Genomic DNA, 42,547 nt, shown 5'->3' with positions numbered 1-42,547 from the left:
GATGGGGGGATGGGGAGATGGGGGGAAATAAATATCAACTATCAACTATCAACTATCAACCATCAACTAAGTTTTTTAATCAAGTTATTGACTTGTTTAGAAGTTTTTACTTGAATAATTGTAGCAGCGGAAATTGATTCAACTAATCCATCAATTTGATTGCTGACATCAAGAATTTCGTTTAAATTTTGCTTGGTATCTTGAATTAAACGGGTTTCTTCAACTACCTGAGCAATTCCTAGTTCCATTGCTTTGACGACTTCGCTGGTTTCTCGCTGGATATTTGTAACAACTTCTTCAATCTCTGCGGTTGCGTCACCGCTACGACTGGCTAAAACGGCGATTTCTTCGGCTATGATAGCAAACCCTTGTCCTTGCTCTCCTGCTCGTGTAGCTTCAATTCCAGCGTTGATAGCGAGTAAGTTGGTTTGCATTGCTATCTGATTAATTGATGAAATTACATGAGAAATTTTTTGTGAAGATTCTCCGAGTAATTTGACTTTTTTCGCAGTATCGCCTATTGTTTCACGGAGATAATGAATATTTTCTACGGTTAAATCTATTGCTGTAACACCAGCATTGGCGGTATGAAAAGCTTTACCAGTAATTGATGCGGCTTTTCTAGCACCTTTTGCTACAGCTTTAATTGAATATCTCATCTCTTTTACCGCTTCTAAAGTTCGGTTAATTTCCGCATCTTGCTTTTTAATATCTCTTCTTAACAAGAGTTGCTGTTGCAATTGCGATTCGGATAAATGTTCGCTTGTAAAAATACCATTGACTCGTTGTAAAAACTCTCCCAGAATTACAGCAGTTTCTTCAAATAATTGTATAGATGATTGCTGCCAAATATGAGATTGAGAACATTGACAAGCGATTAAATAACCAAATAATTTGTCATTTTCAAAAATCGGTACAAGTAAAATTGATTTAATGTCTAATGTTTCTAGTTCTTTGATGACAGAATTTTCAAACCCTGCGTGATAAATATCATCAATAGCAATTACACCATCTAGCTGATTTGTAAAAAGATGATTGCTTAATACAGGAAAATCAAATTTTTTACCCAAGGCAGAAGTGAAACCTACAGCTTGCGATTCAGCGATAAAACTTCCTCTTGGGGATGATTCTAATTTATAAATCAGTGTCTTTTCTACTTTTAAGAATTTACGGATATTTTCAACTGCTACATTACAAATATCTTGATAATTGATCAACCCAGATAAATTAACTGCAAGCTGTTGAATTATTTGGCTTTTTTCTAAATAACTTATCTGTTCTAAAGTCGAACCAATCTGAATTGCTAATTGTTTTAATAAATTTATTTCAAATGCTTGCCAAAGATGAGGTTTCCAACAATGATGCGCTATCAAAAAGCCGAATAGTTGATTATTTATAAAAATAGGTGTTAATAAAATTGCTTTAATTTTCAAGCGTTTCATTAACTCTAAATAGTCGGGACTTAATCCGGCTTCATCAATATTGTTAATAGCTAAAACTTCAGCTTTCCTATAAAAATTTCTAAGTTCCTTGGTAAGAGAAATATCTTCTATCGTGTCTCCAAAAGTTATTGGTAAACCTGGAGCAATTTCTTCCGCAATAACTTTTCCTTCACCATGAGAATTACAATGATAAATAACTACTCGATGCGCTCCTAAAATTTGTCTGACTTCTGCAACAATTTTCTTGAATAAATTTTCCTGGTCAATAGATTGACTAATTGAAATAATTGCATTTGCAAGTAATTTAGATTGTTCACTTTCAACTCTTTGTTGAAAAAGTAATTCTTGTAACTGTTCTACAATTAGATTAATGTTGCTACTTAAAACGGCAAATTCATCTTTACCTTTGATGGGAATGCGGCTATTCAGATTACCGTTAGCCATCTTTTTCACTGCTATATTTGCAGCATAAATCGGCAAAATCAAACGACGAGCAAGAGTTGCAGCGCAAATCCCCGCAAGTAATGCAGCGGCTACAGTCCCAATTGTTAACATTAATAATAACTGTTTTTGAGTTTCTTCTAACTCTTTAACCAAATTTACATCTTTATCATTACTAACTTCTGCGGTAATGATTTGATGCCCTAAATGATACGAGAATACTGTAATTCCTGCTGTCGGTAAACTGCAAATAGCAAGAGATAGCATTACAGCTTTACCGCTTAAACTAATTTTTCTCAATTGTGTCAATTGTTTGACAAAGAAATTTTGTGATTTTTTGGGTTGATTATCGATGTATTTTGGGAAGTTTATTCTTTGGTTGGGATTCGGTTTCATCAGCTATTCTCAAGTATTTCAAACTGAGCTTAATTGTCTCTTAAGTTGTAATTTTTGATAAAGTAATTGAAATTAACACTTAGTACAATATTTGACTTGTGAACTTTTTCTATTTACTTATCGTCAAGGAAAGTAGATTTTAGAATAACTTTAAAATAGCCTGTATATTCAAAACTAAATTGAACTCGTTTTCGCGCCAAATACATCCTTCTAAATAAGGAATTATATCAGGTGAAACTTGCTCAGAAGCAGATTGAATATTATCAGAATTAAATCTTATGGTACCTTTGACTTCTGGAACCATTAAACCGATAGTTTCCGTTTGGTGACGAATTACAATAATATTGTACTGTCGTAGCTGAGAAGTTTGTGACTCTAAACCTAATATGTTTGGTAAATCCACAACCCAAATAACTCGATTGTGCCAATTTATCAATCCCAAAATCAACTTCGATATATTGGGGATAGGAGTTATCAACTCATAGGGTAATACAAATACTTCTTGAGTAAATTTTACCAACAAAACTGCAATAGTACTTGCATTTAACTTTAATTGAAGATACCCATCTCCCAAATTTACTTGTGGTTCGGTTATAGATAACTTGATATCAGATGCATTCATATTTAATAAAATCTAATTTCTAATGTCGTCAATTTATGCAAATCTTGCTTTGGTAATTTATAACTGATGTTATACCAAATGTTGAAAAATTATCTTCAACAATTCTCCTTGAGTAAAAGGTTTAGTCAAATAACCACTAGCTCTAAACATTTTGGCTTTAGCTCTATCAATCAAACCTTTTCTTCCTGTCACCATAATTACAGGTACATCTTTAAAATATGTGTGTTTACGCAATAGCGAACATAATTCATAACCATCCAAATTAGGCATTTCTATATCTAGTAAAATTAAATCTGGATTTGTATTAAGAATTTGCATCAAAGCTTTTAAAGGTTCGCTAAAACCGATGACGTTGAAAAATTGTTCATCTAAAAAACATTGAATAGCGTTTAATACTGTGGGGCTATCATCAATACAAACTATGGTGTAAACCTTGTTACGAAAATTCTGCTGATGAAGACGTTGACCATTTTTGTAGGAATGATTTGTCGTTTGATTAGTTGCTTGACTATTTATCTGAGTGCTACCTGGTTTTGGTAATGGTTGTTGAGTTGGTATCTGATTTGAAGTCCTATTTAAAATAACTTTGTGGTTTTTATTTTCGGGATTTTGTAACTTTTGCTGACAGTTTTCGATGAATAAATTTACATCGAGATTGCAAAAATTAGGCATATTTCCCATAAACGTTTCTGTTGTAAATTCATAACTTCCTTCTTTTACACTAAGAAATGAACTGAGAACTTCACTAACTAATTCTTTAATTATTACTTTAGCTTGTGTAGCAGTAATTAACTTTTGATCTACTAACCAGCAAATAGCTAAATAATCCGGATTAAGTATTGCTTGATTGTCAATACTTTTTTGAAATATTACTCGTAACTGCTGATATACTTTTTTTTGCCCAAGTGCGGGAATTTGCTTACTATACTGTTGCAATTTTGCATAAAGTAAATTAAACATTTTATCCGCACGAGAGGCATAAATTAACTTACCTTCCCTAAAATCAAATGACCAAGAATCTGATACACTAAACACTTGTAAACATCCAGTAACGGGGTTGCTAGTGATTTTTTTGAGCAGCGCAACTGGCTGTATTTTCTGAAAAAATCTGTATCTACTAATAGGAAGTATTTTCATTGAAGTGGCTGGGAATTTACTATAGAGATACCGCAAAAATTAACCTTGGTTGGTAAAAACAATACAAAAAACCTATTGTTTGTGTGTTTTGCTAATGGAGGAAGATGCAATTTATCGTAACTTACATCAACTCAAGCAAACACAAAATAAACATTTTGCAGCAGTACTATTTAGAGATTAGCGGCGACTGACTCACAAACAAGGTTGTATTGCTATTAATCCTTACCCTGGGTATTTATCATTTAAAAGAACCGTCTACTGACAGCATAACCAGCATAGAGAGCGTCAGTTAGGAGGTAGATGGTAAGCAACTAACTTACTATTCTTAGATTAATCTAATTTAACAGAAAAAGTAAAAGATGTATGAAAGTTAAGATAAGCAAGTAAAGTTAATCTTAAAACCATTTTTCGCGAATGGCAAATGTTTTTTATAAACAATTATTTTTTGATATTTTGAGTTGTTATACTTAATTAATTATTTCTGTAGAATAAATTACCGTTTCTTTGTATTAAAAAAAATAATTTAAGTGGAAATATTTATTTTTTTTTCCGGATGCTAATATATTAATCAATTTGTTAGCAATTGAACGAAAATTAATATTTTATTCTTTGGATAAAACAATCATCGGGGGGTTGAGGAAGGATAAATTGGCTATATGCTCTCTTCCCCAGCGAAGATTTTGAAGCGCTGCAAATGTCCGGTTAAATACTCGTTGTTATCAGCAACCACACTTAAAGGTGAATGCTATCTTCCAAAGATGCTTCGTTAAACTTTTACTCGTAAAGTGTCAATTATCCAGTTAAAATTCTTATTCAATATTTTGCGTTATGTTGTGTAATTTACTGGCAGTTTCTTCTGGTTTTCCATCAAGAGGAAAAACTAAAATACTTTTAATTTCTGGATTATTTATTAACTCTTTTATCCGATGAAACTGCTTATCATTAATGGCAATACCGTTATATTTTTGAGCATAATTGACTTCTTCTGCGAAACCAGATTCGTTATAAGCTTGAATAAATATTCTATCCACTTTCCATTGTTGATAATCAGCGGCAAAATATTGTTTAGCCCAATAAGGATTATGATGACAAATATCAAAACTAACCGAAGGGTTAACTTGTTTCATTGCATTTATCATATTTTTTAAAAAATTTGTTAACTGAGCGGTACGATTAACTTTACCTGGTAAATCTGCATGATAACCCAAGTAATCATCCCATTGTACTGCATCAATTTTGGGATATTTTTTGACAAATTCAACTAATATCTCTTGAAAGAAATCAGCAACTTCGGGAATCTCTACATCAAGCACATAATGCTCGATTCCTGCATAAGTTTTATCAACACCGGGAACAATCCATTTTCGAGAAATAGCTAAATCAAATATCGGACTATTTTTATCTATTTTGATTCCCTTTTCAAAATAAGCATGAACTTCCATTCCTTGTTTATGTGCTTCATCTATTAACCAATCTAACCATTTGTCTTCAAATAAATTAGGACAACTTTTAAAACCTAAAGTTTGCTGCATCACTTCGCTTTTATACATAGTACAAGCATTGCCCCACACACCATGAATAATTGTATTAAAACCGCGATCGCGATAGTAGCGGACTTTTTCACGAATCATGTTTTCGCTAGCATTATTGGTGATGTGATAACGACTTAAATAAATTCCTCTAATTGCTTTTTTCTCCCAAGCTGTTTGATTTGATGGTGGTGTGATTGGTTTATTTGTAATTTCTATTTTTGGACTAGGTGATACAGTTGGAATAAAAGTTGAAGTCGGAGAAGCAGTGGGAGTTGCGGAAATCAAAGGAATATTTAGTTGTTGATTGCTAGATAAAAGTTCAATGATACCTAAATTATCTCTTTGAGTAAATAACCAATAACCACCTCCTAAAAGCAGTAATATTACGGACACAGGAATATTTAAACATCCACATCCGTTTGGTTGTTGTTGTTTTTTGCGTGACATAGTAATGCTAATAACTACCCGATAAAGAATCAGCCTAATTTATAACACCAAATCTCCTATTGGCAAATTCTCAAAAGTGTAAAAAAAATGAGTTGAACTGATTTTAGTGAGAATCTATTCCTATTGTTTTAAAGAAAGGAAACGTCTAGACAGGGCTGAGTTGATTTTTTAATAAATAAATTCGATTTGTGGCACAGATAACATTAAAATTGTATAAATAATTGATTGATTGTTTATTTCGTAAATATTATGCCTCCTCGTTGGCCCCGTAAACCAGACCGTAAGAATGACCCAGCTTACCGTAAATTAGATGATAGAATGAATTTCGCCGTTCATGTGGCGATATTTGCTCTATTTAATTCCGGTTTGTGGTTTTTCCACAATTTTCTTTTAGCTAGTTGGGAGTGGCTACCAATTTTGACCTTGAGTTGGTTATTTATACTACTCTCACATCTAATTTATATTTCGGTGATTGCAGATTATTCTAATACTCCACCAAAATCTACCTGAAGATAGATTATCAAAGCTAGGGCGATTGTAACTCGCGGTGGTACAGTTGTGTTGAGAATTTCAGCATAATTCTCAATTAGCTTGTAAATAATACGGCACTAATTCTATAGGACTTATTTTTAGGCTATGACTAGCAACGCAGAATTCATGGAAGCCCTAGCCGCTGAAATTGGCGAAAATGTCTATATTGATATAGCTAAATGGCATCTTTATTTATCGGATGCTAAATTGCATACCATGGTAGCTGAACAAGTTTATCCTTTAATAACTTCTGATAAATCTATCGATGAAGAGGATGTAATTAATGTTTTACAATCTATTCCCATAAAGGTTGGTGGTGGAAAGCATGAAGTACCTTTAATTGATTTAGTACCTACACAGTGTCAAGTAAATCTTGTGGATATTTTAGAAAAATATCAGCAGGAAATGTAATTTTCATAGTATCAAAAAGCTACGAATAAATAATTTTTTCCAAGGAGTAAAAATGACTGTTTATCAATTTCACGATGAATACTCTTTAGCAGAAGTTACCGATAAACTCGGTAAACAAGCTTTACAGTTAGGTTTAATTCCCAGTTTTACAGTACGTTTTTTTCCCGATAACAGAGAGTACTTTATTTCTCATGACAATAAATCGGAAGCACTAACACCAGAAGAAGCGTATTTGTATTTTAAAAAATTAGTCGAACAAGCCAATAATTAGTTCTTAGTTATTACTCAATTATTACTTAGTTATTAAAAAGCCTCTCTCCTGAGAAAGAGAAATAATTAGAGGGAGGCTTTAATTTTACTACACTCAAGCGGGAAGCCTGATATACAAAATTGCATATAAACTGACGTTATTAATTTGGAAAAATTTGTAACGGGTATCCATAAATGTTTTTGCAACTCAAAAATGATGGTGAATTGATTAAAGTAACTGATGTCCAACAACTGATCAATCCTAATACTGATAGTATTGAAGCTAAACAACAACAAGGTCAAGAAGAACAACCATCAGAATCTTTTAAAAAAGAAAATCTCGTCTTTCCTTCTGGTGAATCTTTACCACGTTGTTGGATAGACGCTGATTATAAAAATGGTTGATGTTTAATTGTTAATAGACGTAGCATTGCTACGTCTCTACAACTCCGGTGGTATCTAATTGAACTAACCTCCGTGCAAATTTGATCGCTTCATAAGATGTGCTAATTTTGCCTTCCACTTGTGCCACTGCTATTTCTGTCAGTAGTTTACCGATGAGTGGTGACGAAGGCAGGTTCAATGATGATATAATATGTATCCCACTTACTAATTGAGTGGGATGTGCAACCGGATCATCAGGGTTTAAGTAGCGGGCTAGTAAGGATGCGTATGTCTGTAGCGACTTGTCTTCGGACATTTCCTCAACTACATTACCATAAGCTACTGCTAAAACAGCTGTAGTCGGGAATACGCAACCCGCTTCCCGAAATAAAAAGTATTGTTCTCTCAAAGACATCGAGGATTTGTTTAACTTGGGCAATAGTCTTAAGGCACAGGTTACGCTTTGAACCTCAGCTTTGCTGTAGGTAAGTTGTTCTAATTCTACTTCTGCGATTTCTGGTTTGGGATTAACTAAACAAGCTAATTTAGCAATACCCAACCGAGTTGTTTTAACTGTATCTTTGATATTTTGTTGTAATATTCCTTTTAAAGCTGGTAAATGTTCTGCTAATTGAGAAGCAGCTTTGTCAACTTCAATAAGTAGAGAACAGCTTTGGGATGTGGCATTTTTAAAAGAAGATTTTAATAAACCATCTTCAATAGCTTTAATTAACCAAGACGTACCTTGAGGATGCGCTAACATATATCCCAATTCTACCCGTATTCGTTCGGCAGCAACTTTGTTGAGATGCTCAGTCAAAGAGCGAATTGTTGAATGGGTTTCTGGTTCAATAGTAAAACCCAACTGTGCAGCTTGACGATATCCCCGCATCAAACGTAGAGGATCATCTTGCAAATTCGCGGCTGATATCATCCGTAAAATACCTTTTTCTAAATCTTTACCACCTTGTAGCGGGTCAATTATTTCTTGGGTATGAATATTATAAGCTATAGCATTTATGGTATAATCTCTTCTCGACAAGTCGGTTTCTAAAGAATCACCTTCTTGTTGAGCAATATCAACGGTAGCATGGGGAAAAACTACACGAGCAATTTGTCTTTGCTCATCGAGTAAAACAAAGCCAGCTTGATGATATTTTGCGATTTTGCGAGCTATATTTACTGCTTCTGAAGGTAAAATAAAATCTAAATCTATATAATCGCGAGTTCTTCCTAAAATCCCATCTCGTACCGCACCACCTACTAAATAAGCTGTTTTTGGTAATAATTCCCGATTAAAAGGTAAATTTTCCGGGGTAAATATTTCTGGGTTAAATATTGTCATAAAAATAAACCAAAAGGCTAGGCAACAATCGCGTTACTTAAGCTAAATTAGCAGTAAAGCAAAACTAATCGTTGGTTTTAATATGTGTATTTGCGTAAATTGTCATTATGTAGACCGCTGTATTACCTATAATGCAGTAGAAACACAGCACCAACAACCTCATTTAACAGAAACACCTACCTTCGATCCTAATGAACCTAGTATAAATGTCAACATTCGCACTCAAGACTCCATAATTGAAATGGAGTGGGATGTTGTCGGATGCTTGAGTTTTAAGGAAGAAAAAGGCAAGTGGTCTAAATTACGTCCGGGTGAAATGGTTCCAACATAAGAGTTAGGGGCTAGTACCATCGGGGTTAAGAATTATTTTGCCATACCCAATACCAAAAGTGAACAAATACGGTTTAGCGCTGCATACTACCACTCCCGAATTCGGTTTATCTCTCAGTGATTTTGCTGGAGATAATCGTTCCGATGTATTTAAATTAGACCGTAATATTTCTAATTTGATGCATCAATATTTGATAGACTTTATTAAACCTCAAACTTGGGCTGATATGTCTTTTGTTGCTGTAGCGAAGGGGCCGGGGGGGTTTACGGGAACTCGTATTGGCGTTGTGACTGCTCGTACTTTAGGACAACAGTTGGATATTCCGGTGTTCGCGGTTTCTACTTTGGCTGCATTTGCTTGGGAAAACCGAGTTAATGATGATATTGCGATCGCGATACAAATGCCAGGGCAGCGAGGTATGATTTTTGCTGCGATTTATCAACTTACCCAAAATGGTCGTGGACTTACTGCTGTAATGCCAGATACGATAATATCACCCGAAGCATGGCAAGAAAAGTTAGCCGATCAGAGCGGGAATTATCAACTTGTGGAAGCAAATTCTGGGTTAGCTGCAACGGTGACAAGTATGCTGCAATTGGCGTATTTTGATTGGTTGCAAGGAAAACGTCCAGATTGGACGGAAGCCTTACCGTTTTATGGACAACATCCAGTTAATGGCTAATATTACACGAATTTACTCCAATTCAACTAACTTGAATCCCCAAGGTTTCAAAATCGCGATCGCAATTTCTCGTTCTATACCTTCATAAGCTTCCCACTCGGATTCGGGGTCTTTTGGGTGTCCTTCACCGACATGACCTGCAACTTTGATGACAGGAAAACCTTCGACACGATGACGTTCCAGTCCTCTGGGAAGCGATAACTTGACTTTGCGACCGATGAATTTAGATGTACTTTCATTCGCTACAGTTTCGCGGATTAAACAAATATCACCAGCAGTTCCCCAAGTTGTTGAATAAATATAGAGGAACGATATATAAGTTTTGGGTTTGATGGGTCTTTTTACAACTTGCATTATCTGTAATTACTACTCATCGTTCTTGATTCAAGAATTTCATCCAAATAGTTATAACACTATATGTGAAAGATTTTGATTTAATTATCGTTCTAATTTTAACTTTAGCTAGGAGCAAATAGGCAATCCCATTGCTAAAAATTAGAGAATAAAAGTAATTACGAATTACGAATGATTAAAATCCCATCACCTCGGCAACCGATTTAATATTTGCTTCAATACCTTGGGTAAACTGACTAGTATTATGTTTAATCGCCGTATCTGGGTCTTTCAAACCATTACCAGTTAACACACAAACCACAGTAGCACCTGGGGGAACTTGGTCTTTTACCTTCAATAATCCTGCCACAGAAGCGGCGCTGGCTGGTTCGCAAAAAACACCTTCTTCTGATGCTAAAAGTCGATAAGCGTCTAATATTTCTTCATCGGTGACAGCATTAAATTCACCCATACTAGCTGCTGCGGCTGCTACTGCTTTATCCCAACTCGCGGGATTACCAATTCTAATTGCTGTAGCTAAAGTTTCTGGATGAGCTACTCTTTGCCCATTCACTAATGGTGCAGCACCCGCTGCTTGAAAACCCATCATTTTGGGTAAATGTCCGCATTTACCATCTTGATGATATTGACAAAAACCCATCCAATATGCTGTGATATTTCCCGCATTACCCACGGGGATACACAACCAATCTGGAGCATCACCTAAAATATCTACAACTTCAAAAGCGCCGGTTTTTTGTCCTTCCAAACGGTAAGGATTAACAGAATTAACCAAAGTTACCGGATATTCCTCGGCAATTTGTCGGACAATTTCTAAAGCCTGGTCAAAATTTCCTTTAATTGCCAGTACTTCTGCACCATAAAGCAAAGCTTGAGCTAATTTACCCAAGGCTACATAACCATCGGGGATGATCACAAAAGCTCGCATTCCACCGCGTCTAGCGTAAGCTGCGGCTGCGGCGGAAGTATTGCCAGTACTCGCGCAAATTACTGCTTTGGCTCCAGCTTCCTTGGCTTTAGAAACCGCCATTGTCATTCCCCTATCTTTGAAACTACCAGTAGGGTTTAAACCGTCGTATTTGACGAAAACACGTACTTGCTTACCGATGAGTCGTGCAATTGATGGGGCGGGGATTAAAGGTGTATTACCTTCCAAAAGGGTTACAACCGGCGTATGTTCGCTAACAGGCAGGTATTGGCGATACTGTTCGATTAGTCCCTGCCAAGGTTGGCTCGGAGATTTTACAGCAGACAGGCTCAAGGTCACGGGATTTTATACAGTTCTTAATTATAAGGGTGATGTCGTTCGTATGACACTTTATCCTTTTTACTATATCAGTGGGAAGCATTACGATAATTTTTATCAAAATTTGGGATTCTCCCCCAACTTCCCCAACTCTACTTCCTTGTAAACTATTGGTATGGTAGCCAAAATTATAAATAAAGTTTCATAAAACTCTAAAATAAAAAAGACTTGCAGTATCGCTGCACTCAGTTAAAAATAAGTACGAAGAAGCACGCGGAGTAATATAACGGTGAGTCAGGCATTTGATTACGATTTGGTGATTGTAGGGGCTGGAGTAGGCGGACATGGGGCTGCTTTACACGCTGTTAGCTGTGGTTTGAAAACTGCGATTATTGAAGCGGAGGATATGGGGGGGACTTGTGTTAACCGTGGCTGTATTCCCTCGAAGGCTCTACTTGCGGCTTCCGGAAAGGTACGGGAGTTGCGCGATGCTTACCATCTCAAAGCGTTAGGAATTCAAATTGATCACGTTCGGTTTGAAAGAGAGGATATTGCAAATCATGCCAATAATTTGGTTGCTAAGATTCAATCCGATTTAACTAATTCTCTTAAACGTTTGGGTGTTGATATTATTCTAGGTCGGGGTAAACTTGTCGGAAAGCAAAAGGTGACGGTTGATACTCCTAACGGGGAAAGAACTATTACAGCTAAAGATATTATTCTTTCTCCGGGTTCGGTTCCTTTTGTTCCACCAGGGATTGAGGTAGATGGTAAAACCGTATTTACTAGCGACCAAGCGGTAAAGTTAGAATGGTTGCCGCAATGGGTGGCAATTGTCGGTAGTGGTTACATCGGTTTGGAATTTTCTGATGTATACTCGGCTTTGGGTTGCGAAATTACGATGATTGAAGCTTTGCCGCAGTTAATGCCGGGATTTGACCGTGATATTGCTAAACTTGCGGAAAGAGTATTGGTTACTAATCGTGATATTGAAACTTATTCGGGAATATACGCTAAAAAAATCACTCCTGGTTCACCTGTAGTAATTGAATTAGCAGATTTTAAAACTAAAGAAGATGTAGATGTTTTGGAAGTTGATGCTTGTTTGGTAGCTACCGGAAGGATTCCAGCAACGCAAAATATCGGTTTAGATTTGGTTGGTGTAGAACTCGATAGACGTAAGTTTATCCCAGTAAATGACTCGATGGCAGTATTAAGTGAAGGGCAACCCGTACCCCATCTCTGGGCAATTGGTGATGCTACGGGTAAGATGATGCTGGCTCATGCTGCTTCTGCTCAAGGTATTATTGCCGTAGAAAATATTTGTGGTCGAACTAAGGAAATTGATTATTCTAGTATTCCCGCAGCGGCATTTACCCATCCAGAAATTAGCTATGTAGGTATGACTCAGGAACAAGCGAAGGAAAAAGCACAAGCCGAAGGATTTGAAGTTGGAGTTAGTAAAAGTTATTTCAAAGGTAATTCCAAGGCTTTAGCAGAAGGTGAAGCCGATGGTATTGCCAAGGTTGTGTATCGTAAGGATACGGGAGAGGTTCTTGGAGTTCATATATTCGGACTCCACGCAGCTGATATTATCCATGAAGCAAGTGCGGCGATCGCCAATCGTCACAGTGTTAACAAACTCGCTCATTTAGTCCATGCCCATCCTACACTTTCCGAAGTTTTGGATGAAGCATACAAACGAGCTGCTTTATAGTTAAAGAATTTTGGATTTTAGATTTTGCGGAAAGTTTGGCGTGTAGATTCTCGAACCCCAAAACTTTCCAAGACGGATGAAGGGATTGATTTGTAGAGGTGGGGCGTATTGCTACGTCTCTACAGAATCACCGGAGTTATTAATTTTAATTCCCAATTCCCAATTCCCAATTCCCAATTCCCAATTCCCAATTCCCAATTCCCAATTAGAATCATGCAAATCCGTCGTCGTCCACCTCATCCAGATATTGCTGTATTGTCATTACGGTATCAAATTGCCGCTGCTGATGCGGAGCCAAATAATATTTTGGAAGAAATTGTTTGGTATAAAGAAGCGGAAGTTGAGCAAATGCGCGAAAAGCAATCTTTGCAGGATTTGCAGCGTCAAATAGTTAATGCACCGCCATCTCGCGATTTTGTTGCAGCGTTACGTCAAGCTAAAACTAAACCGGCTTTGATTGCAGAAGTAAAAAAAGCTTCTCCTAGTAAAGGAATTTTACGGGAAGATTTTGACCCGGTAAAAATTGCTTTAGAGTATCAAAAAGGTGGCGCTACCTGTCTTTCGGTACTTACAGATACAAAGTTTTTTCAAGGTAGTTTTGAAAATTTATCCCAGGTTCGTGCTGCTGTAGATTTACCTTTACTGTGTAAGGAATTTATAATTTATCCTTACCAAATGTATTTAGCAAGGCTTCGCGGTGCTGATGCGGTTTTGTTAATTGCGGCTATACTCAGCGACAAAGATTTACAATACTTCGTCAAAATCGCCAATGTTTTACAATTAACTGCTTTGATTGAAGTTCATACTCTAGAAGAACTTGACCGAGTTTTAGCGATAGATGGTGTTTCTTTAATTGGTATCAACAATCGTAATTTACAAGACTTTTCTGTTGACTTAAAAATTACTTGTAAGTTATTACAGGCAAGGAATCAACAATTACAAGAAAAAAATATCCTTGTTGTTAGCGAGTCGGGATTGGATACCCCTGACGATTTAAGCTTAGTTACCAATAATGGTGCTTCTGCTGTATTGATTGGTGAATCCTTGGTGAAACAACCCGATCCAGCAATTGCGATAGCTAATCTCTTAGCAAAATTTTCATAACCAACGTGCGCTATCGAGACTTTAAAGCATTATTTGTTGGCTATGTAAAAATTCATGTAAAAATCATACATCTTGAGCAACGCCCTTGGGAATCTCAAGCCTACCAATTATTTTTAACTTCATGGAGCAAATTCCTCTTCCTTCACCTATCCATTACGAATTAATCCTGCAATTGCTCGAACGTCAAACTATGACAGCAGTTAATGACAATCCAGATTTACGGAACCAGGTAAATCAATTAATCATTACGCTCCGTAAAGCTGCCGTCCAACAAAAGCATCTGGAACAAGTTTGTCAGGTTTCTTCTATGGAAATTTCCCATCGTTGGTCTATCAATCACCATAACTCCGAACAAGTCGTAGCTTCTGAATAATGATAAGTTACCATTACTCATGCAAAGCAAAACAAAGTATTTTTCTGTTGTAACGTTACAATTAGTAGTGTTTTGCAGTTCAATACAGCCGAAAGTGAAGAGTGTTTACTTGCACCACTACAATCTACTACTTGCCCTACAACAATTTTTGCTTGTAACTTTATTGTACAGACAGTGCAAATCATTAAATAGGTGGTTATTATACTATAGGAATTCTGTTTGATTTTTAAATAAGTTGTAAAGACTAGGGAAATCTTAACAGGGAACAGTTAACTATACTGATTTTTTCAATTTTCCATAAGGATTCTTATATTAAATTTTTAACTCCTGAATCAAAGGTTAAAGGTCTGGATGTCAAACCTGTAATAACTAACTCCTAATTCATAACTCTTAACTCCTAACTCCTAACCAATTCCCCAATACCTAAAAGAGCGAGTTGAATGGTCAACTCGCTCAATTGATTTGTATATTGTTAAATTTGGAATCAGTCTTCGCAGAAAGTGGAGTCTTTGTAACAACATCTTTCAATTCTCCGCATTGCACTACTCATTAGCTAACCTATGCTGTCTCCAACCAATCATAAATTTGCTCTAGCTGTTCTAAAGTCACTAAACCATATTGCCACAAAATCATTGGTAATGGACCTGGATCTTGTTCGCTGTGTCGTAAAGCTACTGCTAGCGAAGCCGCAGAAATTGACAAATCATCTTGCAAAAAATTAATCAGCCGCGAATAAGTAGTTTGTGTCATTTTTATCTCCCCTCCTTCGGTAGAGTGCATGGTTATATATCTATCCATAGTTGATAAGTAGCTAGTAGCGAGTAATTCATTTGTGACTGTAAATTTGTTTGATAAAAAATTGGGTACATTTTGTCCGACACCAGAAAACAAGCGGGAGGTGAGCGAGATAAATATTTTAGCTTGATTTCTTATCGATAGTCTCAAGTAGCACTTTGCTTAATTTAAAAGAGTTTAATACTTTCTACTTAAGTAATGACGGCTAATTAATTTCTTGTAACAAAGATTCCATAGCCTATACTCCCCTATTAGCGACTGTTTACACGTACACCAAAAGGAAGATTTTTGCTGTCAAAATTTAAAGTTGATATCCGAACTGCTAGTAGAGCAGACTAATAACTTTAATCGGTATAGCAAATCTTAACATTACAATTTGTTTTTATACCACTATTTTTGATACTTTTTTAAGATAATTCTATTGAATGTATAACTAGCAAGCTATATAAGCAAATTTGCTTTTATTTATTTTACGTAATTACTTGGTTATAGTATCATTAATTATTACTTTATCCCCTATCTTTAAATTTAATTCTGCGGCTCGTCGGGAACGTAATTCAATCACTTGATCGATAAGAGTTTTGGGACCATAAGTAGGGCAAGGTTCTTCTGTACAGGGAGGTACAGAGGAAGCGATATATTGGACTACTCCTTTACGCAGAAAAACCATATCTAAAGGAACGGGTACATTTTTCATCCAAAAGCTAACTGCTTGGGGTGAAGCAAAATCAAACAACATTCCCCGGTTATCTGGTAAAGTTGGTCTGTACATTAATCCCATTGCTTGCTGTTGTGGTGTTTGCGCTACTTCTAATTGAATTTGTGTACCGTTGGGAGTTGTTGCAACAGCCGAAATTGGTAGTTCTTGTCCTAAATTTTTCACTGCTGTTGGAGTTGTGGATACGGTAATATCAGGGCTTTTTGCTGGTGTCTGTTGAAAACAACTTACCAGTAAAAATCCTATTACTATAGGTAATAATCTTCGCCAACTCTTTATATAATTTTTAATCATTAATTAATTTCTGATGAAATACAAAGTTTAATTTGGCATTAAAAATCAAAATATTTAAGCCGAGGGAGGGAATATCAAAAAAATTTATCTTTGAGAAAATAAAATCTATTTAATATCCGGTGTTACTTACCCAATCAATTTTGACGAATAAAAAACTTGTTTGTATTCGTTATTTTGATGTTGACTTAACTTTTAAGATTCTCTTAATACATAACCGACACCGCGTACTGTTTGAATTAGGCGTTTTTGAGTTTCGTCTTCTATTTTTAGTCGTAAGTAACGAATATACACTTCAATGACGTTAGATTCACCCATAAAGTCATAACCCCAGACGTTTTCTAAAATTTGTTCGCGAGTTAATACTTCACGGGGATGTTCCATTAGATACTTTAGCAGTTCAAATTCTTTCATTGTCAAATCAATTGCTCGTCCGTTGTTAATAGCGCGACGAGTAGCAAGATCTAAAATTAAATCTCCAAAACGTAATTGTTCTGAAGTATCAACATCTTGCTTTAAATACAGCCGAACCAAGTTCATGAAATTTTCCGAACGGTAGGGTTTGAGAAAATAATCATCCGCACCAGCTTCGAGACAAGCAACGCGATCGTCAACTGTATCTCTAGCCATTAACATCAATACCGGAGCGCACACACCGCTAATTCGGAGATTTTTGCATAACGAGATTCCTGATTCTCCCGCTAGCATTCTATCGACAACAATCAAAGCAGGTTGGCGATCGCGACTATGTTGCAAACCGGAAGTGGTATTGCTAGCCAAAATCGGTTCGTAACCAATCTCTTTTAAATCAGAAGAAAGCTGAGAAGCTAGGTTTTCGTCGCTTTCGATTACTAAAACACAAGGGTTGTGAGTAAGCGTCATATCAATAGTTAGACTCGGAATAAAATTTGATGAACGTACTCTTGAAAAACACGACTACCTTTAAGGAGCCTGTATTATTTCTGGGTTGCCCATTTTATAAGTATAGAATTCGTGACAATATTCTACGCACAGAACCTTTGAAGGTCTGTGTGGAATGTAAGACGCGAATTTATTACAATGGTTGCTCTTTTTACATTAATTCAGACTCGATCAGCTTTTTACAATGTTTTAGCACGTCCAAGTATTAATCGAAGATATAAAAAAGTACAATATTTTTAATGATTAATTAACAATTGAGCGGTTTTTTTGTGATATTTAGGAAATTCTAATTACCCGGTTGACCTTCAACCTTTGACCTTTGACCTTTGACCGTTTAAGGTATTTCGACAGATGTAGGCTTGGCAATATGAGGTAAACCCCAACCTAACTTTTCTCGTAATATTCGGAAAAATTCGGGTGATTGTAAGCGGATGAAACGAGCGCTGTAATCTGACTTTTCTATTGTTACGCAATCTTCTGGTAAAACATAACAGCCACCGTTGCCGTCAACTGTCATTACTAATTGAGTTGTATTTACCGGATAGATATTAACTGGCTCGCTGTCTGGAAACACTAAAGCCCTTGAGGCTAAGGAATGAGGACAAATGGGGACTAATTGTAACGCAGCGACACCGGGGGTTACGACAGGACCACCAGCGCTTAAGGAGTAAGCTGTGGAGCCTGTTGGAGTTGAAACAATTATTCCATCTGCGGCAATATCAACTGTCGCATGATTACCGATGCCGATTTCAAAATGACACATCGAGGTCAAGGGTTCGCGATGCAAAACCATTTCATTCAAACATAAAGCTTCCCAGAGTACTGATTGTTGACGAAATACTTTAACGGTAAGCATTGCTCGTTCTTCAATGCTGTAATTACTCGTTAAAACTTGTTCTACTACTTGGGGTAATTGATTAACGTAAGCTTCGGTTAAAAAGCCCATGTGACCAGTATTTATGGCTAACATGGGAATGCCACAAGGTGCGACTTGCCGAGATGCGGCTAAAACTGTACCGTCTCCTCCAAGTACTATGACAAATTTCATGGACGAGTCAAAACCGGGGGGTGTAAGACCTTCTATTGGTGTATGGCATACGGGGCTTTGCGGGGTTGAGTAACCCAAAATTCCACCGATACCTGTGGTGATACATATATCCCAACCTTTCTCGGTGAACTGTTCTTTTAATTCGATAGCGATGCGACCCGCTATCGGTTTTTGATCGTTATATATAATGCCTGCTTTCGGCACGCTCAAATATCCAAATTAAAGAAGACGTTTTTAATTAAATCAATAGTTACATAAAATGTGTATCTAGTACACACTTTATATTGAAAGGAAGAGTGTGGGAGTTGGCAGTTGATCTGGGACAGTTAATTTCTCCCCATGTCCCTATCCCCCCATCTCCCTACTCTCTTTTAAGAAGATTGTTTAAATGGAGTTCTCTTTTCTTTCTTTTTCTTGCCTTTATTTTGTTGGTAATCCAATTCTCTAAGCTTTTTGGTAATTCTATTGAAATATTCTTGTAAATAAGATTCTAAAGTTGTAATTTGGCTTTTATCTATATCAAAAGCTGTGTATGTCTCGTTCATTGGTGCATCTAACGGTTTACCGCTTGCTAAAACTTCTGTAAAAGCAAGTCTATCGGATACGTTCCATCCCCATTGAAAGAAACGGATTATATTACGAATGGCACGAAGTAAGTTTAACGGCATCCGTGTTATTCTGGCACTTTTTCCGGATAAACGTTCGCATAAACTAATGATTTCTTGAGCGCTCCAAGCACGAGTTCCGACTAGGGGAAAGGTTTTATTTTGGGTTTCTTCTCTTCGTAAAGCCTGAATGGCAAATTTGGCGATATCCTGAGTATCCATGTAGGCTGCGGGGGAAGATTCTCCTGTCACCCATACTGGTTGTGCTTCTAAAATCGGAATCCCGTATTGTCCGATTAAACCTTGCATAAACCCAGCTAATTGTAAAATTGTATAGTTCAAGCCGGATTCTGCTAAAAACAGTTCTGTACACCGCTTAATTTCCATCAAGGGTACTTGGGGATAATCTTGATTATTCAATATTGAGAAAAATATAAAACGCTCAATATTGGCTGCTGCGGCTGCTTGAATTAATGCTACTTGCCCATCCCAATCCACTTGTTTTATGCTCATGGAATCCGTAGGACGAGATGTTGCTGCATCAATTACTGCATTTACTCCATCAAGTGCGGCTGGGAGGGTATGGGGATAACATAAATCTCCCGGTACTAATTCGGCTCCCCATTCTTTAAGGAATGCCGCTTTTTTCGCACTTCGGACTAGACAGCGCACTTCATAACCTTCATCAATCGCATGACGAGCTATCTGTCTTCCCAAGGTACCAGTGGCACCCACTATCAATATTTTCATCAGGTTTAATTAAAAAAATGTTAACTTTTATTAAAACAATTTTATTACTATTTAGTTTTTAAAGCAAAACAGTTGACACGTCAGTTATCAGTGAAAAGTTAACAGTTATCAGTGAAGCGGGAAGCTTTCCGTAGTGACATTCTCTATGTTATCTTCCACTAGACACCCCCGGAAGAGAGCTGATAACTGGTAACTGATTTAACTAATTACTCTTCAGCTTCCGCACCTTGAATCTTGAGTAACAATGTACCTATAGCCCAACCAACGAAGATTAAGCCGAAGGATAAAAAAGCTGCGTTGAACATTTCGCCGCCCATTTGTAATTCTCCTTGTTTGCGAATGATTTAATTAAGTTAAGTTTATCAGAGTGGGCATGGAAGATGGGTAAGAAGGGTATATTACTTTGAATTTGGGTAAAGTTGTAAATTAGGTTTATTTTTAATAATTTTTATGTATCTTATGTATCAATTAAATTTAGAAAAGTCTATTTCCAGTATAAACCGTCGCCCTCGTTTAGCATTAACTTTGGGAGACCCGGCAGGAATCGGAACAGAAGTTATTTTGAAGGCTTTGGCGGATTCAGAAGTTGGTGAGGGTTGTGATTTAACTGTAGTTGGAAACCGAGATTTACTATTAAAAACTTATACTAATCTACAGCAAAATGAAAATATAAAATTGGCTAATCCTGCTCAGTTGAATGTTTTGGATGTCAATTTGGATGATGATATTAAGGATGCAATTATTCCTGGAGTTGAAAATGCGGCAAGTGGTGCAGCGAGTTTTGCTTATATGGAAGCGGCTATAAATCAAACGCTTGCGGGGAAATTTGATGGAATCGTTACCGGACCGATCGCAAAGTCTGCTTGGAAGGCTGCTGGCTATAATTATCCTGGACAAACGGAAATTTTAGCCCAAAAGAGTCAAGTCCAAAGGTTTGGAATGTTGTTTGTGGCTCGTTCACCTTATACTAATTGGACGCTCCGCACGTTACTTGCTACCACACATATACCATTATGTCAAGTCCCGCAAACGCTGACACCGGAGTTGATGAGTGAGAAACTCGATTTATTAGTGGAATGTTTGTCAAGGGATTTTGGGATAAAAAATGGCAGAATTGCGATCGCGGGATTAAATCCTCACAGTGGAGAAAGGGGACAATTAGGAAGTGAGGAAGCAGATTGGTTGATTGCTTGGTTAGATTCGGAGCGTAGAAAGCGGACAAATTTAACTTTAGAAGGACCTATTCCACCGGATACAATGTGGGTGAAGCCTGGGGTTGCTTGGTATGGTAATGCTAAAATTCAATCTCAAGTTGAAAATCCAGCCGATGGTTATTTAGCACTTTATCACGACCAAGGTTTAATTCCGGTAAAGTTGATGGCGTTTGATAGAGCGGTTAATACTACGATTGGATTACCGTTTGTAAGAACATCTCCCGATCATGGAACTGCGTTTGATATTGTAGGTCAAGGAATTGCGGATGCTACGAGTATGAAAGCAGCGATTAAGTTGGCGGGTGAATTAGTATCTGTGAGGTTGGGGAATAGATAGAATTGGGTGAACGTTCGATATTGAAATTTCAAGTATTTTCCTATTCTTATTTCTGATCAAAGATAATATGAATTTAATAATTGATTAAGAATAAATTAATCAGAAAAAATTATATTTTACTTATCCATTTCGTAGAAGTGATTTGCTTTATGTTTCGTCAGTTATTTTTATCTGCTTTGGTTCTGACGGGGCTTTATGGTTGTTTTGGAGATGAAAAAAACTCTGTTGCGATGATAACTGTTGCACAGAGCCAAAAAGATTCTAGCGTTAGTAATAATAGTCAAACAGTATTAACCTTTGCAAAGCCAAAAAAGGTGATTTATGTTGCTGTCAATGGTAATAATAAAACTGGTGATGGTAGTGTAAAAAAACCATTTATGACTTTAGATAAAGCTTTTAAAATTGCTGAACGAAACACTTTAATTAAGATGGGTGAGGGTACTTTTGAAGTTAAGGGGATGATAACAGTTCCTTCACACGTTAGTTTAGAAGGTGTTGGTCAAAAAACGATTATTACTCCAGGTCAAAATTATCCAGGTGTACTTTTTGAAGCGAAGGATTTTCAGGATGAAAAAGGTGATGGTTATCAGTTTTTTCGGAATTTTAATATTGATGGAAAAAACAAAGCTAAATTAGGATTTCGCGCTTGGGGTAGAGAGAATTCTTTGTTTGAAAATATTATCTTTACTAATTTTAATAATGCTGGAATTGATATTTCCGGTTTAAATAATGAAATTAGTAATTGCCGATTTCTCAATGCTTCTGGTAGAGAAGGTCAGAAAAATGAACATTTCTCTGGAGCAATTAAATTTATGGGGGTAAATGGCTTACTGATTCATGATAACTATATAGAAGAAAATTCTGGTGGTGGCATTAAAAGCGTTGCTAGTAATGTTCGTAATACTCAAATATATAATAATACTATTAATTTGAAAGCTGGTAAAAATCAAAAGCAAAATAAATCAGCTTCTATTGAAATTTGGGATTTACAAGAAGGCAATAAAATTTATAATAATAATTTAAATGGCTGGGTTTCACTGATTAATCAATGGAATGAAGATAAAGATATTGCGGCAAAGGGTAACTTAGTTTTTTATAAGAATAAATTGCAGGCTAATCCTGGTATTACCGATGATATGTCGGGTTTAGAATTAGGAATTAAAGGTGCGGAGTTTTATGAAAATACTTTCAGTGGATTTAAACATCGGATTTTTTGGATAGAAGGTTGGGGTGGAAAGAAAAAACCTACTAAAGATATTAGTATTCATGATAACCAGTTCAATAATTGTGGTAATGCAATGAATCTTGGTCCGAATGGAAATGGTGTTGCAAATTTGAAATTCTATGACAATGTTATTCAGAATTGTAACGGTGTAGTTATGGGAATAGGAGGTGAAAAAAAGCTAATTAATATTTCTGTCACCGATAATATTTTTGTGAATGCTCAAACAGCTATCACTTTACATGGACAAAGTAAGCAATATGTTAATCTTCGTATTGCTGGGAATAAAGCTTATGCTTCTAAAGTTGGTCTGGATAATAAAGTTGATGGATTGAATGTTTCCGGAACTAATCCAGTCAGTTTGAAAAAAGGTTTACCAGCGACTAAAGGTTTTAAGAAATAATTCAGGAATTTTCTTCCGAATTAATTAAATTTGTTTTTTGAATTAAGGTGAGTTGGATAGACTTAATCTCAAAATCATAAGTCGGGTTTTTATTAATGTTTTCTGATGCTACGGATATTTAGATCGTAAAAACCCGATTTCTGTGATTGTTGTCGTAGTGTACTTACCCTCCGGGGATATTCACGTTATTTATTGATGAGACTTATGTTTCTCAATAATTGCAAATACAAAAAAACCCCTGATAGGGGTTAATTAATTTTGGATTTATATGTAGGAAGAATCCAATGCAGGTCAGATCAAGTCTAAAATTAATTACTAGGTGTAGGTGTAGGTGCATCACCTAATGGCATTACAGCGACTATTTTGGGTGCATGGGCAAAAAAGGCTATCCTACCGCAGTTTGGACACTGTATTTTGTGGTCTACTGGTTCGCTTCCATCATGATGGGTTTGAATTAATAGGGGTTGGTCGCATTTATAGCATTGGGTAAAAATCCGGGGATTATCGGTGTTACAGTCTACCACAGTGATGGGCTGGAATTTTTTTTCTACTGGTGGTTTTGGTCTTGGTTTTGGAATATTTTCTGATTGTGTCATGGAATTATTTTTCTGCTTGCTTTAAGTTTGGCTGTGTTTTTAGCCTATCAAGTTTGAGGTTTTGTTTTTAAAACTTATATAATGGCTCAAAAATAAATTATTGCAAAATTATTTGTTTTTTTCACTTAAAATTCGCAGATGGGTAGTTGTCAAAATATATTTTCCGCTTGCTGATGAATTGTCTCTAAATCTTCGGGGGATATTTTATCAAGATTTTTTAATATAAAATTCATCCTTCCCTGATGTTTCAATTTATCCCGATGTCGATTCAAAAAGTCCCAATATAAGAAGTTGAAGGGACAAGCTTTTGCTCCGATACGTTGGGAATGCTTGTAATCACAACTTTTACAATAATCGCTCATCTTATTAATATAGTTAGCTGATGCAGCATAAGGTTTGGATGCGAGTAAACCACCATCTGCATATTGTCCCATACCGATGACGTTGGTTTGCATTACCCAATCGTAAGCGTCGATGAATGCTGTATGAAACCAATTTTCTAATTCTTGTGGTGAAATTCCTGCAATTAATCCAAAGTTATTCAATACCATCAATCTTTGAATATGATGAGCGTAACCTGTATCCATGACTTGAGTTAAGATTTGATGCAGACAGTTCATTTTGGTTTCACCAGTCCAGTAAAATTCGGGTAATGGTTTGTGATGCTCAAACCAATTCTGCTGGGAATAATCTGTATCGACATGATGATAAATTCCGTGCATATATTCTCTCCATCCCAACACCTGACGGATAAAACCTTCTACACTATTTAAAGCAAGTTGCTTTTCATGATATGCTTGTTCTGCTGCTTGGATTATTTCTAAGGGTTGGAGTAAACCAAGATTCAAGTAGGGAGAAAGCATCGCGTGCCACATTGTTTCTTCTCCTGTTACCATGGCATCTTGATATGGTCCAAATTCTGGTAAGCGAATATCTATGAAATATCTTAATACGGATAAAGCTTGAGAACGAGTTACTCCCCAACGAAATTCTTTAATTTCTCCATAAGTTGCTATATCGAGGAAATCAACTTGTTGAATTACTTCCTGGGTAATTTCATCTGGTTCAAACCATAATGGTTCAGGAGTATTTAAATTACGTGCTGGTGGTTTGCGATTATATGCATCAAGATTCCATTTTCCCCCAATGGGTTTATCTGCTTCCATTAATATATCGAAGCGTCTTCTTCCTTCCCGATAAAAATCTTCCATTAATAAACGTTTACGTTTTTTAGCCCAGTTATCAAATTCTTCGGTACTCCATAAAAATTGATTGTTGGGAAGCAAAGTTATATCACAAGCTAATGTTAAATCTTCTATGGTTTTGAGAAAAGGTTTATCATTCGGAGACATTACCAGTAATTCTGTAATTTGATTCACATTCACCCATTGTTGAAGTGGGGTTTGAAAATCTTCAGCTATTTTATATGTTACTGAGTACCCTAATTTACGTAACTCTTCCGCAAAATGCCGCATTGCTGACCAAACTAAAACCAGCTTTTGCTTATGATATTGATGTTTTTTAATATGAGAGTAGGATTCAATAAATATAATTGCTACTTTCGAGGAGTCATGACAACTTTGTAAAGCGGCTTGTGTTAAATATAGTTGGTCGCCTAATATCCAGATACCTGTTGTCATAAATTTATTGTACGAGGCATATTTAATGAATCATATAATATCCTAATAAATTGCGATAGCCCGAAAGGCGACGCTTCGCGTATCGCGCATTGTTGCTGATAGTTGCTCTTGGTTAATTAAAAATTTTAACTTCTCTTCCTTTCGGAAGCCTTTGATAGTAAACTAATATTTAATCGCAATAGTTTTTGAATCCATGTATGTAAGTACTACTCAAGCCGCTGAAATTTTAAATATTTCAACCTCTAGAATGCGCCATTTAGTCTCGCAAGGAAGAGTTAAAGGAGCTTATAAATGTGGGAAAAGTTGGATAATCCCCTTATTTAATACAATGCCTATTATTAGTACGGGCAGTAGGGGACCAAAAGCTAAATGGTGTAGAGGAATTCCTCCGATAATTACTTAAGCAAAATTATTATATAATTACTACTCAGTTATATTACTGTTCCCTATTGCCTCCGAACCCTATTCCCTGCCTAGAAGAAGTGTCTAATTAATGAAGGCACAGGTACTTAACTACAATTAATGTAAATAAAGCTGAAATTAACACAGAAGTACTAAACCTATACTTCTTGCTCATCCTTAGTTGTCAACTGCTTAATCACCAACTGCACCGCTAAAGCTAATAAACCAAGTCCAACTATCCCAAATATTCCCGTTCCTAAAGCAACTACTCCTACAACTAAGGTTCGTACTGCTGAAGAAAGACTTACTACCATCGGATTATCTGATGTTACTGGTTTATTTGCAAAAGTTGTTGCGATTGAAACCATTAATTTATAAGCTACGAATCCCAATCCTCCTGACATTACGGCTCCGATTAAACAACGTAAGGGAGTCGGTTGATTTTCTTGTTGATTCTCGGTTTGTTCGGTTAATTTTTCTTGGTTCATAATCTTATTTTATGAAAGGAAGTAGGGAGTAGGAGAAATAAATTAAATTGCAAATTGCGATTTTACCTGAATCCCATGAGTTATCAACCGGGTAACGAACAATTCTAAATCCATATTTGGAATCTCTTCTCTCATAGACAATTTTACTTGTTCGGCTTTCTCTTGAGATTCACATAATGCAAATACACTTGGACCACTACCAGACATCATGGTTCCTAAGATATCGTATTTTGCAAAGCTTTCTTTTAACTGTAATACTTGAGGATATTCCGGTAAAACTACTTTTTCTAAATCATTATGCATTTTCTGTGCGATTTCTGTTGCATCTTGACGAGTAATCGCTTGAACTATATCTCCTGAATGTACTGCATTTCCACGGGCTGCTAAATTTTCTGTATCTTTAATATAAGTATGACCAAATAATGAGCGGTAAGTATTGTAAGCCCAAGCTGTGGAAACTGATAAACTGCGATACTTTGCCAATACTATATATATACCTCCCAACCCGGATAATGGAGAAAGTATTTCACCTCGACGAGTTGCGATCGCGGTTCCTCCTCCAATGCAAAATGGGATATCAGAACCGAGTTGCGCGGCTAATTCTTCTAATTCTGACTTAGTTAATCCCAATTTCCATAATAAATCGATTCCTACTAAAACTGCTGCGGCATCTGTTGAACCTCCTGCTAAACCTGCTGCTACGGGAATGCGTTTGTGAAGCGTAATATCTACACCCCCATAAGTTGCAAAACTGTCGGGAAATTCTTGAACCATTAAATCCGCAGCCCGGTAAGCCAAATTACTTTTATCTACGGGAATCTCCTTACTATCACTCCGCAATCTAATTAACTGTACATCGTTTGCTTCCAGGTCTATCTGGTCTGCAAGCTCTATACTTTGCAGTATCATTGCTAACTCATGATAACCATCATGGCGATCGCCAATAATTTCTAAATACAAGTTAATTTTAGCTGGAGCAATTAAAGTATAGCTACGCATCGTGATTTTCTAATTCGTTAGCTAAACTCACCCATTGGATAACGCTGAGTTCTTCAGCGCGAGCTTGGGGGTTGACGCTTAACTTTTCCAATAATTGTGTCAGATTTTCGCGCTCTATTATCGATTGTAAATTATTTCGTAACATTTTTCGTTTTGCACTAAATCCCAATTTTACTAAGGTTTCCATTCTCCGGGGATTCTTCGCTACAACTTCCCTGACACAAGGAACCAATTTAATTACAGCAGAATCAACTTTTGGTGGGGGATAAAAAGCTGTGCTTGGTACTGTACAAATCATCTGACAATCTGCTAAATATTGTACCCTTACCGATAACGCTCCAAACGCTGTTCTTCCTGGTTTTGCAACAATCCTTTCGGCTACTTCTTTTTGTACTAATAACACGATTAAATCATAGGGCTGTGGATTAGGATTCCCAATCTTCCCCAATAATTTTTCAATGATAGGTCCAGTTATATTGTAAGGAATATTAGCTACTACCTTATTTTGATTTTGAAAGGAAGGAAAATCTTTAACTAAAGCGGCTAAGTCCGAAGTTAAAAAATCTTCATTCAATAATAAAAAATTTTCTCTTTCTCCTAACTTCTTAACTAATAGCTGACATAAATTGCTGTCAATTTCCACAGCAACTAAAGATTTTACCTTATCTATAAGCTGTTGAGTTAATATACCTTGACCCGGACCGATTTCCAAAACCTTGTCCGTATCTTGTAAATCAGCAGTTTTAATAATGCTACTCAAAGCCTTGTCACTACGTAACCAATGCTGAGCAAGTTCCCTTCGCGGTCTCATTCCCTACACCCCTCTTATCTAATCACTTATAATGTATCCAATTAAACTAGATTCTTACTTTTACCTTATTTTTTATACCTGTTTTTATAGTATCTAAGTATTACTATAACCCTTTTTCGCCTTTTTTATCGGGATTACAAAAATTCGCTTGATGTAACAAATAACATAAATGTACTATCGAGTCAGACAAAAGAAACCATTCGGAAGTAGCTTGATTATTCGTTTGAATAACGAGCATTTCAATGATAAATTCAGTTGAAAATTTTCATCATATTTATTTACCACGATTCCATAGCTGATTAATCGAATAGTTTGGATTGAATTTTTGAGGTAATTCCAGAACCATTGAAGGAAAGATGAATTGCGACTCGATGATTTTTTTTAGGATATGTACAAAAGCAGCTTTTTTGGTGTGTGTATTTAGACACAGATAAAATAGGAGTCCAGTTTAACTTTTGAAACAAAATCTAGGGTCTAACAACCTTATACTCTTTTTAATAATCATGTTTTACTCACTTCCTTTTCAGGTATCGTACATAGTTATTTATCTGAGTTATATCAAACAATCCACAATCTTCAGAAGTTGGGTTTTTAGAAAATTTGTCTGGGGTTACAGATACTTGTTTTAAAAAGCCAACTTCTTAATTTCAAAAAAGAATCCCACATCGTTGAGAGGTCGTTTTTACAGTGGAAGTCATAAGCAGGTAAGTTTAAGTTCTATTCACAAAAATCTACCTATAAATCCTATAAAGCTGCTAGTTTATCTTGAAATTGCGATCGCACTTCTGTGAGGTAACATTGTACCGATTAAGCTACCCGTAATAGAAATAACCACACTACCTATTAAGGTTAGTTTATATCCCCCTGTAGTATCAAATAACCATCCTGTCAGCAGAGGACCAACTAAACTAGCAGTACCCCAAGCCGTGATAATACGACCAAAAACATAGCTAGTTGCATTTACTCACCGATTGCAATGCCATCGAATAGCCGATTCCACTAGCTGTACCGAATAAAATACCGTATCCAATACCAAGCCACCAAACAGATTTTCCCACAGCTACAATCATAAATCCTACTGCTGCGATAATATAAATGCCGATGGTTGTAGTTGACGCATCAAAGCGATAATAGAAACTTGGTCCTACTACCATCGCTATCGTAAAACTAATCACTGCAACAGAAAAAACTGCGCTCAAACTAGTCAATGAAGCTCCAGTAAATTGTTGAAGCGATGGAACAAGTACACTCCAAGCATACAGTCCACCAAAACTAAGCATCAAAATAGCCCCAGCCATTACCGTTAACCATTGTCTTGTTGTCGAAGCTTTACTTTTCCCTGCAAAAGATTTTGATAGTTTTTGAGACATCTAAAACTCATCCATCCGTCTTGGATACATTACTAATTGAACGAGTAACAATTTCAATGGCTTGTTGATTATTTGATTGGTCCTGTCTGCACCAACAGTCGATACACTGCAAGCCGTGTCTCTTGTGCCAAAGCCAAGAGTGCTTCAATTACCTTTTCTGATTGCAGAATAACTCAATTGTAAAAATACACAAATATTATTTAGATAAGATTTAGTGAAATATTGGAGAAAATAAGGCTTCTATATAGTTATAATTACCTCCTTTGAGTTCTTACCTGGATTTATTCAACTTCCTTACTATTTTTAATTATTTCACCACTTCCGATTAATTCTCCCAGCCGATGCTGAATCAAAATTCCTTTTAAGGACTCATTTTCTGCCCTTAAAGCCGTATTTTCAGCTTCTAGCTCCTTAATCCTCTCCTTTAAAACCTCTTTAGTCGTTCCCGAACGGTGAATAACCACCTCCTGATAAATTTGTAAATTAGTATCCTCATCCATCCATCGCTGATAAGTTTTCGTATGTTCTTGTACCGTATGTCCCATATAATCAGCCATAGTCTTAATTGGTATACGTAAACGATGTCCGCGAATCGCAAAAGCATGACGTAAATCGTAAGGTTTGAAACCGATACCAATAGTTCTAAATTTAATATGAATTAGAGCAGTTTTATTACTCAAAGTTCCACCACTTTGGGGAAATCTAATATTTTTTAAATCAAATAATTCCACCCAATGAGGATAAATTGGAGGAATACCGCAACTTCTTTCACCCGTCTTCGTACCTCCAGTCAAACTAGGATTCAAATAAACTAAATTAAACTGATTATTGGGATGAGTAAAAGCTTGCAAATCTATTGCAAACAATTCATGAGGTCTTACACCATAAGTAGCTAACATACCATACAACCATTGCCACTGTTCCGGTAGAGTTACATCCTTACTAGCATGACTTGATAACGGTTTTCCAATAGTAGAAAAGCCATTGATAATCTCTTCATCAGTAGGGATTTGACGTAAAGTCGGTTGTGGTAAGCGAGTCGCATAAGAATCAATAATTTTAATACCATCAAAATCACAAAACTTACAAAACTTCTTCAACTGCCAAGCCAGATAAAATCTAGAATTAGTATTAGGTTTAGTTGAATTCAACGCAGATTCTAAAGCAGCTTCACTTAAACATTCATCTTGAGGTAACTTCTTTAAATGTCGTAAATAATGACTTTCCCAAGTTTTAATACCTTGTCTATTTTTTTCGTGAGTCTTCCAAAATTCTTGATGATAATCTTCGATTAATTTCGCAATAGTTTGTAACGGGTTTTCAACAGATATAGGACTTAACTTCTGCGCTTGTTTACCTAATAACTCTGGAGTCCATTGAAACTGCTTCGTCATCAACAACAAATCCAACTCCCTAGCTTTTGCAACAGCAGTTTTTAAACCCGCATCATTAGCAGGAAAACCTAACGAAATGGTATACTGTTTATTAGAACTGTTATTTTTACCAATATCTCCCGGTTTGCAAGGGAAAGTACCTTGTAAAGCAATAGTTTTGCCATTAGTTAATTTCAACTTAACTTTGACAGTATCTAAACTTAAAGCCAAATTAGCTTGGCTCACGCTATATTTTATCCGTAGATACTCACGCTCTAACTTGATAAAATCATTTTTATCAGACTGTTTAGCCTTCCACTGCTTCCATAAACTAGGTTCCCATTCATCAATTAATTTACCTTCCCATTCAGCTTGACGCGGATTGTAACTACTAAATTTCTTATTAGACATAAGTTATTACTACTATCTTTGACCAAAATGTTTAATTTATACCCTTAAAATTAGAGAGTTATTTTATTAATTAAAAACTAAAACCTGAACATTCCTAATCCCTTGCAAAGAAAATTAAACTTAAATTAACAAGAATTGTCAAAAAATATGATTTTCACAACAGTAAATACAGTATAAATTCATATCTGATTTAATTGCACTTCGCTATACAAATCTAGCGAATTGTTCTAACTTATAAATTATTTCTGAGCAGAAGTAAGTAAAACTTCGTAAAATTGCTGCTGATTAACTTAAAAAATATCACGATATCAGCTATAACTTAATAGGTCATAGATAAAACTAATACTGAAATTATCAAAAACACTTAGAGCTATAAGACTATGAACAAAATTATCCGTTACAACAAAAAATATATTTTCTCCTTGATGCTATCAGTAATCGCGATCGCAGCAAGCAGTTGTGGTTCCAATCAAAGCGTAAACAACCCAGAAAATATAGAATCCCCCGTCGCTAGCAGTCCATTACCCACCCCTACCAGCGAAATCCAACCCCCTGAAATCGACATTAACATAACTCCATCCCCCACTCCTAAAACAGTACCATTTGGGACGCAAACACCCCCATCATCAGAAACCCCCAATCAAAACAAAACTGCAAGCTCTAAAAATGTAGATATTACCGTATACACAAGCGACTTACAATGTCAAGAATTAGTACCGAAAACAGTGTCCGTATCAGTAGATGAACCAGTAAAAGATGCAGTAGGTAGAATTATTGCCGAAAAAGATAGTGGTGACTTCAACATCTCCAACTATCGAGTTAACGTAGATAATGGAATTGCCACAGTAGATTTACGTCTATCTCCCAATTCCCCACGCCAATTAACCTCACTTTCAAGCTGTGAACAATTTGCTTTATTTGGAAGTCTGAGGAAAACTTTAACTAGCAACCCCAAATGGAACATCAAAGACGTTCGCTTTACCGAAGCTGGTGAAGAAATTATTTTATAATTTGCTAATTTATTAATTGATAATTAGTAAATAATCCATTTGTAAATTATGTGACGCTTCTATATTTATCAATGGAAAATTGATAATTTTTCATTATCCATTGTCAATTTTTGAATGAAGCGTCACTATACTTTGAATAAGCTAAAATTAACGGTAAAAAAAAGATAATCGGGGCTTTAGAAGTATTTAAATTATTGCGTCTAACACACCCTAAAATAAATAATTTTACTTGTCTGCAAGCCACTTTTCTAGCAATTCAGACATAATATCGCTCATTTGACGTTCATCAGCAGCCGCAGCTAACTTCAATTTACGATGCAATTTTTTCGGTAAATAAACAGTAGTACGAACATAATCTGGGTCAGTACTTTTACTCTTAAAAGTAACCTTTTCCTCATATAAATCCTGCGGATTATCTCTTTTCTGACGAGAGCGAGCAGCATCAATTAATTCATCAAAACGGCTAGTTTTCTTCTTATTCAAGACAAAATCTCCTTGCCAACTTCACAATAACATTTCCATGCAACTTGCGCGTAAGGGTCATTTACAGCATTAACTGGTACTCCTTCTAAAGCTGCTCTTTGAAACACCGCAAGTCGCTTAATTCCTGTTTTAAAAATAGGTAGTTTAGCATTTTTTAATGCCAATTTAACCTCTTTTCCCGACTTATTTGGATTGGGAGGAATAATAGTTAACAAAATTCGATAATTAGCCTTTAATTTATTAAGTAATTCGACCATCTGCATAGTAGCAGCTAAAGCAATAGCATCTGGAGTTGTAGGTACGACAACTAAATCGCATCCGCAAGCAATGCTTTTTAACTCGTCAAAACTAGGTTTTGTAGGAGTATCAATTACTATATGTTCGTATAAAGCAGCCAAAGCTACCCCATCATCCTCATCGGCAACTTTAAACGGTAAACTACCCCGATTAGACCAGTCTAATACACTACGGTTAAGGTCTCCGTCTACTAACAAAGTATCAGCCTTAGTTTGTAGGTATGTCGCAAGGTGTAGCGCAGTTATAGACTTCCCTACACCCCCTTTAAAAGCTGCGACAGTAATAATCATCTACTTCCCCCATAAAAACTTATACCGTAAAATTTTACACTACATATTCATATGTCCCAATATCTAGATGTTTAAAAATAGCAACATCTTAACATCTAAACATTTAGATGTTAAGTAGGCTAATTTAACTAAAGTTAAATAAATATTAATTATATAATTACAAGCTTTAAACCTATATATAAAATGTTCATGCATAAAATAATTTGCCAAAAAAATACATCTAAAAAGTTAACGCGGTATATTCAAATAAAGGATAAAGCAGAAAAAAGAGTAAACTACCCGCCACTGACAGCCGTACAGGTGCAGTGGGGGCTTTAAAAGCCCAGAGTTTACCCGACTAAGTGTTAAATCACTACGATTTTTAGGTCATCTTACCTACAAATACGCAGCCAGTTTGTAGCTCTAAGGTTAACAGTTAAACAGAATCATCGGGTTTGAGTCAGTGCTGTTAGCGTAAAAAGCCTTTAAATCATTGTCCAGGCTAACATTACCCGAAAGGAGGGGCAGCAATGTCCAAAGTATTTGTTTTAGACACCATCTACAGACCATTAAGCCCAATTCATCCAGCACACGCGAGGCAATTGTTAAGAAACAAAAAAGCTTCTATTTATCGTCGCTTCCCATTCACAATTATTCTCCATACTTCACTTACTGAATTGCCTAAAACACCACTAAGGTTAAAGCTTGACCCTGGCGCTAAAACAACTGGAATTGCATTAGTTGACGATTCAACTGGCGAAGTTGTTTTTGCAGCAGAACTAAAGCATCGCGACTTTGCGATTAGAGTATGTTGGGAAAGTTGCTATCCGTTCATCAGGCAGCTTTAACATTTCTACAAAAAACGGTTTAATTCAAGGAATATCACACAAGTTTTGTCAACGTATTCATGCAAAGGACGGTTATTCTTATGCACAGTCAAGGATTTGTCAATTGCTCAACTGTCCCCATCATTGTTTGTGCTAACGCACAAATTCACTCAGGGGACGTTTTGCAATTAACCCGGACATCCTCCCACCACCAATCTGAGTACAGATTTGGTGGGGGTCTCCTGGAGGTTTGAGATGAACTACAATCTGACGGATTGCAGTAAATTTACTCATTGCACAATCAGCAATTGTATGTTGTGAAAATTTTCTATGTCATCTAATTGATAGCAGCAGTATCCTATAAAGATAGGAACATATAAAAGTAAAAGGTAAAGAATATGGATGTAAAGCTAATTCTAGTAGTACTAACAGTCGTGTTTACATTGTCATGCTTGATTTTTGGGACCAAGAATGGTTTTTATGATTCAGACAACTATCACGGAAATGGTTCGGCGCATTAAAAACGTAATGTTTCTTTAAATAGTCGATAGAGAGGAATTTGATATTACTTCCTCTCCTGTTTCTGCAAAAATAATTAAAAGTTGAATAATTCTTTGATCTGCGAGGGGATATATGAGCGAAGGCTATTCAATAGCCTCTGTTGATGAAGGGGGAAGCCAAAGTGAATTAGAATGCTTTACTTATGGTGTCCATCAAGATAACGAAGGTATGTGTCTATTGGTGCGAATGGGACCCCATCGCATCATGCTCGACTGTGGTTTGGCAGATATTTCACCTTTAACAAAAGATTTGAAAAAGTCCGCACGTCCTAATAATACTCTGTTACCAGCCGACATTGTACTAGTAACTCACGCTCATCCAGACCATGCAAGAGGATTGCTAGCATTACACAAAGCATTTCCTCTCATGCCAATTTATGCCAGCGTTGTCACCTGTAAGTTACTACCATTAAATTGGTTGGAGCAAAAATCCGAAGAAACCTGCTCATTTTTTCAAGCATTAGAACTACGTACAGTCATAGAACTTAAAGAAAATCTCACAGTAGAATTTTTTCCCTGCGGACATTTACCGGGTGCAGTAGCAATTTTACTTACCTATACAACTTCCCAACGCTCTTATAAACTGTTGTATACAGGAGACTTTTTCTTGTCCAACTCGCGATTGGTAGAAGGTTTTCGCTTGGAAGAATTACGCGGAATTGAATTAGATGTGTTAATTGTAGAAGGTAGCTACGGTACTGCTCGTCATCCCCATCGTCGTAATCAAGAAAATCAACTAGCAGAAAGAATTAATCGTGCCATTGCTGAAGGTACTTCAGTGTTAATGCCTACACCACTTTTGGGCTTAGGTCAAGAATTACTCATGCTTCTCCGTAGTCATCATCACTTTACCGGCAGAGATATAGATATTTGGGTTGATGGAAATATTGCTGCGGGATGCGATGCTTATCTAGAGCTACTCCCCCATCTCCCCCCGTCAGTCCAGAATTTTGCCCGTCATCAACCGTTATTTTGGGATGAGCGAGTGCGTCCCCGCGTCCGTCGATTAGAAGATTCAATAGTAAGCAACGTTGGCAATTCTCCCTGTATTATCCTTACCGACTCCACAACCGATTTAAATAAATATTGTCGATCGCTATCGCCTTCTTGGTTAATATTACAACCAGAAAAAACTGACGTTCGAGCAGAACATTATCCGGGATTGGGAACAGTAGAAAGCTACCTGCTAGCACAGCATAGCGATGGGCCAGGAACTACCCAGTTAATTCATAATTTGCGACCCCAACACGTTGTTTTCGTCCACGGTTCACCGAGTTATTTAGCAGATTTGACGGGTTTAGAAGAACTGCAAAATCGCTATCACGTCCATTCTCCCCCAATTCAAACCCTAGTTCAGCTTCCCATTGGAGACACATTCTTACAACCTTTCTCCCCAGATACTAATTATTCAGGAGAACTTACCCAACTAGAAACAGCAATCCTGATTACCCTTACCCATAGAATTACAAATGACCCCCGTTGGCAACAATTCGCCGACACCGGATTAATTGAGGTACGCTGGCAAGGAGAAGAACTTGTATTGCGCGGATTATCTCAAAGAGAACTACTCAACCAAAATGGCGATCGCGGCAACCGTGTGGCCATAGATTGCTGCGGAACCTGTAGACATCAAAGGGGACAGCGGTGTTGGAATCCCGCGTCCCCTTTGTATAACTTTAAAGTAACGCTAGTTGGTTACTGTCCAGCCTTTGAAAGCGAAGAATGAAAAAGTGAACTACCACACACTGACCTTACGGTACAGTGTGGGCTTCCCAATTCATCGGGAATTGCCGCCAGAACTCCGTAGTTGAGGGTCTTACATTCCCTCCAAGGGCAGGAGTCCTGGTTCCCAAGACCCATACTTTTTCTTGCAACCTGTACCTCCACCGCTTGGTTTTCGCTTATGGCATTGAGGGTCAAGATGATTCAATCGTACCACAAGAGACTGCTTGTTTCCTCATCCACCCCGGCGCTGTTCCACGCTGCGCTTGGAATTCGACTGCTTTGTGGAATCGTCAACTCGCGAGCATTCATCCCACACCGAATCTGCATATTACGGTGTGGGATGAATGCTGCTTTAGCTAAAAACAGCTTACTCAGGATTAGAATCACTAGACGGATTGTGAATGCGTTCAGCTTCCGGACAATCCTCAGTTAGCAGAGGTTCAACATTACCTCGCGGAACCGAAGCAAGCTTTTGAGTTACAGCACCAATACTTTCAAGACGAACCATTTCTTCCCAAGAACAAACTTCATCATCTTCTTCAGTTTCATAGCGCAGGGTGACTAAATCTCCCTCGATATCTATAATGCGGGCTCTTTCAATCCAGCGTTGCTGGTCCCGCAAGAAAATACATATCTCCCGCGCATCACAGCATAGTTGATAAATCTTGCGGTGTAGCATTAGTGCGCTTCTACCTTTTTCTCAACGTAATAAATCTGTCAAAATTTGGGATTAACCCAATACATAACCAAAATCACACAGTGCGGTATTATAACCCAAATCGGTACAATTAACTGATGTTTAGCCAGTTTTACGTAAATTTTGGGTTTAACAAAATGATTTTGCTCGCCGCACTCCAAAAATTCAACTCCGAATTAGTTACTCAAGGAATATTTGCTTCATAGAAATGAAATAACTGGGAATTCTCGCCGACCAAATAAAATATCGCTGATAAATCATTTCTATCATTATGAATTAAATGATACTCCAAAGCAAGTGAATATTGCGGTTGTCTAATTTGCCTACTTATAATCATTGCCATTGCTGGGAGTAGGTGGTGCGGACTCCGATTAATCCACCTCTATGTTATATATCTTAACTCAATATCCGCCGAGCTTGACCCACTTATCGAACAATAATATTAACTTTTATTTATCAAATCATATTTTACAGCAGATCGTATCTTGCTTCGGACACGATTATGATGATTTTTGCGTCAGAAATCCCGTAGAAATATTTGAAGACGCTTCCCGCTTAACTTGACCTGCGCGAACAGCATCACACAGTCGCGTTAATGCAGCAACATCTTCCGCCTGATATATTCTGGTAGCTAGCATTTGATGCAGCAACCCCTCGGACTCAACGCTTAAATATCCCGTTTGAAAAGCAGATTCAACAAGTGCGCGAATCATTATTAGTTAGTTAAAGTTAAGTTAGGTTAGCATTTCATCATCTATTATTTTGACGCAGCTACAAATATTCTTAAGTGATTGTATTCGCATTTATTTGTGATTAAAGTCACAGCCATAAAACAACGTTTTTCTCGAAATAAAACTCTTAACTCTATCCACAACAGAGTAAATCTTACTATAGCAATTTATATGTTATCAAGTAAATACCCAGCTTAAGTGTATTTATTTTTACTTTTAGATGGGGTATCTAAAATATTCTAAAGTAGCGAAAAATACTTTATATATTTAGAGTAGATTAAAATAAAAATTGGCGAAAATCCTCATCTTGATTACTTAAATGTACAAAAGTCAGATTAAAAGTAGCAAACTTACGCGCTAAAGCTTGACAAGCAGGACGTTCAGTAGCATAGTGTCCAGCATCAACTAAAATAATTCCAGCATCACGGCTTTCTTGAAACTGATGAAACTTGCAGTCAGAAGTTAAATATACCTTTGCACCAGTTTTACTTACCGCTGGAATAAAACTAGCCCCAGAGCCTCCCAAAACCGCCACTTTTTCCACAGACATCTCCAAATCCGCATTTGGAGAAAAAATTAAATTAGGTGGCTTGAGTAAAGTTTGAATTTTTGTCAGCAGTTCCCGTAAACTTAAACTAGGAGCAAGCAAACCAACACGTCCATATCCCAAACCTGGTTGTGTATTTATAATCGGATATACCTCCTTCATATTTAAAAGCTGCGCTAAAACATCCGCAGTACCATCATTTACCTGGTCAAAGTTAGTATGAGCGCTGTAAATACCAATATTATGAATAAACGCTAAACGTACCATTTCCCCAATTGCATCACCAGTACGCAGCGATTTGGGAGGAGTAAAAATCAAAGGATGATGAGCAAAAATTAGATTAACCGGATTGCCCGCATTTTTTAGATAGATAGCTTCCTGCATTACAGCCAAAGTCGGAGTTAGGCATACCAACACCCCTGCATCTTCATCTAACACCCCCGGTTCCACCTGCCATCCGCAATTATCCCATTTTTCTTGCCATACAGGATTTGCCCATTCCTCAAACCAGGTAATTAAATCGATAATTTTCATTTACTTAATTTTTAATAATTTAATAATTTACGCCTAATATAAATTAGGAGAAAGGCAATTTATAAGGTTTTAATTCCCTACTCCCTGTTTTCCAAATCATCCAGAAATATGAACAACTAACTCTCTATTATGATTACGTTGACGATGTTCCCAAATATAAATTCCTTGCCAAGTACCTAATACCAAATGTCCCCGATTAATCGGAATATGTTCGGAAGTATGAGTAATTGCAGTACGAATATGAGCAGGCATATCATCCGCACCTTCATCATCATGTATGTATTTCGCCGATTCAGGTACTAGTTTAGCCATAAAATTAGCCAAATCCAATAATACATTAGGGTCAGCATTTTCTTGAATTATTAAACTAGCCGAAGTATGACGCAAAAATAAAGTACAAAGCCCTGTTTCAACGCCAGATTCGGCAACTATTGCTTCAATCTTAGGAGTAATGTTGTACAAGGATTTACCGATTGTAGAAACTCGCAGTAATTTTTGATAGTGAGACATTTTTTTTTAGAATTTGATAATTGCAAATTTACTCGTAAATATACGTAAGCATCAATGTAGAAAGTAGCATTACCTAGTGGAAATTGCTGTGGTTTGATTCAAACTCGGTAGTTAGACTAAGTAGCATCTGTAAGAGTTGCTAGAGACAGTTTTGGAATTTTTCAGGTCATTGGGGACATCTTTTTTTATTTTTCTCAACCAACTACTTTCAGGGTGCAATAATTTTCTCGATTGAAACTGAAAAACCGCAAAATAAATAATACAGACAGTATTTAATAAATATTATAGGAACTATTAGTGCTTGAAAATCGCCGAGAGATTATGATATTTCAAAGTAGTTCCTGCTTAAAAAAAATTGAGAATGCCAAATTATCTAAAACACCGTCATCGCCGGAAGCTGAACAAAAACCCCGTCGGTATATTATTAGTAATTGTAATTTGGAGTTTAGCTATGGGTTGGCTCCTAGGTCTAGCAACCAACCTCCACTGAGCCGTTAATAATTTAAATTTATTCCCACCTCCACACCTCCCCACTTCCCGTTCCTCATCCCGAACCGCAAAATACGGAAAACCAACCCTTAGCCGGTCGGCGTTTGGGACGCGGCATTGAGGACAAAATGATACTATTATCTTAGATAAATATAAGTTCTTTGCTAAAACTAACTGTTTAGTAAACTCGTTGGCTAGTATTGGTACTATTTTTGAGTTAATTCTGGCTCGAATGCATCTTTGCCCAGCCTTTTTTCGGGTTATCAAAGGTAACGGTACTTATAATCATTGCCATCATCAATAAAATCTTTCTTCCTTACGAACCGTTAAATTAAAGAAGCCATGCTAAAAACCTTGTTGGGCGACCCCAACGCTCGTAAACTAAAAAAATACCAGCCATCCATTACTGAAGTTAATCTTTTAGAGGAAGAAATTAAAGTTCTTTCTGATGAAGAACTCAAAGGTAAAACAGTAGAGTTCAAACAGCGTCTTAAGAAAGGCGAATCCCTCGACGATATCCTTCCCGAAGCTTTTGCCGTAACTAGAGAAGCTGCAAGACGAGTTTTAGGAATGCGTCACTTTGATGTGCAGCTATTAGGTGGAATGATTCTGCATCAAGGACAAATTGCCGAAATGAAAACCGGGGAAGGTAAAACCTTGGTTGCTACATTACCTAGTTATTTAAATGCCTTAACTGGTAAAGGTGTACACGTAATTACCGTTAACGATTATTTAGCCCGTCGTGATGCTGAGTGGATGGGACAAGTACATCGATTCTTGGGATTAACTGTAGGACTAATTCAGTCCAGCATGAGTCCTATGGAACGGAAAAAGAATTACGAATGCGATATAACTTATGTTACCAACAGCGAAATCGGTTTTGACTATCTGCGGGATAATATGGCAACATCAATGGCTGATGTTGTACAGCGTCCCTTCAATTATTGCGTAATTGATGAAGTCGATTCGATTTTAATTGACGAAGCCAGAACTCCCTTGATTATTTCGGGACAAGTAGAAAGACCTACCGAAAAATATGTCAAAGCTTCCCAAATTGCCTTAGCATTAAATAAAGAAGAAGATTATGAAGTCGATGAAAAAGCTCGTAACGTACTTTTGACTGATGAAGGTTTTCAGAAAGCAGAACAGCTTTTAGAAGTAAACGACTTATTCGACCCCGAAGACCCTTGGGCTCATTTTATCTTTAATGCGATTAAAACCAAAGAACTATTTTTGCCAGATGTACACTACATTCTTCGCAATGGAGAAGTGGTAATTGTTGATGAATCCACAGGTAGGGTATTACCAGGAAGACGTTGGAGTGATGGATTACACCAAGCAATTGAAGCCAAAGAACGTGTAGAAATTCAACCCGAAACCCAAACCCTCGCTTCCATTACCTATCAAAACTTGTTTTTGTTGTATCCGAAGTTGGGAGGAATGACGGGAACCGCAAAAACAGAAGAAGTCGAATTTGAAAAAATTTACAAACTAGAAGTAGCCGTAATTCCCACCAACCGAATTAGGCAGCGTCAAGATTTAGCTGATATGGTGTTTAAAACAGAAGTCGGTAAATGGAAAGCCATTTCTAAAGAATGTGCCGAAATGCACGAAACTGGCAGACCTGTTTTGGTAGGAACCACAAGTGTAGAAAAATCAGAATATCTCAGCAAACTGTTGAAAGAGATTGGTATTCCCCATGAATTGCTCAATGCAAGACCTGAAAATGTTGAGCGAGAAGCCGAAATTGTCGCTCAAGCTGGACGGGGAGGAATGGTAACTATCGCCACTAACATGGCTGGTAGGGGTACTGATATTATTTTGGGTGGAAACGCCGAATACATGGCGCGTTTAAAAGTTCGGGAATACTTAATGCCCCGAATTGTCAAACCAGAAGACGAAGATGTATTTTCCCCTCACAGAGCAACATTACCAAGTTCAAGTGGTGGTGGACAAGGTTTTGTTCCCGGTAAAAAAGTCAAAACCTGGAAAGCTTCCCCACAAGTATTTCCCACCAGAATCAGTCAAGAAGCTGAGAATATTCTTAAACAAGCCGTAGAAGTTGCCGTTAAAGAATATGGAGAACGTAGTTTAACCGAACTTGAAGCTGAAGATAAAATTGCAGTAGCCGCTGAGAAAGCACCAACAGAAAATCCCGTAATTCAAAAAATGCGGCAAGCATACAACCGTGTTAAAGAAGAATACGAAGCATTTACAGACCTTGAACATGAGAAAATTATCTCTTTAGGTGGATTACACGTGATTGGTACCGAACGTCACGAATCACGACGGATTGACAACCAATTACGAGGACGTGCAGGAAGACAAGGAGACCCCGGTTCCACCAGATTTTTCCTCAGTTTAGAAGACAACTTGATGCGGATATTCGGTGGCGATCGCGTTGCTGGTTTAATGAATATGTTCCGTGTAGAGGAAGATATGCCGATAGAATCGGGTATGTTAACTCGCAGTTTGGAAGGAGCGCAGAAAAAGGTCGAAACCTATTATTACGACATTCGTAAGCAGGTATTCGAGTATGATGAAGTAATGAATAATCAACGTCGAGCAATTTACGCCGAACGTCGTCGAGTATTGGAAGGGCAAGACCTCAAAGAACAGGTCATTAAGTATGCTGAGAAAACGATGGATGACATCGTTGATTATTACATCAATCCAGATTTACCATCGGAAGAATGGGAATTAGAAAAATTAGTTGAAAAGGTCAAAGAA

At 36.9% G+C, this 42,547-nt stretch carries 44 protein-coding genes (1 of these 44 running past the window's edge); 17 read left to right on the top strand and 27 right to left on the bottom strand.

Annotated elements, in window-relative coordinates; all coding sequences use genetic code 11:
• Positions 1–62 precede the first annotated feature (62 nt).
• The 4 genes from IQ247_RS05280 to IQ247_RS05265 form a co-directional block, all read right to left on the bottom strand.
• A complete protein-coding gene (locus tag IQ247_RS05280) occupies positions 63–2,279 on the bottom strand; it encodes a methyl-accepting chemotaxis protein (protein ID WP_193917760.1) in 2,217 nt (738 codons plus the stop codon).
• Positions 2,280–2,418: 139 nt separating this feature from the next.
• Positions 2,419–2,901: a chemotaxis protein CheW gene (locus IQ247_RS05275; protein ID WP_193917758.1), complete on the bottom strand. Its 483-nt coding sequence runs from the start codon at positions 2,899–2,901 to the stop codon at positions 2,419–2,421.
• A gap of 69 nt (positions 2,902–2,970) precedes the next feature.
• Positions 2,971–4,038, bottom strand: a complete 1,068-nt coding sequence (locus tag IQ247_RS05270) for a response regulator (RefSeq protein ID WP_193917756.1) — start codon at positions 4,036–4,038, stop codon at positions 2,971–2,973.
• Positions 4,039–4,847: 809 nt separating this feature from the next.
• Positions 4,848–6,017, bottom strand: coding sequence for a family 10 glycosylhydrolase (locus tag IQ247_RS05265; protein ID WP_193917754.1), 1,170 nt, complete (start codon positions 6,015–6,017; stop codon positions 4,848–4,850).
• 249 nt (positions 6,018–6,266) lie between these two features.
• On the opposite strand from IQ247_RS05265, the gene IQ247_RS05260 reads away from it, so the two are divergent.
• From IQ247_RS05260 to IQ247_RS05245, 4 genes are all read left to right on the top strand, one after another.
• On the top strand, positions 6,267–6,527 hold the full coding sequence (locus IQ247_RS05260) for a 2TM domain-containing protein (protein ID WP_193917752.1): 261 nt from the start codon (positions 6,267–6,269) through the stop codon (positions 6,525–6,527).
• Positions 6,528–6,653: 126 nt separating this feature from the next.
• Complete coding sequence (locus tag IQ247_RS05255) at positions 6,654–6,959, top strand: DUF3181 family protein (protein WP_193917750.1); 306 nt, start codon at positions 6,654–6,656, stop codon at positions 6,957–6,959.
• 52 nt (positions 6,960–7,011) lie between these two features.
• Positions 7,012–7,230: a hypothetical protein gene (locus IQ247_RS05250; protein ID WP_193917748.1), complete on the top strand. Its 219-nt coding sequence runs from the start codon at positions 7,012–7,014 to the stop codon at positions 7,228–7,230.
• Positions 7,231–7,403: 173 nt separating this feature from the next.
• Positions 7,404–7,613 carry an acetyltransferase gene (locus IQ247_RS05245; RefSeq protein ID WP_193917746.1) on the top strand — a complete coding sequence of 70 codons (210 nt, stop codon included), beginning with the start codon at positions 7,404–7,406 and terminating at the stop codon, positions 7,611–7,613.
• Positions 7,614–7,641: 28 nt separating this feature from the next.
• On the opposite strand, the gene IQ247_RS05240 is transcribed toward IQ247_RS05245, so the two are convergent.
• Positions 7,642–8,937 (bottom strand): tRNA nucleotidyltransferase/poly(A) polymerase-related protein, encoded by a 1,296-nt coding sequence (locus tag IQ247_RS05240; protein ID WP_193917744.1) that lies wholly within the window; start codon positions 8,935–8,937, stop codon positions 7,642–7,644.
• Positions 8,938–9,019: 82 nt separating this feature from the next.
• Between IQ247_RS05240 and IQ247_RS05235 the strand changes: the two genes are divergently transcribed.
• On the top strand, positions 9,020–9,268 hold the full coding sequence (locus tag IQ247_RS05235; RefSeq protein WP_193917742.1) for a Ycf34 family protein: 249 nt from the start codon (positions 9,020–9,022) through the stop codon (positions 9,266–9,268).
• A 58-nt stretch (positions 9,269–9,326) separates the two neighbouring features.
• A complete protein-coding gene (tsaB, locus tag IQ247_RS05230; protein ID WP_193917740.1) occupies positions 9,327–9,950 on the top strand; it encodes a tRNA (adenosine(37)-N6)-threonylcarbamoyltransferase complex dimerization subunit type 1 TsaB in 624 nt (207 codons plus the stop codon).
• A gap of 12 nt (positions 9,951–9,962) precedes the next feature.
• Here tsaB and IQ247_RS05225 read toward each other — a convergent pair whose 3' ends face one another.
• On the bottom strand, positions 9,963–10,304 hold the full coding sequence (locus tag IQ247_RS05225; RefSeq protein ID WP_193917738.1) for a hypothetical protein: 342 nt from the start codon (positions 10,302–10,304) through the stop codon (positions 9,963–9,965).
• 175 nt (positions 10,305–10,479) lie between these two features.
• On the bottom strand, positions 10,480–11,571 hold the full coding sequence (gene thrC / locus IQ247_RS05220) for a threonine synthase (RefSeq protein WP_193917736.1): 1,092 nt from the start codon (positions 11,569–11,571) through the stop codon (positions 10,480–10,482).
• Positions 11,572–11,839: 268 nt separating this feature from the next.
• On the opposite strand from thrC, the gene lpdA reads away from it, so the two are divergent.
• The 3 genes from lpdA to IQ247_RS05205 all read left to right on the top strand — a co-directional run bounded on the left by lpdA (position 11,840) and on the right by IQ247_RS05205 (position 14,744).
• Positions 11,840–13,267 (top strand): dihydrolipoyl dehydrogenase, encoded by a 1,428-nt coding sequence (gene lpdA / locus IQ247_RS05215; RefSeq protein ID WP_193917734.1) that lies wholly within the window; start codon positions 11,840–11,842, stop codon positions 13,265–13,267.
• 210 nt (positions 13,268–13,477) lie between these two features.
• Positions 13,478–14,371 (top strand): indole-3-glycerol phosphate synthase TrpC, encoded by an 894-nt coding sequence (gene trpC, locus IQ247_RS05210; RefSeq protein ID WP_322745428.1) that lies wholly within the window; start codon positions 13,478–13,480, stop codon positions 14,369–14,371.
• A gap of 121 nt (positions 14,372–14,492) precedes the next feature.
• On the top strand, positions 14,493–14,744 hold the full coding sequence (locus IQ247_RS05205) for a DUF5340 domain-containing protein (RefSeq protein WP_193917730.1): 252 nt from the start codon (positions 14,493–14,495) through the stop codon (positions 14,742–14,744).
• A 558-nt stretch (positions 14,745–15,302) separates the two neighbouring features.
• On the opposite strand, the gene IQ247_RS05200 is transcribed toward IQ247_RS05205, so the two are convergent.
• From IQ247_RS05200 to petM, 6 genes are all read right to left on the bottom strand, one after another.
• Complete coding sequence (locus IQ247_RS05200) at positions 15,303–15,494, bottom strand: DUF2949 domain-containing protein (protein ID WP_228059491.1); 192 nt, start codon at positions 15,492–15,494, stop codon at positions 15,303–15,305.
• 523 nt (positions 15,495–16,017) lie between these two features.
• Entirely contained in the window at positions 16,018–16,551 is a 534-nt protein-coding gene (locus IQ247_RS05195) for a DUF192 domain-containing protein (protein ID WP_193917728.1), read from the bottom strand.
• A gap of 192 nt (positions 16,552–16,743) precedes the next feature.
• The gene (nblR, locus tag IQ247_RS05190) at positions 16,744–17,430 is read right to left on the bottom strand and encodes a response regulator transcription factor NblR (RefSeq protein WP_193917726.1); all 687 of its coding nucleotides are present in this window, start codon (positions 17,428–17,430) and stop codon (positions 16,744–16,746) included.
• 373 nt (positions 17,431–17,803) lie between these two features.
• A complete protein-coding gene (locus tag IQ247_RS05185; RefSeq protein ID WP_193917724.1) occupies positions 17,804–18,721 on the bottom strand; it encodes an NAD(+) kinase in 918 nt (305 codons plus the stop codon).
• A gap of 167 nt (positions 18,722–18,888) precedes the next feature.
• Positions 18,889–19,872 carry an SDR family oxidoreductase gene (locus IQ247_RS05180; protein ID WP_193917722.1) on the bottom strand — a complete coding sequence of 328 codons (984 nt, stop codon included), beginning with the start codon at positions 19,870–19,872 and terminating at the stop codon, positions 18,889–18,891.
• Positions 19,873–20,078: 206 nt separating this feature from the next.
• The gene (petM, locus tag IQ247_RS05175; protein WP_193917720.1) at positions 20,079–20,189 is read right to left on the bottom strand and encodes a cytochrome b6-f complex subunit PetM; all 111 of its coding nucleotides are present in this window, start codon (positions 20,187–20,189) and stop codon (positions 20,079–20,081) included.
• 142 nt (positions 20,190–20,331) lie between these two features.
• Here petM and pdxA point away from each other — a divergent pair, with 142 nt between their 5' ends.
• A complete protein-coding gene (gene pdxA, locus IQ247_RS05170; RefSeq protein WP_193917718.1) occupies positions 20,332–21,423 on the top strand; it encodes a 4-hydroxythreonine-4-phosphate dehydrogenase PdxA in 1,092 nt (363 codons plus the stop codon).
• A gap of 80 nt (positions 21,424–21,503) precedes the next feature.
• Complete coding sequence (locus tag IQ247_RS05165; protein WP_193917716.1) at positions 21,504–23,048, top strand: right-handed parallel beta-helix repeat-containing protein; 1,545 nt, start codon at positions 21,504–21,506, stop codon at positions 23,046–23,048.
• Positions 23,049–23,356: 308 nt separating this feature from the next.
• On the opposite strand, the gene IQ247_RS05160 is transcribed toward IQ247_RS05165, so the two are convergent.
• Together IQ247_RS05160 and IQ247_RS05155 are read right to left on the bottom strand one after the other, a co-directional pair.
• Positions 23,357–23,644, bottom strand: coding sequence for a hypothetical protein (locus IQ247_RS05160; RefSeq protein ID WP_193917714.1), 288 nt, complete (start codon positions 23,642–23,644; stop codon positions 23,357–23,359).
• A gap of 149 nt (positions 23,645–23,793) precedes the next feature.
• Entirely contained in the window at positions 23,794–25,284 is a 1,491-nt protein-coding gene (locus IQ247_RS05155) for a cryptochrome/photolyase family protein (protein ID WP_193917712.1), read from the bottom strand.
• Between the two features lie 193 nt (positions 25,285–25,477).
• On the opposite strand from IQ247_RS05155, the gene IQ247_RS05150 reads away from it, so the two are divergent.
• The gene (locus IQ247_RS05150; RefSeq protein ID WP_193917710.1) at positions 25,478–25,687 is read left to right on the top strand and encodes a helix-turn-helix domain-containing protein; all 210 of its coding nucleotides are present in this window, start codon (positions 25,478–25,480) and stop codon (positions 25,685–25,687) included.
• 157 nt (positions 25,688–25,844) lie between these two features.
• Here IQ247_RS05150 and IQ247_RS05145 read toward each other — a convergent pair whose 3' ends face one another.
• The 5 genes from IQ247_RS05145 to IQ247_RS05125 all read right to left on the bottom strand — a co-directional run bounded on the left by IQ247_RS05145 (position 25,845) and on the right by IQ247_RS05125 (position 31,138).
• Positions 25,845–26,174 (bottom strand): DUF3082 domain-containing protein, encoded by a 330-nt coding sequence (locus tag IQ247_RS05145; RefSeq protein ID WP_193917708.1) that lies wholly within the window; start codon positions 26,172–26,174, stop codon positions 25,845–25,847.
• Between the two features lie 42 nt (positions 26,175–26,216).
• Positions 26,217–27,173 carry a 4-(cytidine 5'-diphospho)-2-C-methyl-D-erythritol kinase gene (gene ispE / locus IQ247_RS05140; RefSeq protein WP_193917706.1) on the bottom strand — a complete coding sequence of 319 codons (957 nt, stop codon included), beginning with the start codon at positions 27,171–27,173 and terminating at the stop codon, positions 26,217–26,219.
• Positions 27,166–27,984 carry a 16S rRNA (adenine(1518)-N(6)/adenine(1519)-N(6))-dimethyltransferase RsmA gene (rsmA, locus tag IQ247_RS05135; RefSeq protein ID WP_193917703.1) on the bottom strand — a complete coding sequence of 273 codons (819 nt, stop codon included), beginning with the start codon at positions 27,982–27,984 and terminating at the stop codon, positions 27,166–27,168. The genes ispE and rsmA overlap by 8 nt, the downstream gene beginning before the upstream one ends.
• A 950-nt stretch (positions 27,985–28,934) precedes the next feature.
• Positions 28,935–29,354 (bottom strand): MFS transporter, encoded by a 420-nt coding sequence (locus IQ247_RS05130; RefSeq protein WP_193917702.1) that lies wholly within the window; start codon positions 29,352–29,354, stop codon positions 28,935–28,937.
• A gap of 281 nt (positions 29,355–29,635) precedes the next feature.
• Positions 29,636–31,138: an integrase gene (locus IQ247_RS05125; RefSeq protein WP_193917699.1), complete on the bottom strand. Its 1,503-nt coding sequence runs from the start codon at positions 31,136–31,138 to the stop codon at positions 29,636–29,638.
• A 380-nt stretch (positions 31,139–31,518) separates the two neighbouring features.
• Here IQ247_RS05125 and IQ247_RS05120 point away from each other — a divergent pair, with 380 nt between their 5' ends.
• Positions 31,519–32,148, top strand: a complete 630-nt coding sequence (locus IQ247_RS05120) for a GerMN domain-containing protein (RefSeq protein WP_193917697.1) — start codon at positions 31,519–31,521, stop codon at positions 32,146–32,148.
• A 225-nt stretch (positions 32,149–32,373) separates the two neighbouring features.
• Here IQ247_RS05120 and IQ247_RS05115 read toward each other — a convergent pair whose 3' ends face one another.
• Positions 32,374–32,631, bottom strand: coding sequence for an RH3 domain-containing protein (locus IQ247_RS05115; protein ID WP_193917695.1), 258 nt, complete (start codon positions 32,629–32,631; stop codon positions 32,374–32,376).
• The gene (locus IQ247_RS05110) at positions 32,628–33,218 is read right to left on the bottom strand and encodes a ParA family protein (protein WP_193917693.1); all 591 of its coding nucleotides are present in this window, start codon (positions 33,216–33,218) and stop codon (positions 32,628–32,630) included. Before IQ247_RS05110 ends, IQ247_RS05115 begins: the two co-directional genes overlap by 4 nt.
• Before the next feature lie 509 nt (positions 33,219–33,727).
• Here IQ247_RS05110 and IQ247_RS05105 point away from each other — a divergent pair.
• Positions 33,728–34,045: an RRXRR domain-containing protein gene (locus IQ247_RS05105; protein WP_193917691.1), complete on the top strand. Its 318-nt coding sequence runs from the start codon at positions 33,728–33,730 to the stop codon at positions 34,043–34,045.
• A 132-nt stretch (positions 34,046–34,177) separates the two neighbouring features.
• Here the strand turns inward: IQ247_RS05105 and IQ247_RS05100 are convergent, their stop codons facing one another.
• Complete coding sequence (locus tag IQ247_RS05100) at positions 34,178–34,318, bottom strand: hypothetical protein (RefSeq protein WP_193917689.1); 141 nt, start codon at positions 34,316–34,318, stop codon at positions 34,178–34,180.
• Between the two features lie 104 nt (positions 34,319–34,422).
• Between IQ247_RS05100 and IQ247_RS33780 the strand changes: the two genes are divergently transcribed.
• Both IQ247_RS33780 and IQ247_RS05095 read left to right on the top strand, forming a co-directional pair.
• Positions 34,423–34,545 carry a DUF8629 family protein gene (locus IQ247_RS33780; RefSeq protein WP_511023006.1) on the top strand — a complete coding sequence of 41 codons (123 nt, stop codon included), beginning with the start codon at positions 34,423–34,425 and terminating at the stop codon, positions 34,543–34,545.
• Between the two features lie 112 nt (positions 34,546–34,657).
• Positions 34,658–36,310 (top strand): MBL fold metallo-hydrolase, encoded by a 1,653-nt coding sequence (locus IQ247_RS05095; protein ID WP_193917687.1) that lies wholly within the window; start codon positions 34,658–34,660, stop codon positions 36,308–36,310.
• Between the two features lie 366 nt (positions 36,311–36,676).
• Here IQ247_RS05095 and IQ247_RS05090 read toward each other — a convergent pair whose 3' ends face one another.
• From IQ247_RS05090 to IQ247_RS05075, 4 genes are all read right to left on the bottom strand, one after another.
• Entirely contained in the window at positions 36,677–36,988 is a 312-nt protein-coding gene (locus IQ247_RS05090) for a DUF6679 family protein (RefSeq protein WP_193917685.1), read from the bottom strand.
• A 518-nt stretch (positions 36,989–37,506) separates the two neighbouring features.
• A complete protein-coding gene (locus tag IQ247_RS05085; RefSeq protein WP_193917684.1) occupies positions 37,507–37,719 on the bottom strand; it encodes a hypothetical protein in 213 nt (70 codons plus the stop codon).
• Between the two features lie 295 nt (positions 37,720–38,014).
• Positions 38,015–38,818: a Nif3-like dinuclear metal center hexameric protein gene (locus IQ247_RS05080; RefSeq protein WP_193917683.1), complete on the bottom strand. Its 804-nt coding sequence runs from the start codon at positions 38,816–38,818 to the stop codon at positions 38,015–38,017.
• Between the two features lie 96 nt (positions 38,819–38,914).
• Positions 38,915–39,328, bottom strand: a complete 414-nt coding sequence (locus tag IQ247_RS05075; protein WP_193917682.1) for a secondary thiamine-phosphate synthase enzyme YjbQ — start codon at positions 39,326–39,328, stop codon at positions 38,915–38,917.
• Between the two features lie 831 nt (positions 39,329–40,159).
• Here IQ247_RS05075 and secA point away from each other — a divergent pair.
• Positions 40,160–42,547, top strand: partial view of a preprotein translocase subunit SecA gene (gene secA / locus IQ247_RS05070; RefSeq protein ID WP_193917681.1) — the 5' portion only. It continues 399 nt past the right edge of the window; the window shows 2,388 of its 2,787 coding nt (coding positions 1–2,388); the start codon lies at positions 40,160–40,162; its stop codon lies beyond the right edge, outside the window.

Origin of the sequence: Plectonema cf. radiosum LEGE 06105 (assembly GCF_015207665.1) — a bacterium.
In the GTDB taxonomy this organism is placed as follows: Bacteria; Cyanobacteriota; Cyanobacteriia; order Cyanobacteriales; family Nostocaceae; genus Rivularia; species Rivularia radiosa_A.
This window is presented reverse-complemented; position numbering and strand designations above follow the sequence as displayed.

Excerpts from the sequence above, each read along its gene's own strand:
- petM (WP_193917720.1), bottom strand. The coding sequence starts at position 20,189 with ATGGGCGGCGAAATGTTCAACGCAGCTTTTTTATCCTTCGGCTTAATC.
- IQ247_RS05155 (WP_193917712.1), bottom strand. The coding sequence starts at position 25,284 with ATGACAACAGGTATCTGGATATTAGGCGACCAACTATATTTAACACAA.
- IQ247_RS05150 (WP_193917710.1), top strand. The coding sequence starts at position 25,478 with ATGTATGTAAGTACTACTCAAGCCGCTGAAATTTTAAATATTTCAACC.
- IQ247_RS05275 (WP_193917758.1), bottom strand. The coding sequence starts at position 2,901 with ATGAATGCATCTGATATCAAGTTATCTATAACCGAACCACAAGTAAAT.
- IQ247_RS05145 (WP_193917708.1), bottom strand. The coding sequence starts at position 26,174 with ATGAACCAAGAAAAATTAACCGAACAAACCGAGAATCAACAAGAAAAT.
- IQ247_RS05235 (WP_193917742.1), top strand. The coding sequence starts at position 9,020 with ATGTGTATTTGCGTAAATTGTCATTATGTAGACCGCTGTATTACCTAT.
- IQ247_RS05280 (WP_193917760.1), bottom strand. The coding sequence starts at position 2,279 with ATGAAACCGAATCCCAACCAAAGAATAAACTTCCCAAAATACATCGAT.
- IQ247_RS05075 (WP_193917682.1), bottom strand. The coding sequence starts at position 39,328 with ATGTCTCACTATCAAAAATTACTGCGAGTTTCTACAATCGGTAAATCC.
- IQ247_RS05085 (WP_193917684.1), bottom strand. The coding sequence starts at position 37,719 with ATGATTCGCGCACTTGTTGAATCTGCTTTTCAAACGGGATATTTAAGC.
- IQ247_RS05255 (WP_193917750.1), top strand. The coding sequence starts at position 6,654 with ATGACTAGCAACGCAGAATTCATGGAAGCCCTAGCCGCTGAAATTGGC.
- IQ247_RS05110 (WP_193917693.1), bottom strand. The coding sequence starts at position 33,218 with ATGATTATTACTGTCGCAGCTTTTAAAGGGGGTGTAGGGAAGTCTATA.
- ispE (WP_193917706.1), bottom strand. The coding sequence starts at position 27,173 with ATGCGTAGCTATACTTTAATTGCTCCAGCTAAAATTAACTTGTATTTA.
- IQ247_RS05160 (WP_193917714.1), bottom strand. The coding sequence starts at position 23,644 with ATGACACAATCAGAAAATATTCCAAAACCAAGACCAAAACCACCAGTA.
- IQ247_RS05240 (WP_193917744.1), bottom strand. The coding sequence starts at position 8,937 with ATGACAATATTTAACCCAGAAATATTTACCCCGGAAAATTTACCTTTT.
- IQ247_RS05095 (WP_193917687.1), top strand. The coding sequence starts at position 34,658 with ATGAGCGAAGGCTATTCAATAGCCTCTGTTGATGAAGGGGGAAGCCAA.
- IQ247_RS05270 (WP_193917756.1), bottom strand. The coding sequence starts at position 4,038 with ATGAAAATACTTCCTATTAGTAGATACAGATTTTTTCAGAAAATACAG.
- IQ247_RS05205 (WP_193917730.1), top strand. The coding sequence starts at position 14,493 with ATGGAGCAAATTCCTCTTCCTTCACCTATCCATTACGAATTAATCCTG.
- IQ247_RS05130 (WP_193917702.1), bottom strand. The coding sequence starts at position 29,354 with ATGTCTCAAAAACTATCAAAATCTTTTGCAGGGAAAAGTAAAGCTTCG.
- IQ247_RS05120 (WP_193917697.1), top strand. The coding sequence starts at position 31,519 with ATGAACAAAATTATCCGTTACAACAAAAAATATATTTTCTCCTTGATG.
- rsmA (WP_193917703.1), bottom strand. The coding sequence starts at position 27,984 with ATGAGACCGCGAAGGGAACTTGCTCAGCATTGGTTACGTAGTGACAAG.
- IQ247_RS05080 (WP_193917683.1), bottom strand. The coding sequence starts at position 38,818 with ATGAAAATTATCGATTTAATTACCTGGTTTGAGGAATGGGCAAATCCT.
- nblR (WP_193917726.1), bottom strand. The coding sequence starts at position 17,430 with ATGACGCTTACTCACAACCCTTGTGTTTTAGTAATCGAAAGCGACGAA.
- IQ247_RS05090 (WP_193917685.1), bottom strand. The coding sequence starts at position 36,988 with ATGCTACACCGCAAGATTTATCAACTATGCTGTGATGCGCGGGAGATA.
- IQ247_RS05100 (WP_193917689.1), bottom strand. The coding sequence starts at position 34,318 with ATGAGTAAATTTACTGCAATCCGTCAGATTGTAGTTCATCTCAAACCT.
- IQ247_RS05245 (WP_193917746.1), top strand. The coding sequence starts at position 7,404 with ATGTTTTTGCAACTCAAAAATGATGGTGAATTGATTAAAGTAACTGAT.
- IQ247_RS33780 (WP_511023006.1), top strand. The coding sequence starts at position 34,423 with ATGGATGTAAAGCTAATTCTAGTAGTACTAACAGTCGTGTTTACATTG.
- IQ247_RS05125 (WP_193917699.1), bottom strand. The coding sequence starts at position 31,138 with ATGTCTAATAAGAAATTTAGTAGTTACAATCCGCGTCAAGCTGAATGG.
- IQ247_RS05225 (WP_193917738.1), bottom strand. The coding sequence starts at position 10,304 with ATGCAAGTTGTAAAAAGACCCATCAAACCCAAAACTTATATATCGTTC.
- IQ247_RS05260 (WP_193917752.1), top strand. The coding sequence starts at position 6,267 with ATGCCTCCTCGTTGGCCCCGTAAACCAGACCGTAAGAATGACCCAGCT.
- IQ247_RS05265 (WP_193917754.1), bottom strand. The coding sequence starts at position 6,017 with ATGTCACGCAAAAAACAACAACAACCAAACGGATGTGGATGTTTAAAT.
- IQ247_RS05250 (WP_193917748.1), top strand. The coding sequence starts at position 7,012 with ATGACTGTTTATCAATTTCACGATGAATACTCTTTAGCAGAAGTTACC.
- IQ247_RS05200 (WP_228059491.1), bottom strand. The coding sequence starts at position 15,494 with ATGACACAAACTACTTATTCGCGGCTGATTAATTTTTTGCAAGATGAT.
- pdxA (WP_193917718.1), top strand. The coding sequence starts at position 20,332 with ATGTATCAATTAAATTTAGAAAAGTCTATTTCCAGTATAAACCGTCGC.
- IQ247_RS05105 (WP_193917691.1), top strand. The coding sequence starts at position 33,728 with ATGTCCAAAGTATTTGTTTTAGACACCATCTACAGACCATTAAGCCCA.
- IQ247_RS05195 (WP_193917728.1), bottom strand. The coding sequence starts at position 16,551 with ATGATTAAAAATTATATAAAGAGTTGGCGAAGATTATTACCTATAGTA.
- IQ247_RS05180 (WP_193917722.1), bottom strand. The coding sequence starts at position 19,872 with ATGAAAATATTGATAGTGGGTGCCACTGGTACCTTGGGAAGACAGATA.